Origin of the sequence: Streptomyces glaucus (assembly GCF_039533365.1) — a bacterium.
Taxonomy (GTDB): Bacteria; Actinomycetota; Actinomycetes; order Streptomycetales; family Streptomycetaceae; genus Streptomyces; species Streptomyces glaucus.
The window spans coordinates 115,344-173,014 of record NZ_BAAATK010000003.1 but is presented as its reverse complement, the minus strand read 5'-3'; the positions used below and the strand labels follow the sequence as shown (position 1 = coordinate 173,014).

Sequence of the window (57,671 nt, the reverse complement as noted above, 5' to 3'; positions counted from 1 at the left end):
TGTCGCTGCCGCCGCTCTCCAACTCGGGGACGGAGATGTACTTCTCGGACAGGATGGAGATCAGTGCGTCCTGGACGTCGCTGGTGGACCGGGTCAGCTCCTCGAAGCGGCCGATGGCGCCCGCCTCCATCGCGGTCATGATCGGTGAGGGGATCATCGACTCCCGCGACTGGCCTTTGGCGATGACCATGGACACGTTCCAGGAGTACTTGATGTGGTCCTCGGTGGTGCCGGCCGTGCCCTGCACCACCAGCGTGGAGTTGCGGCAGATCGCCGCGGACAGCAGCTCGGCCAGCCAGCTCTTGCCCGTGCCGGGGTCGCCGATGAGCAGCAGACCGCGGTCGGAGGCGAGCGTGACGATCGAGCGCTCCACGAAACTGCGGTCGCCGAACCACTTCTGCGAGATCTCCCGGTCCAGGCCGTCGGAGCGCTCCGAACCCAGGATGAACAGGCGGACCATCTTCGGGGACAGGCGCCACGAGAACGGCTTGGGGTTGTCGTCGATCGACTCCAGCCAGTCCAGCTCCTCGGCGTACTTGATCTCGGCGGGGGCGCGCAGCAGGTCGGACATGAGGAGAGAGCCTTTCCGTACGGTGAGGGCGAGGGAAAGCGCGTCGAAGGGAGACACGCGGGAAGAGGGACACGCGTCGAGGACGGACGCGCGTGGAAGGAGAGGGAGGCGAGGACGTACGCGGGACGTGCGTCCGGCGATCAGGTGATCAGGTGAGGAACGTCTTGAGCTCGTGCACGAGCTTCTTGATGTGGCCGGAGATCACCGGTGTGCCGAGGTCCTTGAACTTCTCCCGGAACCACGGGTTGACGCTGCCGCGGCCGGAGCTGGTCACCGAACCCACCGGGATGAACTTCGCCCCCGAGCGGTGGACGGCGGCCATGCTCTCGAACAGCTCCTGGGTGCGCCACTCGTAGAAGTCGGAGATCCACACCACGACGGTGTTGCGCGGCTCGGCGATCTTCGGCTGGGCGAGCGCCATGGCGACCGTGCCGTCGGTGCCGCCGCCGAGCTTGGTGCGCAGCAGCGTCTCGAACGGGTCGTGCGCCCAGGGCGTGAGGTCCAGCGCCTGCGTGTCGTAGGCGATCAGGTGGACGTCCACCTTCGGCAGCCCGGCGAATATGGAGGCCAGGATGGTGCAGTTGACCATCGAGTCGACCATGGAGCCCGACTGGTCCACGACCACGATCAGGCGTTGCGGCGTCGTCCTGCGGCTGGTGTGCCGGTAGTAGAGGCGGTCGACGTAGAGCCGCTCCTCCTCCGGGTCCCAGTTGGTGAGGTTCTTCCAGATGGTGCGGTCGAGGTCGAGGTTGCGGAAGACGCGCTTGGGCGGGACGGACCGGTCGAGCTCGCCGACCGTGGCCTTCTCCACCTGGGTGCGCAGCACTTCGGCGACCTCGTCCACGTAACGGCGGATCAGCGCCTTGGCGTTCGCCAGGGCCACCCCGGACAGGTTGTCCTTGTCGCGCAGCAGCTGCTCGATCAGGGACATGCTCGGCGTCAGCCGGGCCGCCAGCTGCGGATCGGCCAGCACCTCGCGCAGGTGCATGCGCTTGACGAGGCCGGCCTCGATGGAGCCGAGCTCCGGGCCGATCCCGGGGATCAGCCGGCCGAGGTCGGGCGTGGGCCCGCCGACGCCGGTCCCGGTCGGGCTGACGCCCCCGCCGGCCCCCGAGCGGCTGCCGCCGCTCCCGCCGCGTCCGCCGCGCAGTTCGCCGGGCCGGCAGCCCAGCGCCCGCTCCAGCCAACCCGCGTCGGACTGCCAGCGGGCCAGCTGCCCGGCGGTGACGGTGCCGGGAGGGGAGGCGAAGACGTTCAGCAGCACCTTCGACGCGAGCGCCGCGCGCCGCACCTCGGCGGCCCGGTCGCGTGCGCCGTCCTCCTCCGGCTCGGGCGTCATCAGCCCGTCGAACTCGGCGGCCAGCTCCGGATGCCGCTGCACCACGGAGTCGACGGACGCCCCCGGGTCGAGCAGCGCGGCCGGCAGGCCGATGTCCTCGACCACGGCGAGACTCGCCGACTCCAGGGCCGCCTGCTCCTCGGGGTCGAAGAGGCGGGCCAGCAGACGCCAGTAGAGCACCTGCCGCCGGTTCTCGTCCGGATCGGGCACGGGAACCCGCCCCTCGGACGCGGAGACCTGCTCTTCGGGTACGGGGACCTGCCCCGTGGTCCGCCCGGTCATTTCCGCAGCAGCCTTCCGGCACGCTCGCGCAGCACCTTGACGGCGTCGGTGGCCGCCTTCTCCGCCCGCACGCCGGCCTTGTCGGCCGTGCCCCCGGCCCAGGCCCCGGCGTGGACGGCGACGGCCTTCTTGCGCACGGTCCGCTCCACGGCGAGCGGCTGGAGCAGGAACTCCCCGGCGTCCCACCGCAGCAGCCCCAGGCACGCCCCGGACGAGGCGACGGCCTCCGGGGTGAGCGGACCGGCGGCCGGCACACGGCCGGTGTCGACGGCGAGCCGCCGCCCGGCGACCTCGAAGGCGACCGCGCCGCCGTCCTCCTCCCGCGTTTCCACGGAGTAGCCCTCGAGCAGGACGGGCACCGCGATCCGGGCCGGGTGCCGGTCCAGGGGCGAGGTCGCGAAGGCGGCCGCGGCCGGCAGCGCCACCCGGGCGGTGGCGAAGACCTCGGCGGGCTCGCCCGCGCGGGCACGGGCGTCGTCCCACAGCAGGTCGCCCTCGGCGGTGACGGGCATCGCGTCGAGCTTCACCGCGCGGCCCTCGCTCACCGCGGCCAGCAGCGACATGTGCGGCCGGAGCAGCTGCCACAGCCCCGCCCCGACGACCGTGTCCGGCTTCGGCGCGGACACCGAGGCCCGCACCAGCCGGGACGCGCCGCCGTCCGCGGGCTCCAGCACCGCGTGCACCTGGGCCTGCACGGCGGTGGCGTGCTCCTGCACGTCGACGCCGAGCGGCAGCAGGCGGCCGCTCACCTCGGCCACGGCGGGCGCGCCGGCCGCGCCGGACAGCGTCAGCAGCAGGGCGCGCGACCACAGGTCGGCCCACCGGCGCACCGGGACCCGCTCCAGGGCCGCCCCGGGGCAGGAGGCGGCGAGTTCGGCGGCGAAGCCGTCCAGCAGCGCGGCCAGGCGGCGCAGCGCCGGGTCGGGCAGCATCGCGGAGACGACCGGCGCGGCCCCGCCGACCAGGTCGTGGTCGATGCCCCGCCAGCCGGCCCGCGCCAGGTCGCACAGCCAGCTGCGGGCGGCGGCGTGCAGGTTCGCCGCGTGCTCCGCACCGCCGGCCGGGACACCGGCGGCCGCGTCGCCCTCCTCGGCCCGGGGCCGGCCGACGGCCTCCTCGATCCGGGCGGTCAGCGCGTCGTGCACGGAACCGAGCAGGGCGACGCGGGCGGCGGCGAGCGCGACGAAGTGGTCCTCGCCCGCGGCCCCCGCGGCCGCCTTCTCGGCCGCCTCGGCGACCCGCGAGGCCAGCGGCGACCCGGCGACGGCGCCGGCGAGTCCGGCCAGCCCGCCGGCCTGGCCGGGCTGCGGACGCAGCAGGCCGTCGACGAGGGCCTCGTCGAAGCCGTCGACGGCCGCGAGGGCCTCGTCGAGCCCGTCGACGGGGTCGGTCAGCAGATCGGCGCGCATCAGGCCACCGCCCTCGTCGTCGGGAACCACTGCATCTCGGGCAACGGGGCGGTGACCGGGGTCAGTTCGAGGTAGGCCAGGTGCCGCAGGAACCGGCTGAACACCTGCGCCGCGGCCGAACGGTCGCCCTGCGCGGGGTGCGTGGCGGTCATGGCGTCGGTGAGGGAGTGCGCGTCGGGCTCCTCGGCGGCGACCTCGACCTTCAGGTACCGGGCCACCCGCTCGGCGCCGTACTGGAGCACGGCCTCCCCGACGAGGGCGCGTATGTGATTGCAGAACCATCCGTGCGCGCCGCCGCAGGGACGGTTGTTGTTGGTGCTGCACGCGAACGCGTACGTCCCCGCCTCGACCGACGACACGTACACCCGCCCGATGTCCGACCCGCTGGACACCACGCCCTGCAGGCGCCCGTCGGCCAGCTCCACGAACGGCACCTTGGCGAGCTTCCGCGGCCGCGCGGACGGCACCACCCGCACCGTGCTCGACTTCTCCCAGACCGACAACGCACCATCTCCTAGGCATGCGAAGGGGGATGTCCACGCCACCCCGGCGGGACAGGAGAGAAGCTATCGGCACCCACTGACAACGTGGCCCGTTCGGGCAGGCGTGCCCTCCCGGCCCGTCGTGTCAGTGGGGGCGCATAGGGTCTGCGCATGACCGATCAGCGATGGGCAGGGGTGCGGGAGCGCGTCGAGGCGCTGGCCGCGCTGCCGGCGAGCAGCGAGGTGTTCGGCGCCCTCGGGCACCGCTGGGCCTTGGCGGATCCGCTCGGCGAGGACGATCTCGCGGAACTGGAAGCCCAGTTGGGCGTGCGGCTGCCCGAGGAGTACCGGACGTTCCTCACCCAGGTCGGCGCGGGCGGCGCGGGACCCGCCTATGGTGTCTTCCCGGTGCGGCGTGTGTGGGGCCGCTGGCGTTGGGAGGGCGACGGCGCCGGCCTGGCGGACCTCTCCGCGCTGGCCGAGCCGTTCCCCGAGAAGGGGCCCGCCCCGGAACTCCTCGACGCGCTCCTGGCCGAGCGCCCCGAGGAGGAGGACTATGACGAGATCGAGGACTTCGACGACGCCGTCGAGGAGTGGGACGAGCGGTGGGAGGCCGTCCTGTTCGCCCCCGCCCGCACCACCGGCGCCATCGTGATCTGCCACGCGGGCTGTGCCCTGCGGGAGTGGCTGGTCGTCAGCGGCCCCCACCGGGGCACCGTCTGGTCCGATCCCCGGGCGGACGACGCCGATCTCTCACCCCTCCTTGACGCCGAGGGCAGGCAGGTCACCTTCGCCCGCTGGTACACCGCCTGGCTGGAGGAGGCCGAACGCACCGCGCGGCGGTCGGGAGGGACGCCCGAGGTCTGACGGAAGAAAGGAGCATCCGGCGGGTTCGAACCAACGCGCGCCAGCGTGGTGTCCATGAGGAACACGGGCCGGTGGGGACCGTTCCCGGACGCCCCGTGAGTCCGCGCACGTGACAGCCGAAGTGCGTTGTCGTGGGACAGCACAGAGGACTGAGGGCCGTGCCGGCCCCGTCCACCAGTGGATATCGTGTGTGCGGTGGATCACTCGCAGGCTGGGGGCAGCATGGGACTGGCGAACGAAAAGATCATTTCTCAGGTCGAGAACCTGCTGCAGGGCAGGGTCGTCATCCCCTCCATCCAGCGTGACTTCGTCTGGATGAGGCCCGACGTGCGTGATCTCTTCGATTCCCTCTACCGGGGCTACCCGGTCGGTGCCCTGCTGCTGTGGAAGACCAATCTGACCGTCCCCTTCAAGACGGCTGCCGTCGTCCAGGCAGACAAAGCGGCGCACCAGCCCTTCTACCTGCTGGACGGGCAGCAGCGGTTGACCTCCCTCGCCTGGGTGTACCGGCCGGAGTCGAAGGCCGACGGCCGGCTCATCGACCTGCGCTTCGACGTGCGCACCGAGGAGTTCGTCAACCCGAGCGCGATCCAGAGCAAGGACCCGCTGCTGTTTCGCGTCTCCACGTTGCTGCAGGAGAACGTGCAGTACCACGAGGTGCTCAACGCGGCGGGGGTCGAGTACTCCGATCCGCACTTCGGCGCGTGGATGCAGCGCCTGCAGAGGGTGCACGACATCCGCAGGCAGGAGATCGCCGTCATCACCTACGAGTCCGACGACTACGAGGAGGTCGCCGAACTCTTCGCCCGGCTGAACAAGGGCGGCCGGCGGCTGTCCAAGGGCGACCTCGTCTACAGCGCCATCGCGGCCCGCTGGGCCGAGGGCCTGGACACCATGGACGCTTTCCACCAGGAGTTGCAGGACAGCAACTTCGCCCTGAACAGGGAAGCCGTCCTGCGCCTGATGAGCCTGCTCGCGGGAGCCGGCGCCCATCACATCAAGCTCATCGGGGCGGACATGGACGAAGCCGCGCTGAAGGAGGCCTGGCACGCCACCGAGAGGGCGCTGCGCTTCGCCATCGACTTCCTGAAGGGCGAGTGTTCGATCCCCCGGTCCGAGGTCCTCTCGTCGCCGAACGTCACCATCGTGCCCGCCCTGCTGCTGCACCATCGGGACGGCAAACTGCGACCGGGCGAGGCCCAGCTGCTGCGCCGCTGGGTGTACACGGCGATGGCGTTCAGCCACTACTCGCTGCAGGTCGAGGGCAAGCTCGACGCGGAGGCCAGGCTGATCAGAACCCGTGCGGGAGAGGACCTGTTCGCCGAACTCATCCGCCGGGCCTCCGGAACCCGGTCCCGGGACAGCGCCCTCCACCCGAGGGACCTGGAGCAGAAGTACTCCACGCACCCCTTCTTCAAGCTGCTCTACATCGCCGCGTTGCGGGGCACGGCACGGGACTGGGCGACGAACATCGCCATCAGCGACCAGCCGATGAACAGCGGCGCCAAGATCGAATTCCATCATGTGTTCCCGCGCGCCCGGGTCCAGGGGACGTACGCGAAGGAGGAGTGGAACAGCCTCGCCAACCTGGCCTTCGTCACCGGCCAGACGAACAAGATGATCTCCTCCAGGCTGCCCGCCCAGTACATGGCGGAGATCGCACCGGAGCGCCTGGCCGAACAGTGGATCCCCGGCGATCCGGAACTGCGGTCCCTGGACCGGTTCCCCGACTTCCTGGCCGCACGCAGAAGCCTGCTGGCCAACGCCCTCAACGAGCTTCTGGGGCTTCCCCGCTACGACGCGCAGGCCGCCCACCGGGGCCCCGACGAACTGCCCGCCGACGAGGAACTGATCGTGGAGGACCCGGCCGCGCCCACCCTTGTCGGGGCGGACGTCCGGGAACTCTGCACGGAACAGGGCGTCGAGATCCACGTGATCTACGAGGACCGACGCGTCGACGCGTACTACGACCCCTCGTCCCGCACCGTGACGATTCCCTCCGGACCCGGCCGCGGTGCATACGAGACCCCCAGCGGGGCGGCAGCCGCCCTGGTGCGGGCCCTCAATCCGCACGTCGTCCCGAATCGCAACGGGTGGACGTTCTGGACCGTCACCGCCACCGGGGAACGCCTGCGGAGCATCCGCTAGCGCGGACCCCGCCGCCTCGGCCGGTGCTGCTCGACGTCGCCCTGGTGCCACCCGTGCGGTTCCGCGGCCCTCGGGGGCTTCCCCGGTGCGTGCGCGGGACTGGTTGACTTCTTCCGCGCGGGCCGACGGGGCCGGGCCCCGGCCGGCGGACCGCGCACCGACACGCCACCGGGGCTCACCGAGGGAAGTGAACGTGGAGCAGTTCGCCGCGGGCAAGGTTCTGCGCAGCAGGTACCGGCTGGACCGGATCCTGGGCAGAGGAGCGATGGGACACGTCTGGCAGGGGACGGACGTGTATCTGGAGCGTCCCGTCGCGGTCAAGACCGTCGCCGCGGACCTCCTGGCCCTGCCCGACTGGCGCCCCACCGCCCTGGCACGCTTCGAGAGGGAGGCCAAGGCCGCCGCCCGTCTGGACCATGCCAACATCACCACCGTGTACGACGCGGCCGTCACCGAGGACGTCTGCTGCCTGGTGATGCAGCTCGTCGACGGGACGACCCTCGACAACGTCATCGACGGCGCCGACGACGGACGCCTGCCCGTGTCCGCCGCGGTCTCCGTGGCCGCGCAACTGTGCTCGGGGCTGTCCGCCGCGCACGCCGCCGGTCTCGTGCACCGCGACCTGAAGCCTCAGAACGTCATGGTCCGCGCCAGCGGTCTGGTGAAGATCCTCGACTTCGGTCTCGTGAAGGTCCTCTCGGACACCGACCCGCGGCTCACCATGACGGGCGAGACACTCGGCAACGTGGCCTGCGCCTCGCCCGAACTCCTGGCCGGCGACGAGCCACTGGACGGCCGCAGCGACCTGTACGCGGTGGGGTGCCTGCTGCACCACATGCTCACCGGCCGCCCTCCCTTCCACGGCGGGAACCCCGCCGAACTGGTGACCCGGCACCTCACCGCGCCCCCGCCCCGGTTGGCCGACCACGGCGCCGATGTCCCGGCCGCGCTCCAGGAACTGCTGCACGCGCTGCTCGCCAAGCGTCCCGAGGACCGTCCCGGCGGCGCGGCGGAGGTGTACGCGGCCCTCGCCCCGTATCTGCCGGTCCCCGATCCGGCCCTCGCGGCCCGCAGGATGCCGCCGGAGGACCCCCGGCGGCCGTTCCTCGTGCCCCAGGGACCGGTCGTGCCGCGCTAGCCGGGGCGCGCCGCGGCAGGACCCCGGCGGCCGGTCATGCCGCGACCGGCGGCCGGACCCTGATCAGTCCCTCGAGGAACGGGCTCGGCTCCCCGTGCCAGAAGACGTCCAGGCTGTCCCGGGCGCGGGTGGCCGCCACGAAGAGCAGGGACCGGGCGCGTTGCATCTCCGTCCGGTAGCGGGCCGGATCCGTGGTCCGCCGCTGCCGGACGCTCGCACGCGGCACCAGGCCGTCGGTCACCCCGGCGATGATCATGCGCTGGTATTCGAGCCCCTTGAACCGGAACATCGTGCCGATGTGGACACCGCTGTCGCCGCGGGGCCCGTCCGGGCCGATCTCCAGCGCCCGGATGCCGTGTCGGGCCAGTGTGTACGCGACCTCGCTCGCCATCTGGTTGGTCGGCACGGCGATGGCGATCTGTTCGTGCGGCACCGGGCCCCAGGACTCGATCAGCGCGGCGATCGCCTCGCGCTCCTCCTCCCAGTCGCCCAGCCTGTGCAGGTCCGGGACGGCCCCGCTGAGCACGGACCGGTACCCGGCCAGCGTCTCGGTGCTGCCGTCGAGGTCGTCGTACGTCTCGTCGCCGAGCACGTTCAGCGCGGAGCGCAGGATCTGCCGGGTGGTGCGGTAGCTCAGCGACAGCTTCGACGACCGGCCGCGGATGTTGATGCCGAGGCTGCCGAGGGTCACCTGGTTCTTGTAGATGCGCTGGTGGGTGTCACCGACCAGGAAGAGGTCGTTGCGGTCCGGGGCGGTCATCGCGCGCAGCATCTTCCAGTGCGCGGGGCGCAGGTCCTGGGCCTCGTCGACGACGATGTGCCGGTACCGGTAGCGCAGCCAGCCCCCCGAGCCGTCGGCCACGTGGATGTTGTCCAGGCCGCCCGCTTCCTCCCGCCGGCGGTCGATGGCCTGGATGCGCCGGGCGCGCTCCGCCTCCAGCTGGGCCGCGCGCTCCGCGATCTGGTCCCAGGTCTGGATCCCGAGCCGGTCCAGGCGCTGGGTGAACCGCTCGACGAGCTGCCAGATCTCGGCGCGCTCGGCACGGGTGACCGTGCCTCCGCGTCCGGCGCGGCGCGCCCGGAAGTAGTCCGTGCGGGAGGTGACGGCCTGCCCGAGGATCACCTGCGTCCACTCGTCGTTCAGGAACTCCGCGTCCCAGCCGTCCTCGCCGAGTTCGTCCAGGAGCGAGCGCCATTCGCGCACCGCCTGCGCCTCGTCGACGATCCGCTTGCGGTTGCCCGGTTCCGCCTCCCGGACGGTACGCAGCGCGAGCTGGTCGACGTGGCTGATCTCGACGCGGGACAGCAGTGCCTCGCCGCCCAGGGCGAGCAGTCGCGATCGCAGGTCGGCTGCGAGGTTCTTGTTGTACGTGGTCAGCAGGACCGGCTTGTCCCGGCCGGCCGGGAGCCGGTCGACCAGGTGCTTGACCCGGTGCAGCGCCACGATCGTCTTGCCGGTGCCGGGGCCGCCGCCCACGCGCGCCGGACCGCTGTAGTCCCGCGTGACCAGCTTGGCCTGGGTGGGGTGCAGGAACACCTTCCAACGGCCGAAGTCCTCGCCCTCCAGGGCCTCGCGCAGCGCGTCGTCGGTCGTGGTGACGATGGTGGCGGGACGGTCGACGGCGGCCCGGAAGTCCTCGGGGTCCACGGGGTCCGGCGCCGCGACGGGAGCGGTGACCTGCTCCAGGACGTCGTCGTATGCCCTGCCGTCGTACAGCGCCAGCAGCACCTCGCCGGTGAGCTGGGGCGCGTGCTCGACGAGTCCGAGGAGCTGGTCCTCGGTGGTCAGCGCGGCGACGACCGGGATCAGGGACGGGGCCACGCCCAGGTCGGTGAGCTGCTGCTCCGACCACTGCGCGAACAGCGGCTCCGCAGCGGCCGGCCCGGCGGGGCGGGCGGGCTCGGCGGACTCGGCGGGAGCGACGGCCCGCGGGACCGGGGGACTGAGGACTTCCTCCTGCACGACCTGCAGGTCCACGTACTCGATGCCGCCGGTGACGCGGTTGACCGAGTACGTGAGCCGGTCCAGGTGCGCGTACACGTCCTTGCGGTGCTTGACCGAGACGATCAGCCAGTCGTCGTCGGCCAGGCGCAGCAGCAGCGCGCGGTACTCGTCGTTGACGCGAGCCGAGTACAGCTTGTCGTGTCCCTGCAACTGCTTGAGGCGCAGGCCCGCGGAGTCGGGGTTGGTCTTGAACTTGTGCTGGAAGTCGTAGATCGCGCCCTTGACCGGGCGGGGGAGTCTGAGGATCTCCTTGTCCGCCTTGTCGAGCAGGCGCAGCGTCACGTTCTTGCCGGTCACGGTTGTTCATTCCCCCCGTTGTGCGTGGTGGTGCCGTCGGGCTCGTCAGGTTGCTTCCGGTCCCCGGACGGTCGTGCGCCGTCGAGGCGGTCCGCGATGCCGTCCGCGGTCCAGCAGGCGGCGGGCCGCACTTCCCAGCCGGCCGCGGCGAACGCGCGGTCGCGGTCGGCGGCTTCCGGGTCCTCGTCCTCGCCCTCCGGGGGGCGGGGGCCGAGGACGACACCGACGCGTGCGTCCGGCCATGCCAGCTCGGCCAGCCAGCCGTTCTCGTCGAGTTCGTAGCCGTCCTCGGGAACGGGGACACCGCGCGCGGCCAGGGCCTCGGCGAGCGCGAGCAGGCCGGGCTCGTCCGGGTCGAGGTACTCGACGACCCGGTCCCACGCGGGGTCCCGGACGGGCGTGGCGGCGCCTGCCGCGGACTCCTCCGCGGCAGGCGGGGCCTGCGGCGGAGGAGGGGCGGCCTCGGTCGGCGCCGGCGTGCCGTCGGCGGGGGCGGTGGTGGCGGACGTGGCGCGGACGCTCTCCAGGACGCCGCCGCCGCCCGTGACCGCCAGGGTCTCGACGGGGAACCCGTCGAGACGGCCGGTCGTGAGCTGGACGGCGTCACCGCCGCCGTTGTCCAGGAACTGCAGCAGGTTGGACCAGTACAGCCAGGCCCGCCAGCGGCGCTTGTGCGCCTCCTCCCGGGCGTGGACGCCGGGCGCGTCGTCGAGGAGGGCGATGCCGGTCCACGCGGGGGGCTTCGCCCGGCCGTCCGCGGCGAGGACCAGCGGCAGCCCCGAGCCGTCGGTGACCGTGAACAGCTGTACCGGGCCGCGCGGGCCCGCGGGTGCCGCGCCGTGCAGCGCCGCCGTGATCTGCTCGCCGAGCACGTCCGGCGACAGCGCGACGGGGCGGGCCCCGGTGCCCATGAAGCCCGCCAGGGCGGCCTCCGCCCGCCCCTGCCAGCGCCTCGCGTCCGGCCGGCGCAGGTACTCGACGAGCTGCACGGCCGGGTTGACCCACACCGTCTCCGCGAGCTCACCGGGCAGGCCGCCCCACACCTTGGCGTAGTAGTCGCGGGCCTTGTCCCGGGCCCGGTCGCCGTACGGTTCCCACACCGGGCGGGCCGGGCCGGCGCCCGCGTAGCCGGTGTCCCGGACGCGGCGCTGCCACTCCTTGACGTCGCCGTAGGTGAGCTGGAAGACCCGGAGCCCTTCCGCGCGCAGCCGCGTGCGCTTGTCGGCGTCGTCGCCGGTCCGGTTGTGCTCGCGGCCGGCGTGGAACTCGTAGCCGTCCAGGTAGACCGCCACGCGCGGGCCGGGCGCGTCGACCCGCTCGAACAGGACGTCGGGGCGGGTGCCGTCCAGGGCGCGCTGCTGCGACACCCGCCAGCTCAGCGTGGTGCCGTCGGCCGCGGTCAGCCGCAGGTCCAGCGCGTGGGTGCCGGCCGGCGTGATGTAGGCGTCGCCGCTGGCACGGCTCTCCGGGAGTCCGGCCCACTCGCGCAGCGTGTCGATGAACAGGACCTCGAGGTCGCTCTCGGCCTGCCGGTGCATCGGGATGTGCTGGGTGGTGGCGACGGGCGAGGTGTGCCAGCGTTCGCCGTCCGCGCCGAGCAGCTCGTCGAGCATCTGCCGGACCTCGTTGCGGCTGACCTTGTCGTAGTCGGCCGGCGGCACGCGGCGCAGCAGGCAGCGGTGGCAGCCGTCGAGCCCTTTGCGCAGACAGTCGCAGCTCTCGATCACCTCGCGGGCCTTCAGCAGGACCTCGCGGAAGCCGTCGGAGGTCGCCAGGCGGTGCAGGTAGCCGGTGCCGCCGGGCAGCCGGTCGTACACCACGAGGAACCGGCGCGGCCAGTCGCGGTCCTCGCCGTCCGGCATGGACGCGGCGGTGATGTCGATGTGGTCGGGGTCGCCGCCGTAGCGGGCCGCTATGCCCGCGAACAGCGCGGCGGTGAACGAGGCGAGCCGCTCCTTGGCCCGCGCCACGGACGCCGGCAGCAGGATGCGCACGGCCTCCGTCGTCAGTTCGTGCGCCAGCAGCAGCGGCACGTCCAGCCCGGCGCCCTGCTCCTCCCCGCCGCCGCGCAGCCGCCGGCGCGGGCACCACAGCTGGTGGTGGGCACTGGCACGGGTGGAACGGGCGAGCGAGGCCGTGAGCGCGTGCTGCGACTGGTCGACGACGGGCTGCCCGTCGGCCGTGGCCCCACCGCAACTGACGCACACGTAGAACGGGTTCAGGCGCACGTCGTCCCCGGCCAGCGGGACCGTGCTGCTGCCGTCCTGCCGGTCGATCCCCAGGTTCAGGGTGCGGACGACGGCCTTGCGGGTGAAGTCGGCGCCGAAGACCGCGGTGTCGTGCCGCCACGATCCGGCCGCCAGGTGCGCCGGGTCGATGTCGACGGTGGTGAGGACCGCGTACCGCCTCCGCTCCCGTTCGTCGCGGTCGTCCCGCACCCGGGCGTCGTCCCGCTTGTCCCGGGACATCACCCGCCGGGGCTCCAGCACGCGGTGCACGCAGCCCGCGTCGGCGATCTCCCTCGAACCGCACCGCGGGCACGGCGAGGTGTCGTTCTGCGGGTCGCCGTGCGTGCGCGCGTACCCGCAGGCCGGGCAGAGACGCCACACCGCCCAGGCGCGCCGCTCGGGGCTGCCGATGTCCAGGGCGCGCACGACGTGCCGGTAGCCGTTGACGTAGAAGCTGTTGCCGGGCGCGAGTTCGGTCAGGGCCAGTTTGCGGGAGCGGTCGTAGTCGCGTACCTCGCTGCGGTACACCCAGTCCCGGCGCTCCTCGTCGCTCTCCGGGGCCGGAGCGCCCTCGTCGCCCCCGGGCGCCTCCTTCCAGTAGAGGGTGGCCTCCAGCGAGGTGGTGGTGTCGGTGAGGCTGTAGTTGGGCAGCAGGCCCAGTTCGACGAGGGCGCCGTGCGCGCTGGTCTGGCTCAGCTCGCGCAGCAGTTCGCCCGTGGCGCGCCGCTCGGCGAGCAGCTCGCGCCGCTCCGCGCCCTGTTCCCGGTCCTCGGCGAGCAGCCCGTCCACGGCGGTGTCGATGGTGGCGATGCGGCGGCGCAGCTCCTCGCGGCGCGCCGTCCACTCCTCCTCGGCCTCCTGCAGGGCGCGCGCGATGCCGCCGGTGGCGTACGCGCGCAGCTCGTCCGCGGCGTGCTCGGACACCCCCCGGTCGTCGTCCGGGCCGCCGGACGCCCGCGGGAACAGCGCCAGGAACTCCTCCACCAGCCGCGCCCCGTGGGTGAGCGCCGCGTCCGACAGGTCCTGGCACCAGCCGGTCGTGCCGAACAGCGCCGACGACAGGCGCGGCACCGGCATCAGCGGCTCGCCGTCCGAGGTGGTCAGCTCGCCGCGCGCCGCCCGGTCCAGCAGGTGCGCCGTGTACTGGCGGCGCAGGATCTCGACGGCCGACAGGTAGCAGCCCGGCGGCACGATGTCACCGGCGATCATCTCGGTCGGGTCGTCCAGGTAGTACCGGTCGCGGGCCCGGCGCCCGCCGAAGGCGACCACCAGGGCGTTGCCGGTCCGGCGCCCGGCCCGCCCGGCCCGCTGCACGTAGTTCGCCGGGCCGCCCGGCAGCGACCCGAGCAGCACCGCGGAGAGGTCGCCGATGTCGATGCCCAGTTCCAGGGTGGGCGTGCAGGACAGCACGTTGGGGTCGGTGTAGTGGACGCCCTGCCGGAACGTCCGCTCCACGCGCTCCCGTTCGGGCCGGGTCAGCATGCCGGTGTGCTCGGCCGTGACGACCCGGTAGGTGCCGCCGGTCAGGTACAGGCGGCGGTAGTAGTCGGCCCGGTAGTCGCGCTCCAGCTTCCCGCCGAAGCCGCCGCTGCCCGCCCCGGTCGACGACATGCCGTACTGCGGCGGGGTGAGGATGCCGGTGCAGCGCCAGCGCGGGCAGGGGTGCCCGTACCAGCGGGTGCGCCGCTCGGGCGGCACCACCTGCTGCCAGCCGCATTCCTCGCAGGCCACGAACGCCTTGTTGACCAGGTCGTCGGTGAGCAGCCGCACGTGGATGTGGCCCGGCTGCAGCCCGTAGACACGACTCGTGCGGTCCTTCGCGGTGCGCACCGACAGCACGCCCTCGTCCGCGAGGACCGGCAGCAGCCGACGCAGGTACTCGGTCGCCTGCGCCGCGTCCAGGCCCAGGCAGCGCCGCGTCCAGTCCTGGTACCAGTTGCCCCGGCCGGTGATCGTGTCGAACTTCGTCTTCTCCTTGGGCCCGTCGAGCAGGAACCTCGGCGGCGCCACCCGTCCCTCGGGGAAGGCGGGCATCCCCTCCGGACGCCGGCCGGAGATCAGGTACTGGTTGACGCCCGCTTCCCTGATCCAGGTGTCCAGCCACCGGTGCCGCACGCCGCCGCGCAGCCGCAGCCGCTCCAGCAGCCCCCGCACGTACGCCAGGTACCGGTCGGGCGTGGGCAGGCCGCCCTCCAGCCCGAGCTGTCCCGGCAGGGTGAGGTGGAGGTCGCGGGCGAGCGCGACGATCCGGTCCGGGTCGGCGACCACCACCTCCGCGGCCGTGGTCCGGGTCAGCTCCAGGGTGCGTCCGAGCCGCGAGCGCAGCCCGAACTCCATGACGGTCGCGAAGGCGAGCCGTTCCCCGATGAGCTTCCAGGTCCGCGCGTCCCCGGTGCCGCGCCCCGACAGCAGCCGGTCCACGCCCGGTTCGTCGTGCAGGTCCGGCGGGACGACCGCGGCCAGCGTCTGCGGATCGTCCACGGAGTCCAGGACGTCGCCGATGAGGTCGTTGAGCGGCAGCGGCGCGCCGGAGTCGTCCAGCCGGTGCGCCAGCAGCGAGCGCAGCGAGAACTTGTACGAGGCGTTGGCGACGTACCCGGCCCGGTGCGCCGCGTCCTGGGTGGAGTCGTTGAACAGCAGCGTCTTGCGTTCCTCCGGAGCCAGCGCGATCTCGTGGCCGCCGGTGAACAGCTGGGTGACCGTGGCGGAGGCCAGCGCGGCGAGCGCGGTGCCGAGGAACCTGATGCCGTTGTCGGTGTTGCACGCCGGGCAGGTGTCGTCCTTGGCGGCCTGGTCGGCGGTCTTCTTGTCCAGGACGGCCCGCGCGAACCAGGCGTCCTGCAGCCCGTCGGCGTCCTCGGCGACGGGCATGCGGTAGGTGCCCTGCGCCCCGTCCAGCACCACCACGGACTGCGGGTCGACGCCGCCGGCCTGTTTCGGCGCGGTACCGGTGAGCGCCGCGAGGGCGTCCCGCGCCTCGGCCTGCGTCGCCGAGATGAAGTACCGCAGCCGCCGCTTGTCCCGTCCCACGGCGGCCTGCCAGATCCGCAGCGGGCTGGTCTCCAGCTTCTGCGGATCGGCCTCCGGGGACAGCGCCGCCCACCCCGAGCGGCCGCAGACGCGGCAGTAGACCGCGGGCAGGTGGGCCTGGGCCGGCCGCTGCACGGTGTCCGAACCCGGCAGCGCCTCGGGCCGCCGCGCGTCCGCGGCCGGCCACGCGTCGTCGTCGGACGGGTCCTCGGCCGCGGACGCCGCGGTGAGGGCGGAGCGCCGCGCGAGCGTCCGCTCGTCCTCGTACCAGCGGAACTCCGGCCGGGCGCCCACCCCGCTCAGGATCCGCCCCACCGGCCGGACCCACAGGTGCGCCTCGATGTGCAGCAGCGGGCGCGGCCGGCGCTCGTCGGACTCCGGGTCCCGCGCGGACGACAGCAGCGCCACGAACCGCGACAGCGCCTCCAGCGCGAGCCGCGGGTTCTCCCGCGCGGTGCGCGCCCACGCGTACCCGAAGCGGGCCATGCGGTCCCGCAGTCCCCACTCGTCGAGCGGCTCGCCGTTCAGCAGCGCGAGCACGCCGTGGGTGAAGTCGTGCTTCTTCAGCAGCCGCCCGATCTGGAAGGCGTCCAGGCCGCGCCGCCCCAGCAGCCGCTCGGCGAGCCCGTCCAGGTCGAGCCGGTCCGGGTCGGACTCCACGTCCGGCCCGCCCGAGACGTCGACGACCTCCTTGGGGCCGGGGGGTTCGGGCAGCTCGTAGTCGATGTCGCCGACGAACTCGTCGGCGCTCAGCCGCTCCTCGCCGATCACCGCGTCCGGACCGAACGGCACGCCGAACACCTGCTCGGCGACGGTGAGGATGCCCCCGGTGTCGCCCCCGCCCTCGCCGAGGGTCGCCGAGGTCGCCACCGGGCAGATCGAGCCGAGCGGCCGCTCCGGCTTCGAGGCGCCCACGGCCGCCGCCAGCCGCCGCAGCAGCATCGCCACGTCGGTGCCCTGCGCGCCGTCGTAGGTGTGGAACTCGTCCAGCACCACGTACGCCGGCTCCGCGCCCTCCCACAGCGGCCGGTCCTCGCCCCGCTGCAGCAGCAGGTCCAGCATCTTGTAGTTGGTGATCAGCACGTCCGGGGGCGACTGGCGCATCTCCTCGCGCCGTGTCATCACCCGCCGGAAGTCCGTGTCCGGCTTGTCGCCGATGTAGAGACCGGCCGTCACCTGGGCCAGTTCCGGCTGCGCCAGGTAGTCGCCGATGCGGCCGGCCTGGTCGGTGGCGAGCGCGTTCATCGGGTACAGCAGCACGGCCTTCACCCCGCGCCGGCCCAGCGCCTTCTGCCGCCGGCAGTGGTCGAGCACGGGGATCAGGAACGACTCGGTCTTGCCGGACCCGGTGCCGGTCGTCACGAGCGTCGGCTCGGCCGGCCCGTTGAAGGTGCTCAGCCGCTCCCACGCCTTCGCCTGGTGCCGCCACGGCGTGAACGACGGCTGCCACTCGAGCGCCGACCGCCACCCGTCGTCGGCGGGGTGGAACGGCGTCCTGATCCGCAGGTACGGCCCCCGGAAGATGCCCGTCTCCGGATCCCCGAGGAACCGCTCCAGCGCGAGCCGCGTGTCCTCGTCGGCCAGCGCGTACGTCGTCGTGAGGTACTGCGTCAGACTGCCGCGGAGCTGCGCGGCGGCCAGGGTGGGCTTCACGAGGACCTTTCGGGCAGGACGGCTACCGGGACCGCCGGTGCGCGGCGCCGTGACAGCCGGCGAAGGCACCGTGACGATCAGCGTCAAAAATAACGCCCGTCTCGGACATCGGTACCCCCTCGCGGCTCCACCGTCATCAGAATGCTCCGAGGCCGGCGACGTGTCGGGGGCGAAGACCGTGCTCGCATACGAGGACCCCCGGCCCGCCGTTGCCGAGCTCCGATGCGGGCCGGCCGCGAGGGCTGTGGTCGGCCGATGCGATCGCCCGGGTCCTGCCGAATCGAGTGAGTACCACGGCTCGCGGGTCTTCGGCCGGTGCGACCGTGGAGGAATCTCCCGGTTCAGGGGCGGTCGTCGGAGATCTGCCGGCGAACGGCCCGGGCGGCGGCGTCCGGGCCGTCATCGGAGATGCGGCCGGGTCTCGTACGAGTGAACCTGGAGGAGGGAGCCACCTCGCTTCAGGAGTCCCGATGAGTGAGTTGCACGAGAGTGCATCCTCGGCCGAGGACAGGGCCAGCGCCCTGGACGTCGGCAGGCGCTTCGACTCGCAGAAAATGACTGACGCCGAGCATGAGGCAGTAGTGGCCGCGGGTGAGCAGCTGGCCGAATACGCGGGTGGGATCTGGATTCTCATCAGCGGCGAATTCACCTCCGATGATCATGAAGTCGGCACCGAGGGGCAGATAAGGGAGATGCTTTATCGCGCCTTCGATTATCCGGGTGATAGGCCACACCCCGGTCTGAGGCTCAATGTCCTCCTCGATTCTCCCGGCGGGAGCCTCGACAGTGCATACACCACGGCGTTGTACCTGTCCGCCTACTCCGGAGATGTGAGGGTGTTCGTGCCCGGCCGGGCCAAGAGCGCGAGTACGCTTCTCGCCATAGGCGCGGATCGGCTTTATCTGTCCGTCTTCGGGGAGCTCGGCCCTCTGGACACCCAGCTCCCGGACCCTCGCAACCCTGCGAACCACCTCTCCGCCCTTGATTGCTATCAAAGCGTGGACTATGTGCGCGACTTCGGCATCAGGACGATGAAGGAAATGCTTCCGACCCTCATCAGCAAGACCGGGCGGCGCATATCGGTCAGCGATCTCCTGCAGAGGTCCCAGGATTTTGCGATAGGGGCGATCGGCCCGATGCTGCACAGCGTGAGTGCCCTTGACTTCGGTGGATGGGGGAGGAGTCTTAGGATCGGGGAATACTACGCGAAGCGCCTGCTGAGCAATCGCGTAGAAGGTGTCGATTCTGATCTGGTAAGTGATATCGCACGTCAGCTCGTATTCAACTACACCCATCACCTGTTCCCCATCGACTATCACGAAGCGCGTCGGATCAACCTGCCTGTGGAGCTTATGGACGAGGAGGTGTACGACAGGGCTGATGAAGTTGTTCGGTGCTGCCGACGAAAGAACTACGTCAATTTTATGAGCGAGGAACAGCGCAATAAGATGCCCGCCTCGTACCAAGCATCCAAAAGTTTCAGTCGGGAATTCCTCGACGGTGGAGCCGGGATGAGTGAACGCACTCAGGCTCAAGCGGGGAGGGCAAGAAGGGCCCGGAGTCAGCCGCCCCCGCCCCCGCCCCCGCCCCCGCCCTCGCCTCGGCTTCGGAAGAAACAGTGATGAACCGGCACCGCGTCACGCTCATCGGTATGGCGTCCGCCATAGTCGCGATCTTCGTCCTGCTTCTCCTTTGGGTGGCACTGTCGCTGGCGGTACGGGCCAGCGTGTTCGGATTCACTGGGGAGTTGGACGTCAGGCAGTTCACTGCTTCCTTTACGCTTTTCGGCGCTGTGCTTACCGCAGCGGCCACTGTTTTCGGTGCGCTGTTGACACATGAGCACAACAAGAATTCGCGGCGCCGTCAGAATTTCGAAGCTGTCATCAAAAGTCTGGAGGCGCTACCCTCGGGGACTCAACAGCGGGTGGCCGGAGTGCTGGCCACCACAGTCCTGCTCGGTCAGCCACGTGTTGCCATCAGAGTGCTCGAGCCCGCGTGGAAGTCCGGTCAAGTGGATTCCGAGACGGCCACATGGATCATAGACGAAATCCTTCTGGACGCCGAGTCGGATTCTCGAATCGCCGATGGCGGCCGCGCGCTCAGAGAGACAGTGGACGAAGCGGCCGTGATATTGGAGAAGCACGCCAGGGACCTCACCGACCCGAAGGCGCCGGGGGTGTTCTCATTCCTCGGTCATTACATGCACGGATGGTCACACAGGGAAAGGCTGAGCAGGGAGGCGAAGCTGCTCATTCTGCAGTCGATGGGTGAGGTTTTGCTGTCTCAGCGAAAAGACTGGTGGTTCCCGCATGATCAGCTGTCGGATTTCCCTGCCGCCGTTTGGCGGGATTGTGTCAGTGATGAGGCGGAGGACGACCTGGTGAGAGCATCGGCTGCCGTGCTGCTTGACGGGCTGTGTGATTGTTTCCCCGAGGGGGAATACAAGCGAGTCGGCTGCAAACGGCTGATTGAATTGCTGGAATCGAAGAGGATCGACGTGAGGGATGTCGGCCCTGAGTTCCATGACCTGGCGGAGCAGATTTCTCGCGAGTTCAAAGAAGGAGAGAAAAACGCCCGCCTTCGCACTCGGCACGGGAGGAGCAGGAAATTTTCAACGCGTGAGCCCACGGTGGTCGGGGCCGGGTCCCGCCCTGACGACGGAACGCCTCGATGAGGCGTGGACGGTACCGCGTCCGTTTCAACCGCGTCTTCACCACCGCCACCTTCCATCACTTCTCACCACCCCGACCACACCTTGCGGATCAAGGCCCCGCATGCCTGCCGCCGCCGTCGTGACGCCAACGCGGCCACCGCGACATCCTGGCCGCCGAGCGGAACGGGCATGCCCGCGTCCGAATCGACAAGGGCATCCGCCGGTGTGGAGGCCCGTTCGAAACCGCGGCCGGAGCCCGGCGAACCCGTGCGGGCACAGCGATTCCTGATCGGGAGAACGGTCCTCGGCCAGGCCGTTCGGGAAATGCCCCGTACCGATCCGTTCCGCCCCGATTGCCGGCGGGCAACCACCTGGGGATCACCACTCACCCGGTCCTCGGCCTCGGCGGTCAGGTCCAACCCGTGAGGTCCTCGACGAAGTCCGCGTACGAGCGGTTGCTGCCGCGCGGGGAGGGGATCAGCCGGTGCTTCAGCGCCTCGCGGGCGACCGCGGGGCCGTCGCTCTCCCGGAAGACCGGCAGACCGAGCCCTCGTTTGAGCTCCTCCTTGGCGTCCTTGATGCGGCCGGTGTCCTTGTCGAGCAGACGGTCGGGGACCTTCCAGTGCGGACGGACGCGGGGGAAGGCCTCGGGGAAGAGCAGCAGCCAGCCCTCGCTCTCCCACGCGGCGAGCGCGAGCGCTGTTCGGAACCCCTGGCACTGGCCCGAGAGTTCGGCGGTGAGCGTCTTGCGGATCCGGTCGTATCCGGCGTCGGCGTAACCGTCCAGGTCCTCGTGGACGACGAATCCGACCAGCTCGGCACGCTGCTGGCGCGCCTTGGCCCGCGCCTTGCCGACCAGCGTCTTCACCGCGGCGGCCAGATCCGGGCCGGATTTCCTGCGCAGCCGCACCGGGGCGTTGATGCGGACCAGCTTGGCCGCCGCGCTCAGCTCGGGCAGGTGTGCGCGTATCAGCGCGGCCAGGATCTCGCAGTCGTTCTGGTCCTCACCGGCCAGGACGATGACGCCCCGTCCCTGCGCCCGGGGCGCCCGCCCGCCTCCTTGCCGTCCTTTCGGGGTCACAGTTCGCCCCCGGTGAGGTCGCCGCCCAGCACTCCGGAGAACCACAGCTCTCCGAGGGGCTGTTCGCCGGATTCCTCGACGATCTCCTTGACCTCGTCGACGGTGAGGGCGGGGATGATCGACGCGCCGTCCTCGTCGCGGTCGCACACCACGAACTCTTCCGGTCGCAGCCGGTTGACGAGCGCGGGGGAGTGGGTGGCCACGATGAACTGCGTCCGCTCGGCGGCTTCGCGCAGCCGCTGCACGACGAGTTCCAGGGCCTGCGGGTGCAGCCCGTGGTCGATCTCCTCGATACAGGTGAACGCCGGCGGGTTCGGGTCGTACAGCAGGGCGAGCAGCCCCAGCAGACGGACAGTGCCGTACGAGGCGTCGGCGAGCGGGGTGAGGCGGCGCAGGCCGCGTTCGCGCAGGACGACGGTCAGCTGGTCCGTGGAGCCGCCGACCTCCTCGAACTCGATGTTCTCCAACTGCGGCAGAACGGTCCGGGCGTCGGCGACTAAATCGTCCCAGGTCTCCTCACGGCCGCTGAGGTGGATCAGGAACGCGGCGAGGTTCTCGGCGTGCGGCGAGAGGGTGGCGAAGTCCGCGCCGCGCAGCCGTGTCGGCTGACGGGCCGCCGTCACGTCGACGTCGAAGACCCGGAACGACGACAGCCGGTCGGCGACCCGTGTCACCTCGTCGCCACCGTCGGAGGGACCGAGCCGGGGCAGCGTGGACAGACCGCTGCTGAGCCTGCGGATGCCGAAGCTGCCGCTGTCCTTCGTCTGTCCCGCCCGTTCGTCGACGACGCGTGCTTCCTCGCCGGAGATGGTGATGCGCCGGCCGCGTCCCTGCTTGCGTTTGAACGCGAAGCTCTCCTCACGCGACAGGGTGTACCGCGTCCCTCCGCCGTCCCGGTTCGACGGCAGGGAACGGCGACGGATGACGAGGTTGTACTCGTCCGGTGCGTTGAGCGACGCGTTGCTGGTCCAGGTCGCCTTCAACTGGATGCGCATCGAGGTCGGCGGCCTGCTCCCGCCCCAGAAGGCCACCTCGTCGAATCCGCGGCGCGAGTCCAGCGCCGGCTGGAGGTCGGTGCGGATGATGTCGGCGAGGAAGTCGAAGACCTTCAGCACGTTGGACTTGCCCGCGCCGTTCGGGCCCACCAGCACGGTGAGGGGACCGAGCGGCACGGTCACGTCGCGCAGGCTGCGGAAGTTCTCGACGTGGAGTTCTAGCAGACGGCCGGGCATGGGCAACCTATCGAGTCGATGCACGGTACGGCGGAAACGCCGGCGCGGACGGTGGCGACGCGAGGTATGCGCTCCCGCACGAGCGCTGCTCGCGGACGTCCCGGTGAGCGGGCATCGCACCTCCTCAATCGTGTCGTGCGTCCACGGACGGACGATGATCGACCATCCGTGGACGATCGTGGCTCAGCGTATCCACCACGGCTGACATCGGTTCATGGATCCGCCACGGTCGCCTCCGTCGGGCGCCGGCCCGCCTTGAGCGACGCCCAGACGGTCTTGCCCGGGCCGCCACGGCGGTCCGTGACGCCCCAGTCGTCGGCCAGCGCGGTGACGAGCAGCAGCCCGCGGCCGGATTCGGCGTCGGGGTCCGCGGAAGGGGCGACGACGGGCCGGCGCTCGCCGCGGGTGTCGGAGACCTCCAGCCGGAGTTCACCGCCTGCCCCGGTGGCCAGCCGGACGTGGAAGTCCCGTCCGGGAACCCGTCCGTGCCGTACGGCGTTCGTGCTCAGCTCGGCGGTGATCAGCGTCAGTGTCTCGTTGACCTCGCTGTCGTAAGGATGGCCCCAGGCGTCCAGGCAGTGCGCGACGAACAGCCGCGCCAGCCGGGCGCCCCGCGGGGTCGACGTGAACGACATCGCGAACTCACTGGTTCCCGTGGGGCCGGGGAGAGGGAAGAGCGGCGTGTGCATGGGGCCAGCGTCGCGGCCGCGCCGGGCGTGTCACCAGCGGCGACGCCTGTACGGCCGTGCGCTGTACACGGGCGCCGGGCCGCAGCGGGGGAGTGGCGTGCGAGCCGCGCCGCACGACGACGTCAGCCCCGGCGGCACCGCTCCCGGAGCTCCGCGAGGACCGCCTTCTCACGGGAGTCGACCTCACCGTCCACGGCGGCGACACGCTCCGCCGCGTCGACGACGTCGCCGAGATCGCCCGGCTCGGCGTCCACCCGCTTCCACACCTCGGCCGGGTCGATGTCGACGACCTGCGCGAGCTGCTCGTCGACCACTTCGTGCCGCTCCCGGACCAGCCGCACCAGATGCCGCATCAGCAGAGCCTCTTCGTCTGCGATTTTGGGGTTCGCCCTGATGACGAGCCATGCGACCCACAGCATCAACTGCGGGTGCCGACTGCGCTCGCTCATCCCCTCGGCGAGTTCGATCACCCGCGCCTCGTTCCGGAACACGGCCCGCGCGTGCCGGCCGGCGAGCAGCGTGGTGTAGCGGTTCAGCAGGACGGCGAGGGGGACGCCGACCAGGGGGATACCGATCTTGATGACGTTGCGCTGGAGGAGGTGCCTCCCGACGACGGGAAGCGCCTTCCCGGCGGTCAGCGCCGATCCGGAGTAGAAGCGTTTGACCAGCGGCCGCACCAGGGCCGGGATCGCTTTGACCACGGTCTTGTTGGCCGCTTCCCCGCTCTTGATCGTGAAGGCCACGCGGATGAGCTTCCACAGGTCCTCGGGGTCGTGCACGTCGAGCGGGACCCGGTAGAGCACGGAGATGTCGTAGGCCAGGCGGAGCTGGAGCTGGGTGAGGAACGCGACGTCGACCATCATGGTCGCCACGGCCGCGGGGACGGTCGCCGGCGAGGCGCCCCCGAGACTTCCGATGGTGGCGGCGACGGTCGCCGTGTAGGCCCCGGCGGAGAGCCCGCCTTCGAGCGCGGCGTACCGGGCCGCCATCTTGATCCGCTGATCCACGACGGCGTCCGCGGGCACGCCCGCGTACCGGTCCTGGAAGTACTGCCAGTCGACCTTCTCGGTGTACGAGTTCATGGCGTGGGCGGCGAGCTTGGTGAACCAGTTGCCCGACTTGATGTCGTCCGCGCTCAGGCCCTTGACGAAGTCCTTGATCTCGGCCTGCTCCTGCTCGACGACCTTCCGGTCGGCGGCCTCGTCGGCTTCGTCCGCGTCGATGTGGGCAGCGTCCACAGGCGCGTCGGTCATGGTGAGTCCCCCCAGGCTGTTCCGCGAATGGCTGAGTCGCGAGGCGCGGGCACCCCTGCTCCCCCGTCTCCGCGCGGTGATTCGGTGAGCGGCGCGACGGCCGCTCGATGTTCCTCCCCTTGAGGCACAACTTGAGGCGCAACCCTAGCGCGTCGTCAGGCGGCCGGTGTCCCGATGGGACACGCGGGCGCGGGTGTACAGGCGGGGGCTGTACGCGGGAGGGCGGGCGCCCGTACGCGGTACGGGGGAAGCGGGGCCAAGCGGCGGGAAGGCGACGGAGCGCGTCCCTACAGTGAGCCGTGAGTGACGGACGGGTGCGGCGCCTGCGGCGGGACAAGGAGCGGGCGCCTCCCGGCGGGTGGGTGAGGTGAGGTCACCATGGCGGCGCACGGGGAGAGCGAGACGGGCATCCTCCGGTGCTTCGAGCAGCAGGTGCGGCTGCTGCGGACGAGCCGGGGACTGACGCGGGCGGAGCTGGGCGCGAAGCTCGGGTACGGCGAGGAGATGATCACGTCGGTGGAACTGGGACGGCGCATCCCCAGACCGGAGTTCATCGATCGGGCGGATGAGGTGCTGGAGGCCGGCGGACTGCTGACGGTGATGAAGGAGGAGGTGGCGCGGGCGAGGTACCCCGCCTTCTTCCGGGACGCGGCGAAGTTGGAGGCGGAGGCGGTGGAGCTGCATGTGTATGCCAGCAAGGCCGTGCCCGGCCTGTTGCAGACGGAGGAGTACGCACGGGCGGTCTGCGAGATGTGGTTGCCTCTGCTGGACCCCGAGACCGTCAACCAGCGTGTGAGCTCCCGCCTCGCTCGCCAGGTGATCTTCGACCGCCAGCCGTCCCCCACCATCAGCTTCGTCATCGAGGAGCATGTACTGCGTAGGCCCCTCGGTGGGCATGCGGTCATGCGGGGCCAGTTGGAGGAAGTGCTGCTTCGCGCGCAGCAGAGGAACGTGGTCGTTCAGGTCATGTCGATCGGATGCGTGGAACACGCAGCCCTGGACGGACCGTTCACTCTGTACGAGACGCGGAAGGGGCAGCGGCTCGCGTACGTCGAGGCACGCAACGACAGCCGACTTTTCAGCGAGCGGAGGTCGGTGCGCGAGTACGAGGAGCAGTACGGCATCCTGCGTGCTCAGGCCCTGACTCCACGTGAGTCCCTGGGGCTCCTCGAGAAGATGCTGGGAGAGCTATGAACGCGGAAAACGCGACGCAGGCTGAGACCAACCTGTCCTGGCGCACTAGCAGTTACAGCACGGGGTCGGGCGGAGAGTGCGTCGAGGTCGCCCTCACGGCTGCCGGAGTGCATGTGCGTGACTCGAAGTGCGTGGCGCAGGGCGGGCCTGTGCTGACGGTCGGCACGGAGGCGTGGTCGGCACTGCTTGAGGCGATGTGAGGTTGTACGGCTGCCTGCGACGGTCGGCGCTCCCCTGACGGAAGCGCCGACTGTTGTCATCGGCCCGGCTTTCACGCCTCACGGCTTCCCGCCGGAGTCCAGCGGCCAGCAGCGATCTCCTTGTCCAAGCGAGCTTGGAAGTGCGCATGCGCAGCACGCATCTCGGCCTCGCGGTCCGCCTTGTAAAAGGGCGCGGTGTAACCCGCCGGGGAGGGGGCGCTCTCCGGATTCTCCAAGTGAGCCAAAAGGTCAATGTAGTCCTGCTTGGTCTGGTCGAAACCGTAGGTATTGTGATTGCCCGCGATCTTTCGGCCGTTGGCGTCGAAATAAGTGACGGCCTCATAGTCGTACAGGACCGGATAGCGGGACTTATAGACCGCGGCCAACTGGTCCGCGGTGATACCGAGCCAGACAGAGACAAGCGCGTCGAGTTCGACGAGAGCGGCGCGACGTTCGTACTCAGTGCGGAAGGGAGTGTTGTATGTCCAGGTGGGCGTGAGTCCTTCTGCAAGCCGACGCAAGCTCGGCCATTCGTTGGCCCAATCTTCGTAGCCTGCCCAGCGCGGATCGAACAGTTCCTCCCACAAGGGGGCATAGGCATTGGTGAGGACATTGAGACGCAGGGCGCGTAGGAGGAGGGCCGAGGCGAGGGGGTGCTGGGGGTCGGGGGCGGGCATTTTATAGGCCTCGGCAACTCGGAGATGTGAACGGCCAGTGATGCGCAGAAGGTAATCCAAGGGGAGGGATGCCCAGAATCCGGCGTTGAGTACAGTTAGTTTATTGTCCGACAATGCCATTGAATTCACGGCATCGACGTGGGCGGGGCCCGGGGGGATGAGGGCGGCGAAAAGGCTGCGGTTTCCGTCAAAGTCGATCATGGATCGCCAAGCTAGGCGGAAATACTCGGTGTAACGCTTGCCGTTCCATTTATCCTGAGCGTTTCGATAGGCCTCAAGATCGCAGGATCGTACGTAATTCGTCCGGGGTACGTAGTCGGCGCTGATCGTATGTGCCGGAGTTTCAAACCAGTCGCGAGGTGACTTGCAAGGGTTCTTTGGATTCTGGGCAAATGGGGTGCCGACTAGGAGGTGTGGGCCCTGGAGGACGACTTCGTTAGGGCTATCTACGTCTTGAGTGGACCAGCGGATGAAGCCATCCTTTTTGCCGTTGGTTTCGTTATACCCCTGGCTAAGGTGAGGCGTGTCGATAGACAGGCGGCGTCGCATGTTGGACAGTGCAGAGATGGCTCCCTGCTCCGCGTCGGTAACCGGGTATAGCAAGGGTGCCTGCGTGTCCTGTTGTGCCCCTTCGCCTGCCAAGCGGTTCCATTCGGTCAGACGCTCAGCGTCGATGTGGACAAGGCGCGATGCATGTGGGCGTACTTCCCACTTTCCGCCATTCTTGATTCCAGGAAGCGGACCATGGCCATCGTGGAACATGGAAGCCGCCAAGGTGTCGGGATGGAAAATCCAGCTCATGTGCACGAAATCGACAGTCCGCGGACCACCATAGATGTTGACGCTGAACTGTCGGGTGCCCTGCACATCTTCGAAGAGCCGGAGGCGGTTAGAGAAGTGAGCATGCATTCGTAGATGCTTGTACGTTTCCTCGCGGAGTCGGCCTTCCTTTATTCCGTTGAAGTGTGTGTCCTGGTGGATGAGCCCCACCATGCCTTCCGTAGCGCTGTGTCGCCACGTTTGCACCATAAATGCTCGGTATAGATCCGGCCGTGTCCCGTTGATCAACGGATAGGTTGCTGGGCTGGCCAACATGGAAACCGTACCCGAAATACCGGACAGTTCAGTGAGTTGGAAGTTGCGAGCTGACGCGTCTTTCAGCAGCCTGTTCTTGCGTAGCCTGTGTTCCTCTGCGCCTGGCTTCTCGGACAGCATGAACCACGGCTCGCATTCAGCGAGGACCGCATTCTCAATCCATTCGGGTCTAACCCAAGGAGGATTCCCCATCTGCAGATCAAACCCGCCTTGTGCAGCGAAAAGGTGCCCGAACTCCAACTCCCAGTGGAAGAAACCCTGTCGCTCGGCCACATCCCGGGCGATCGCCGCCCACGGATACCGGGACTCCAGCGAGGTGAACCGCTCCATGCCCATCCACTCGGGCAGTTCGTCCTCGTACCGCTCAAGCTTATCGAGCGTGTCGAACTGGGCCACCAGGGAGTCCGCCGGCACGTCGTGCGTGCCCAGCAGGGATTCGGCGAAGTCGAGCCAGTCGTCCAGGGAGGCCAGCGGGATCACCGGGCGGCGTTCGCCCTTGATCCGCTCCTTGCGGCTGCCGCCCCGCGTGCCCTTGGACTTGACCTCGACGACCTGGACGTCGCCGAACAGGTCCGCCGCCTCGTACGTCTCCCGCGCGGGCGCACCCGGCTGGCCAGGAACCGAGGCCGGGGCCGACGGCACGACCCACTCGCCCGACTGCGCGGCGACCTCCGCCGCCCGCGCGTACGACTCATGGGAACCGTCCAGCAGCGCAGCGCTCTGCACGGGCCAGAACCACAGGGCGCACCACGCGTCCATCAGCGTCTTCAGCCGCCAGTACGGGGTGTCGACGGCCTCCAGGTCGGCCTTGACCTTCTCCCTCGGCACCGCGACCTCGGGAGAGCGCAGCCAGCCGTCCTCCGCGCCCCACACGTCGATGCGGCGCGAGATCTCCCGCTCGGAGATCTCCAGCCGGCGCACGACCAGCCCCCACAGGTACTCCGCCCGCCGCGCCAGGCCCTGCAGGCGCTTGGTCTGGGTGGCGTTGGGGGACTTGGTGATCGCCTTGCGCCAGGCGGCGAGGGCCTTCGCCTCCGCCGGGGCCAGGGCCTTGGCCTCCTTCTCGGCGGCGATCGCGCCCCACTCCTTCGCCGGGAGGAGGAAGTGGTGCACCGCGCCCTCGGGGAGCGGGGTGCCCGCCAGGGCCTCCGACAGCGGGAAGCGTTCCGGGGTGGTGCCCAGCCAGCCGCCCTTCTTCAGCTTCTCCGCCGGGTAGACCTCCCGCCGCCCGCCGATCAGGGAGTTGCCGCGCCGCAGGTGCAGGCCGAACCAGGGGGCCTCCATGCCGGGGTGCATGGTGTTCAGCCACAGCGACACCTCCGCCAGCTCGACGGCCGTGTCGTTGAGGTCGACGCCGTAGGAGTTGTGCAGGGCGATGTACGCCTTGGCCTTCTGGAGTTCGACCGCGTACTTCTCGGTGTCGATGGCGACGCCCAGCTCGTCCTGGCGGCGGCGCAGGTACTCCGCGGCGACCTGGTTGATCGCCTCGTTGAGGAACGCGCCCGAGCCGAGCGCCGGCTCGCAGATCTTCCACTCCAGCAGCTCGCGCGCCTCGGTCTTCGTGCCGTCCTGGTCCAGGCGGTGCTGCAACGCGAGCTGCACCGTCACCCGGGTCAGGGACTCCGGCGTGTAGTAGGAGGCCGAGGTCTGGCGGTCGCGGCCCGACAGGCGGTACACGAACTGGCCCGGCGCGTACCGCACGCGCCGCTCCTCGCCGGTGTCCTCGTCCTTGTGCCGGACGAACACCTCGTCGGGGTACTCGTCGGCCTTCGACGCCGGGATCAGCCAGGAGCCGTCTTTCGGGTCGCCGTTCTTCGCGACCTCGTACAGCTCCTCGCCCGCGACGAAGCCGGTGTAGGACATCAGGCCCTCGTACACGGCGCCGAGCTGGTTGATGCCGAGCTGGGCGTAGGAGATGAAGCCGCCGCGCTCGCGCCTCTTGCCGCGGGTCAGCATCAGCAGGCGCAGCACCCGGTACAGGGTCTCGTTGCGCAGGCGGGTGTCGATGAAGCGCTCCCCGCCCTCGGCGCCGGCCTCGCCGTCGGCGCCGGTGTCGCCCTCGGTGTCGACGCGCGGGTCGGGGACGGCGTACCGGCCGATCAGGCGGATCGCGTCCGGCTCGAACAGCTTGGAGCGCAGCGGCTCGAAGCGCAGGCCCACGTCCTCCGAGGTCTTGCCCGCCGCGGCGTCGGCCGGCTCCGCGTCCGTGCCGTGCGTGCGGCGCGGGCGGTGGCCCTCCTGGACCTTGCGGAACAGCAGGTCCAGCGACTCGTACAGGTAGAAGCCCCTGCGGGACTTCTCGTCGACGAGGTCGCGCTCGGCGATCAGCTCGCCGAGGCGGCCCAGGCCGTAGCCCATCTGGTACTCGGGGTAGTCCGAGGGCAGGATGCCCAGTTCGGGGCGGGCCTCGGCGTACAGCAGGAACAGGATGCGGTACAGGTAGCGCAGCGACTCGCGGGTGAGCTGGCGGCCCAGTTCGGGGAGTTCCCTGACCTGCTCGGGGCGGACGCCGGCCTCGCGCAGCCGGTCCAGGACCTCGTTGGCGATCAGTTCCACGCTCAGCCGCAGGCCGTCGCGCAGCTCGCTGGAGACGCCCACCGCGTGCTTGGTCGACTTGTCGAGGAGCGCGGCGAGGGGGTTCTCGCCGCCCTCCTCGGGGGTGCGCAGCGAGTCGGCGCCGAACAGGGCGGCCACCGTGTCGATCTCGCCGCCCGCCTTGGTGTCGTTGCGTTCCAGCACCCGGTCCAGGGACACCGCCAGGTAGCGGCCCTCGCCCCAGGCGGCCCGGTCGGCGAGCACGACGACGCCGCCGACCAGCAGCAGGACGTAACGCGGGGCGTCCTCGCAGGCGAACAGGAAGGAGGCGAGCTTGGAGCCGGTGGTGAGGGTGTGCTGGCCGTCCAGGCGCACCTCGTCCAGGAGGCGTCCGGCGCCGTCGGGGTCCAGGGCGTCGTCGGGCTCGGCGGACCAGCCGCAGTCCAGGGCGACGAGGTCCTTCTCCGCGTGCGCGACCGGCACCTCGTGGGACTGGTCGGCGCGGGTGACGGTGAGCGTGCCCGGCTTGGCGTCGAAGCCGAGGGCGCGCAGCACCCGCGCGTTGAGCGCGCGGACGCGGTCGCGCCACTCGGGGGCGTCGTACGTCACGGCGTCGTCGCCGGTCGCCGCCTGCTCCTCGCCCGTCGTGAAGTAGGAGCGGGCCGCGAAGTAGGGGCGGCGCAGCGCCCGCAGGCCCGCGCGCGGGGTGATGGGCAGCGCGTCCTCGGGCCGCTCGGCGCCGGCGGCGTCCTCCTCGCGCTGCTTCCACTCGGCGAGCAGACCGGACCTGAGGTCCTTGGGCAGGACCTCGGCGAGGTAGTGCGCGGAGAAGTAGTCGCCGCGGTTGACCAGGCTGTCGTACGTCATCTTCAAGAACCTCTGGGGGATGCGGTCAGGCGGCGTGGGCCGTGGCGGGGGCCAGGACGGCGAGCAGGCGCAGCATCGGGCGGCCGGTGGTGAGGAGGGAGTCCGCGAGGGAGGCGAGGCGTTCGCGGGTGCCGGTGGACGCGCCGCCACCGCCCGTCAGCGTCGGCTGCTCCCACGAGCCCAGGCGGGCCTTGTACTCCTCGATGGGCTTCCTGAGCGGTTCGTCCCACGCCTCGCGGTGGAGCTCCAGGAACGCCTCCGCGGTGTCCAGGACGCCGGGGATCGCCTCGGCGAGGCGGGCCGTGTCGTGGGCGAGGCCCGGGTTCGCCATCGTCGGGCCGACCTGCGCGCGGCGCAGCACCGCCACCATGTCGTCGTCGACCCCGCCGTCCGCGGTGACCGCCATCCACTTGACGACGGTCGGGCGGCCCAGCGCGTTGGAGTAGATGCCCTGCACCAGGTAGGTGGGCTGCGGCACGTCGGCGGTCAGCACCGGCGCCTCCTGGCGGTCCAGGCGGACCAGGACCTTGTCGGTGAGCCACTCCATGACCGGGTGCAGGTCGGTCAGCAGCGAGATGTCGGGCCAGCTCGACGTCGCCGAGGCGCGGGCGCGCGTCAGGCTGTGCTCGGCCAGCCGCCGGTTGAAGGTGACTTTCAGGCGGTCGCGCAGGCCCTGCTCGCGGACGTAGTCCGGGGGCAGCGCCTTGAGGCGGTGCACCAGGTCGGAGGGCGGCACGAAGGAGAGCAGGCCGGTCTCCGGGTCGGCGGACAGGTCCAGCCGGTCGTGGGCGTCCGGGTAGACCTCGCGCAGCGCCTCGTCGAGGAACTCGCGGGCGGAGGCGAACAGCCGGGGCACGTGCGCCCGGGGCACCGCCCCGCCGCCGTCGCCGCCGTCCGCGCCGGAGGCGGCGTCCTCCTCCGGTTCGTCGCCCACGGCGCCGAAGAAGTCGGCGAGGAAGTCGTCCATGCCGTCGTCGGCGCCGTCGCCGGCGCCGGGGGTGCGGCGGGCGTCCAGGGACTCGTCCACGGTGCGGCCCCGCAGCAGGTCCTGGATGAGGGACTTCTCCTCGGCCTCCGCCCGGTACAGGCCGGACACCGCCTCCGCCGTGCCCAGCGCCTGATGGGCCTGGGCCTCGCGCTCCAGCAGGCGCTCCGCGACGAGCGTGTCGTCCTTGGCGCCGTCGACGGAGCTGGTGAGGATCAGCGCCCGGAACTGCGGCCGGTGCGCCTGCCCGTAGCGGTCGATGCGGCCGTTGCGCTGCTCGATGCGGATCAGCGACCAGGGCACGTCGTAGTGGACGAGCTGGTGGCACTGGCGGTGCAGGTTGACGCCCTCGGAGGCCACGTCGCCGGTGAACAGGATGCGCACGGGCGTGTCCGCGAGGCCGAAGTCCTCCACGCACTGCATCTGCTGCTCGTCGGAGAGGCCGCCGTGCATGACCCGGGCCGCCTCCTGCGCGGCCTTCCCCCTGAAGCCCAGGGCCTGCGGCACGGTCCGCGCCAGCCACTCCAGGGTCTGCACCCGCTCGGAGAACACCACCACCCGGGTGCCGGACTTCGGCCCGACCCCGATCTCCCGCAACTGCTCCACCAGGGCGCCGAACTTGCCCGAATCCTCCTCCGTCATGCCCTGCGCCAGCTCCAGCAGCCGGTGCAGGGCCGCGCGCTCGGCGGCCGTCGCCTCGGGGTCGTCCTTCTTCTCCAGGGTCTTCAGACGCGTGGTGACCGTGGCCTTCAGCGCCGCGTGGGAGGAGAGGAAGGACTTCAGCAGCGTGTACGGGAACAGGGGGACGTCACTGACCGACTTCGCACCGTCGGACGGCAACCAGACCGCGGCCAGCTCCTCGAAGATCCTCTCCTCGGCGGGCGTGGCCGCCACCCGGATCGAACGGGAGGGGCCGCGGTCCGCCCACTGCCCCTTCATCTGCTCCCGCACCTCGGGGCTGACCTTGGTGCGCCGGATGAACAGGTGCTTGATGTCCTCGGCGCGGTAGTGCTCCGGGTCGCGGATCGCGGCCGGGTCCAGCAGGGAGATCAACTCGGCGAAGGAGCGGGCGTCGCCGTTGTGCGGGGTCGCGGAGGCCAGCAGCAGGGCGTCCGTGTGCGGGGCGAGGGTGCGGGCGAGCTGGTTGCGCAGGGAGCCCTTGTTGATGAGGTTGTGCGACTCGTCGATGACCACCGCGTCCCAGGTGATCCGCTCCAGGTGGTGCTTGTACTGGTCGGTGTTCTTCAGGGTGTCGATGGAGACGATGACGCGCTTGAAGTACGTGAACGGGTTGCGGCCCGCGGGGATCTCCCGCTGGATCCGCTCGATGCCCACCGAGTCCAGGCGCACCAGCGGGATCGCGAACCGCGTCCACAGCTCGTGCTGGAACTGCTCCAGGACGTGCTGCGGGGTGACGACGAGGATGCGCTCGCCGCGGCCGCGGCGGATCAGCTCGGCGAGGGTGAGGCCGATCTCCAGGGTCTTGCCGAGGCCGACGACGTCCGCGATGAGCATGCGGGGGCGCAGGTTGCGGCCCGACAGGGCGAGCTGCGCGGGGCGCTGCTGGTAGGGCAGCGGGTCCAGGAGGAAGGAGTCCGCGAGCGCCAGGCCCCGCTCGGACTGCGGCAGCGGCGTCTTGCGCAGCACCGCCTCCAGGAACAGGCGCGAGCGGCGGAAGTTCGGCGAGTCGTCCCGCACCAGGCGGGTCCGCCTCGGATCGAGCAGTTCGATCCGGTCCAGGGCGGTGAAGAACACCGCCTCCTGGTCGCGCACGAAGTCCGACGCGCCCACCGCCTCGACCCGGGCGCCGTCGTGCTCGGTCCGCGTCGCGTTGCGCACCAGCCACACCTCGTCCCGTACCAGGATCTGGGCGCCCGGCGGGAACAGGGCGTCCTCGCCGCTCGTCGCGGGTGCGGTGCTCAAGTCGGCGGTCACGCGGGTGCCTCCTGGGCTTTCGTGTCGGTGAGCTGGGATGCGTCCCGCCGCGGGCGGCCGGCGGTGGCGCCGCCGGACCGGCGGGACGCGTGGTCGGGGGAGCGGCCGTGCGGCGCGGTGGGCCGGGGCCGGGACGGGGTGGTGTCCGGATCTCAGAAGGGAGCCCCCGCCGCGTACGCGGCACGGAGGCGCTCCGCGGTCCTGCGGGCCTGCACGGAGTGCCGCAGCGTCGGCGTCCCCTCCCCGGGCCGCCGGGACGCCGCGGGCGGGCGGCCCGGCGCCGGCTGCTCGCGACGGGAGCCGTCGGAGGGGTCCCGCCGGGCGGGGGGCGTGGGGCCGGGGGCGTCCTGGACCGCCGGGCCGGTGGGGCCGGGAGCGGTCTCGGCCACGGCGGGAGAAGGCGCCGGGGAACCGGAGCCGGGCGTGGCCGGCGGGTCCTGGGCGGCCGGGGCGGTCTCCGCCTCCGAGGCGGCCGGCGGGGCCGGGACGGTCTCCGGGGCCGGGACGGTCGGCGTGCCCGGGGCGTCGCTCGCGGGGGCGGACCAGGGGAAGGCGGGGGAGTCGTCGGCGGGCGCGGCCCGGTGCCGTTGTCCCGCGGTGTGCGCGGTGAGCCTGCGACGCGCCTGGGCGATCCGCAGGCCCTGGGCCTCGATCACCGAGCGGCACCGCTGCACCACCTCGGTCAGCGAGGGCCGGTCCCCGGCGTCGTGGGCGAGCATGTCGGTCAGCAGCGGCACCAGCTCACCGGGCGCACCGGACAGGTCCGGCGCCGTGCCGGGGTCGGTGACGAGGTGGAACACCATGTACGGGGTCGCCGCCTCGTGCGGGTAGTGACCCGTCGCGGCGAAGAGCAGCAGCGCGCCCAGCGCGTACACGTCCACGGCCGCCGTCAGCGGCTTCACGCCGGCGGCCTGCTCGGGAGCCATGCAGATCGGCGTGCCGACGACCTGGTGAGGGGCGGTGAGGGAGACGCTCGCCTCGGTGAAGGCGGCCAGGCCGAAATCGATGATCTTCGGGCCGTTCGGTCCGAGCAGGACGTTGGCCGGCTTCAGGTCGCGGTGGAGCAGGCCCTGCGCGTGCACGGCCGACAGCGCCTCGGCGAGGACCGCGCCGAGCGCCGCGGTGAGGACGGACGGCAGCGGTCCGTGCCGCTTCACGTGCCGGGCGAGGTCCGGGCCGTCCACGTACTCGGTGGCCAGCCACGGCTGCTCCGCCTCCGCGTCGGCCCCCAGGAACGCCGCGATGCGCGGACCCCAGATGGTCTTGAGGACCTCGATCTCCTGCGCGAACCGCCGCCGGGACTCGGAATCCACGACCGACGGCTTGATCACCTTCACCGCGGCGGGCTCACCGCCGAGCGACTCTCCCAGGTAGACCTGGCCCATGCCTCCCTGGCCGATCCGGCCGAGGAGTTCGAAGTCGCCCAGCGAGGGCGGGTCCTCGGGGTTCAGGGGCGTGATCTGCACGTGTGTCCTCGAAATTCGGTCGTGGCGAGCGTCTGATCAGCCGCGATGCGCGCCTGGAGACACGGTAGTGGATGCGGTCGGGACGGGAACGCGGATTGCGGAAGGGGGACGATCAACCCCCTTGGGGCGGGGAAGCGGTGAAAACCTTTCGGCGGTGCGATGCGGCAGAAAACATCCGCTGTGGGCGATGTGCCCTAAGGGGACGAATCGCCGCGTGACGGGCGCGGGGCCGCGTCCCGGGACGGGAGCAGCTGCCCTCCGGTCAGCCCGCCCGTCAGCAGCCGTGCCGTCTCCTCCGCCAGCCGCGACGCCCGCCGCGCCGCTGCCCGCAGCTCGTGCACGTGCCGGAACGCCTCCCCGTACCGCCGCTGCTCCTCCAGCGGCAGCAGGGGAACCCGCAACCGGCCCGGGCTGACCGTCAGGGCCGTGCTGCCCGTCGACGCGCCCGCGATGTTCTCCTCCGCGCCCAGGAACCCGGCGAGGAACCAGGCGTCCAGCCGGGCCGGGTCGGGCCGGAAGAGGTGGACCTGGTGGCCGAGCAGCGCCCCGGCGTCCTCCTCGCCCGCGACCCGCGCCATCGGGCCGTCCGCGCTCGCGACCGCCCGTACGAGGACGTCCCCGACGGCGACCACGGGCGCCGCGTCGTCGTACAGCCCCGCCGGGTCCCCCGTGGGACCCGACCCGGTCGCGATGTCCGAGCCGGTGAGCACCGCCCGCGCCCCGGGCCTCCCGCCTCCGCCGGTCCCGCCGCCCGCGGCCTGTGCCCGGGCGCGCACGCTGTCCGGCTGCGTCCGCAGCAGGGTGAGCGCCCCGCCGCGCGCGAGGTCGGCAGCCGTCGCCGTCCGCCACTCACGGGCCGCGGCGCCCGCGGCGCTCCAGACCCCGTGACCCGCCGTCCGCGCGAGGGACCGCGCGGCCTCGACGAGGCCGCGGCGCGCGGCGTCGGCCTCCGCCGACAGCCGCGCCGGGTCGATCCCGGCCCGCGACGCCCGTACGAGCCGTGCCGGAGTCAGGTCCACCACGTCGTCCAGCAGGTCCACCACGCCGACCGCGTGCGCCACACCCGGCACGCCCTCGAACGTGTCCGGGCTCTGCGTGAACGCCCGCCACGCGCCCAGGGCGCGCGCCGTGATCCCCTCCCAGTCCAGGGAGGCCGACCTGCTCCCGCCCCGCGTCCGCGCGGTCGCCGCCGTTCCGCCGCGTCCGGCCGCCGTCGCCGCGTCCGCCGCCGCGTCCACGAACAGCACCGACTTGCGCTCGGGGCCGCCCGGCTCGGGCCGTTGCAGCACCCACACCTGAAGTCCGACGTGCAGCGGCACCGACGCGCCGGCCGGCAGCGCGATCACCGCGCGCAGGGCCCCGCCGCGCACCAGCTCCGCCCGTACCCGGCGGCCCGACGCGCGGCCGGCCGTGGCGGGCGGCAGGAGCAGGACGGCGTGACCGCCGGGGGCGAGGTGGGCGAGCGCGTGCTGCACCCACGCCAGCTCCGACTCGGCGCGGGCCGGGACGCCGTACGCCCAGCGCGGGTCGTACGCCAGCTCGTCGTGGCCCCAGTCGCGGACCCCGTAGGGCGGGTTGCACAGCACCGCGTCGGCGAGCAGGTCGGGGAAGGCGTCCGCGCGGAGACTGTCGGCGGCGCGCACCGTGACGGCGGCCTCCGGGGCCGCCAGCATCAGGCTCACGGCGCTGCGCCGGGCCTGCACGCCGAGCGTGTCCTGGCCGTACAGCTCGCGCGCTCCCCGGCGGGCGGCGGCCGCCAGCAGGGTGCCGCTGCCGCAGGCCGGATCCAGGACGCGGGCCGGGGAGCCGGGGACCAGGCGGGCGAGCAGGTCCGCCAGCGGCGCGGGGGTCCGGTACGCGCCGGAGGCGGCGCTGTCCTCCAGCTCCCGCTCGGCGAGCACGCCCAGCGCGGCCTGGCCGCCCTCGTCGCGCACACACGCGTACAGCGCGCGCAGCACCGCCGCGTCGCCCGCCTCGAAACGGACCGCCCCCGCGGCCGGCACGGCCTCGGCCGCGGACGCCGCGTCCTGCCGCGCGCGGGCGGCGAGGTCCGGGTCCGGCAACCGCGTGGCGGCCGTCAGCTCCTCCGGTGAGCGGCCCGCCGCCGCGAGGACCAGGAGCGGCAGGTTCTCCGAGGTGCCGCCGCCGCTCCGCGCGTGCAGGCGCAGGACCGTGCGGAGCTCCTCCGACGGGCTCGCCGCCGACGCGTGACCGCGCGAGGCGAGCCAGGCGCGCACGGACTCCAGGTCGTACAGCGGACTGCTCTCCGTGCCCCCGGACGGCTCGGGAAAGTCCTCGTGCCGACGGCGCCAGTTGCTGACCGTGGCACGCGTGACCCCCGCGATGCGGGAGATCTCGGCGGCGGTCACCTGGGCGGATGACTGGGGCATGGCAGGAGTCCTGGCCTCTCGGTGGCGAACAGTCAACAAGCTACAGCGGTCGTCAAATCTGTCAATGCGTTTGACGATGCTTTCAATGTTGTGCTTCTCTGTTCCTGCTTCCGCTTGGAAGTGTTCGCTGGACCTCCGGGGGGAGTCCCATGCGCCCGTCCATGCCGACCGCCGTCGTCGAGGGAATCCGGCTCACCGTGATGCCGTTCCGCGCCGACGCCGTCGTGGGAACGGCGCCCGTCGGGAGCGAGAGGCGGAGTACCGGGACGGCGGCGCCGCCAGGACCGGCACCTCCGGCCGCCTCGGCTCCGGCGGCGACGTGAAGGACTCCGGCGGCCGGGCCGCCGACGCGACCCTGCACCCCGCGACCGGGGCGGGCCGGAAGACCCGGGGCCTCCGAGCCCCGGCACGCCGCCGGGGCGCCCCCGTCACGTCACCGCATCACCCGCATCGCATCGCCCTGCAACGCACCGCACGCACAAGGAATCGGAGCACCACCATGACCTTCCAGCAGCCCGTCCCGCCGTCCGGCCACGGGACGCAAGGACCCTTCGGCCCCGACGCGCCCGCCGGCCCCGGACAGCCCGCTCGCGACCGCAGACGGTGGCTGAAGTACGGGGTGGTCGCCCTGGTCTCCCTCTTCGTCGGCGTCGGCATCGGCAGCAGCAGCGGTTCGGCGGACACCGGCAAGGAGACCACCGGCATCAAGACCGCGCCCCGGCCCACGGTCACCGTCACCGAGAAAGCCGAAACCGCAGCCCCCGAGCCCGCCCCCACCGTCACCGAGACCGAGACGGTGACCGCCAAGCCGAAGAAGACCGACAAGCCCGGACCGGCGACCAGCTTCTCCGGCGAGGGCGAGTACCTGGTCGGCGAGGACATCGAGGCCGGCACCTACAAGACGGCCGGGCCCGAGGACGAGTGGGGCTGCTACTGGGAGCGGGCCAAGGACGCCAGCGGCGAGTTCGGCTCCATCATCGCCAACAACAACCTCGACGGCCCGGGGCGCGTGACGCTCAACAGCGGCGAGTACTTCAAGACGAACAGGTGCCAGGAGTGGAAGAGGGCCGGCTGAGCCCCAGGGACCTGCGGCCACCACCGCCATACGCGACCATTGGGCGCGCTACCTGCGGATTCACGCTTTCGGGGGGAGGAGTAGGTGAAGCTTTTGCACGCGGTTACCCTGTCGGCGTGTACGACATGACCGACCCGGTTGCCGCCCGCCGCGCGGCGATAGCCGCCGAGAAGGAACGCCTGGCGAGGGCACGGGAGCGCCGGTCGAGCCGCGAACCGGCCGGCGCGAACGGCTTCGCCCAGCGCAAGTGGCGCTGGCTGGGCGTCAACGGGGCCGAGGCAGTCGACACCGTGCTGGCCGTGCTGAAGGACCTCCTCGAGGCGCCCACGCTGACGGACGGACAGCGGGACACCCTGAACAGGGCTGCCACCGGGGCGCCGGACCGGGAGGCGCTGCTTCCGGCGGTCCGGGCCGGCCTCGCGACGCTGGAACCGCAGGACGTCCTCGGACACCTGCGAGCCCTCTGGGCCGTCGGGGTCCGCTGGCTCAACGAGCCCGGCTCGGAACGGTGCCGGATCCTGTGCTCGACCGCCCCGGGAATCGAGCTCGTCAACGTCAGACACCGGGCGATCTCGGGCGGGCCCGCTTTCTCCCTGTTCGCCACGGCGGCGACACGGGGCGCGATTCCCGTGCCGAACGCCCATCTGCCGCACGTGCTGCCGTGGGCGCCGCTGTCCGTGATCGACGACCTCGTGGACCACGGCGGCCTGATGGCGGAGGACCGGCCCTGGGAGGTCCGGGACGAGGCCGACGCGCTCTACCTGCGCGCTCGGCTGGCCCCCTCGTCCATCGGCTCACAGGAAGCCGCGCGACTCGGCTGGGACGACTTCCTGCGCCGCCGGGCGTTCCTGGGCGGCAACACGATCGTCCGGCAGGAACCGGAGGACGTCTGGGACCTGCTGTACGACGTCGTGGCCGATGTCCACCTGCCGTCCCTGGACGCCCTGGACACCGCCCTGCCGCGCGCCCAGCAGATCGAACTGCGCAACCTGAAGTCGGGCGCCCTCAACGGGCAATGGGCCATGGAGACGGTCCGCGACAAGGGGCTCTGGAAACTGATGGCCGCCCTGTGGCGGCCCACCGAACCCGTCGATCCGACACGCAGCGACTTCCACGCCCTGGTCGCCCTCCGACGCGCGTACGACCTCATCAAGTCCGGGGACATGGCGGAGGCCGACCGCCAGGTGGAGGCCTTCCTGCGGAAACGCGCCGTCGATTCGCTCCCCGCGGAGCTGATGAGGGAGGCGTACACCCTCGCCGCCTACGTGGCCGTGGCCATGTCGGCCGGCGCGGGCGGGAGCGCGAAACTCGCCCTGGCCGAGGAACACGCTCTGAAGGCGGCGGAGACGGGCGATGCCACGGCGGAACGCAATCTCGCCCTCGTCCGCACCTGGAGGAACACCCTGAGGAACCAGCGGGGTCCGATGACGAACCCGTTCCTGGACCTCGGCCTGGACCACGCGGCCGAAGGATGGGAGCGCCACTGCCGGGACCTCTTCCGCCGGCACGAACTCGCCGGAGACCAGGCGAGCCAGGCACGGGTGAACCAGGCGGAGGACCGCATCCACGACGCCCTCCGTCACGAGGCGGGTCTGGACGTGTTCTTCCGGCTTCCGCTCGTCCGCTCCCACTACGAGATGCCGGACGCCGTGCCCCGGCAACTGGTGCCCCCACTGGAACCGATGGCCCGCCGTACCCCGCCCACCAGCGGTACGGACCTGGAGGCCATCCGCGCCCGGGCGGCCGTCGAACTGCTCGACGACTTCCGGAGCACCGCCCCCCACCTCGACCGGCACGGCCCCACCCGCTGACGGTCCCTTCCGACAGACGACGCACGACGGTGAGCGAGGCGCAACCAGTCCATGGACCCGAACAGGAGAACCGCGGCACGCCGTGGTGAGAAAAAGCTTCCCAAGAACGAGCGCGCCCATCGCCGCTGTCCGCACTGCGGGCAGATACAGCCGGGCAAGGACCGCAAGAACGCGCCGCACAAGCCCGGGGGACTGCGGCACCGCAGAGCGAAACAGCAGGCCACCGAGCAGCCCGCCGCCACGAAGCAGCAGGCCGCTCCCCGGGCGCCGGAGCCCATCGACGCCAAAACGATCATCCAGGGTGTGGTCGAACGGATCCCCGCCGCCCTGGAGGACACAGCCATGGGCGGCGACGTCCCGACCACCGGCCTCAACGTGGCCGTGCGCAAGGCCGTGCTGGACGAGTTCCGGACCCGGACCCAGTTCGCGGGACGTCTGGCGGAGATCGACGCACTGCTGTGGACGCGGACGGACCACGGTGGCGAACTCGTCAGCGACACGCTGCTGGACCATCTGCGGCAGATGCGCATCCTCAGGATCACGGATCCGGAGGAGAGCGACCGGTTCGTCGTCACGGAAGGCGAGGGCGACGGTCTCGAGGTGCTGCGCCCGGCATACGTGGACGAGCTGACCGGCAAGGTGATCATGGCCGGACATCTCCGGAGGGTTTCCGCGCACACCAGCGCAGTGGGGGGAGAAGAGTGACCACGGGCATCGACTTCGGTACCACCAACTCGGTGGCCGCACAGTGGAACGGCGAGTACGTCGAGGTCCTGGAACTCGGCGGACAGGGACTCGACGCCGACTGGGAGCGGCCCGGCTTCGAACTGCTCTACCCCTCGGTGGTGGGCACCAGTTCCCTCCGGTCCGGCGCCCTGTTCGGCTGGGAGGCCAAGCTCCGCTCGGAACAGGCCGTCGAAGCGTGCAAGCGCATGCTGCGCGAAGAGCCCCTCGTGACGATCGGAGGGCGGCGGTTCGCCGCGACCACCGCCGCCGCCGGAGTCTTCCGTTCCATGGCCGTCGCCGCGGAGGAGGAAGCCGCGACCGAGATCACGGAAGCCGTGATCACCGTCCCGGCCAACGCCACCGGAGCGGCCCGGTTCCGCACCCGCGAAGCGGCGCGGGCGGCGGGCATCACGGTCAAGACGCTGCTCAACGAGCCCACGGCCGCCGCCATCGCCTACGCCCACGCCGTGGAGGAGGACGGGGAGTTCCTCGTCTTCGACTGGGGCGGTGGGACCATGGACGCCACCCTGCTGCTGCACGAGGACGGCTTCTTCGACGAGAAGGCCAGCCGGGGCGTCAACCGCCTCGGCGGCCTGGAGATCGACGCACGCCTGCGCCGCATGGTCCTCGACCGTGCGCCCGCGCGCAGGGCGTGGTCCGAGTCCGAGCAGCGGCAGTTCGGTCTCGACCTCGAACGCAACAAGATCCTGCTGTCGTCCCAGGAGTCGGTGCGCATCACCACCCCGGACGGAGTCGCCGTGGAGATCGGGCAGGACGAGTTCTCCGCCGAGATCCAGGACCTCATCAGCCGGGCGCTCGACCCCGTCGAGGCCTGCCTCGAACAAGCCCGCATCGATCCGCGCGATCTCACCGCCGTCCTGATGATCGGAGGCAGCAGCCAGATCCCCGCGGTGCGCGAGGCCGTGGCCGAAGCGCTGGACTGCGAGCTGGTCGCCCCGGAACTGTGCGATCCGATGACCGCGGTCGCCGAAGGCGCCGCCATCACCGCGGCGGCCATGGACGGCGAACTGAAGAGCATCATCCGCGTCGTCAACACCCACGCACTGGGCACGGTCACCAAGGACCGCCACGGCAACCGCGCCTTCAGCGCGCTCATCGACCGCAACCAGCGGCTGCCCCAGCAGCGGACCAAGTCCTACCAGCCGTCCAAGGACGGAGTGCGCAGGCTGACGGTCGAGGTGTGGGAAGGAGACCCCGACCGGCCCGTCGACCACCCCGACAACGTCAAGCTGACCGAGCTCGTCCTGGACTACCCGCAGCGGTCCCAGGCGGAGGACGGTGTCTTCGACCTGGAGTACACCTACAGCAAGGAAGGGTTGCTGACGGTGAAGGCGACCCTGCAGAAAACCGGCGAGGTCGTCCTCGACGGCGAGGTCAGGGTCTTCGGCGACAGCACCGTGCCGCCGGAGATCGAGGAAGAGCTCAAGGCGCTGTTCGCGCTGCGCTCGGCGGAGCGCACGGCGCCCAGGCCCACCCACCCCCAGCGGAGCACCGCCGCCCCCTCCGACGGGCGGTACGACGGCACGCCCCGGCCGAAAACCGCGCCACCTTCCCCGGCCGTCCTGGCCTCCCTGCCCAGGAAGTCCGCTCCGGCGACCGGGCAGCAGTCCGCCGCCCTGGTCGTCGACGGGTCGAACCTGGCGTGGAACGGCCGCCCTCCGCGCGCGGCCGGCGGCCGCCCGAGCTTCCTCGCCCTTCAGGCAGCCGTCAAGTCGCTGCGCTTCAAGAACCCGGACAGGGACATCCACGTCGTCGTCGACGCGACGCTCCGGCACGACGTCGCTCCGGAGGAGCGCCCCCTGGTGGAGGAGGCCATCGCCGCCGGCACCGTGGTCCAGCCGCCCGCCGGCACCGAGGGCCGCGGAGACGCCCTGGTGATCAGCATCGCGGAGGAGATCGGCGGGGTGATCGTCTCCAACGACAACTTCGCCCCCTTCCAGAAGGCCCATCCCTGGCTGCTGGACGTCGGCCGAGTACTGGGCGCCACCCAGTCCCAGGGGGTCTGGGTCTTCAATCCGCGCAGGCCCAATCCCGCGGTGACGGGACGCCGCCACTGAGCGACCCCGCTGGCGGCGGATGCTGCGGAACAGGGGAGCGGCCGGCCGGTGAGGGCACCGCCGGCCGCCGCCCTCAATCCGTGTGTGCGGCGCGGTAGCGGACCGGCCGGTCCTCCACCTTCACCAGCAGACCCTCGCTCGCGAGATCGCGCAGGATCTGCCGGGTGCGCTTCTCCTGCGGATCATGCCCGGCGTCGCGCAGTGCACGCAGGCCGCGTGTGGTGTCCCAGTAACCGCCGTACGTGCGCACGGCCTTCTCGAGGTCGGCGCGCTGGCTGGAGGCCGGTTCGGTCAACGCTCCGCCCCCCGCGTCTCCTCGCCGACGGCGACGGGGTGCGCCTTCTTCGCGTGGCTGGCGATGCTCGCCGGTGCGCCGACGTAGTCGCACGCGGGGCACTTCCGCCACACGCCCTCGGACACGGCCCGCGCGCTCACCGAGTGTCCGGGGCCGTACCCGTGACCGTGCAGCAACTGGGCGACCGAGGAACCGTACTCGACCGCGAGCAGGGCCGCCTCCGCGACCTTGTCGTGGCCGGGGGCGAAGAACGATCCCGTTCCGACCTTCTTGGCGCAGCCGCACCGACAGGTGCCGGTCGGAGTGAGACGGGGAAGAGGCTTCGTCGTCATGACGTCACAGTAGGCCAACGACCGTGCCGGGCCAGGGCTTTCACCGTTTCACGGTCGTGCCCGAACCGCTGCGGGGAACACCGGGCACCGGGGCTCGTAGCGCTCCGGCCACGGTCGGCATCCGCGAACTCCGGCTCGCGCCCGGCCTGCCGGACCCGCTCCCGCCCCGGGACTGAGCCCCGCTCAATGGCGCTCGGGGGAGGAAGGCGGCCGGCGGGACGACGGGCACGAGTGTCCCGTCCGGTGCGCCCGGGGCCGACGCGGTGGATCGGAGCGTTCCGGCCGGGAAGGCGGGGTCCGGCGGCCGGCGGGGACGCCGGCCGTGCGGTGGGAGGCGCGTCCCGGCAAGTCGACGGATCGCGGCGGAGCGTGCTGTGGCCCGGCACGCGTACGACGACCGCGGACACGCCGGCACCTCCGCTTCCCCGGGGTTCGCTTCCCCGATGTGCCGATTACGCGGTCCGGGGCGTTCGCTGCCCGATCCCGCGGGCGGGAAGGCCGCCGAGTCCGTGGCCGAGGCGGCCTTTGATCCCTGCGGGCGAACCGCGGCCGCACCACGGACTCGCGCCGGGGGCCGTGTCGGGAACCGACCGCACCCCGGATGCGCCGCCATCGGTACCTTCCCCGGTCCTTCGGCTCCGCCGACGACACCCCCGGTCCCGGTTTCTGGCTTGTTCGGCCGACGGGATCCCCCCTCCATGAGGTGCCGCAGAGATGAAGCAGCCGATGCGTCGTGTCGCCGGCGTGGCAGCGGGACTGCCCGCCGCCGCCCTCATCGCCCCGGTCCGCCCGGCGGCGGGCCCGCGGAGACGGCCGTCACCACGGCGGGCGGGACGGGCCCTTGTCCGGCCGGCCACGAGACCGTGTCCGATCTGCCCGACCACACCGTGTACCGCCCGGACCCCCTGCCCGCGGACGAGAAACTGCCGAGCGCGGCATGGGGCAACGGGGCGTGCCGCGCGGACGGCACATGGTTCCGGAACATCCTCATCGAGGTCGCCTCGCACGGGTTCCTGGTCATCGCCAACGGCGAGCCCGGAGGGTCGGGCCGGACTGCGGCCCGTGCTCCGCCGACGGGGAGACCCGGCAGAAGAACCTGTCCCGACCGCGGCCGGCCCTGCCCTCGCCGCCCCGCCTCACCCGCCCGGGGCCCGTCCCCTGATCGAACATTTCTCCGCGGTGAGCTCCTCGGTGGTGCCGGCCGGTCTGCTGCACAGGACCGTCGTCTCCGAGACGCCGTCCGGGGTCCTCCGGACCCGCTTGAGGACGATGCTGTGGTCGCGCCGCTCGCGGTACGGGGGTGTGTGGGTGAAGTCGATCTTTCCGGTGGCCATCCCGTCGAGTTCGACGCCCCTGAGGTTGACCCAGGTCGCGGTGCGGCTCTGGGGTGCGTCCCCGAGGCTGGCCGCCCAGTGCAACGCACGCGTGGCGTCGTGGGAGAGGGCCGTCTGCCCGCTGGAGAACTCGGCGTCGTCGTACGTGACCTTCCTGCCCTCCAGCCAGGGGAGGTGATGGGCGGCGTCCTCGTAGAAGGTGGTCCGGGACGCGGCCTCCTCCAGCTCGGCCAGGGCGGCGTGGTACAGCGTGATCCGCGGGGTCACGCCGTCGCGGCCGCCCGTGCCGGAGAACCTGGCCTTGCTCAGGTCGTCGCCCGTGAGGATCGAGATGTCCTTGTCCGCGCAGTCCACTTCGGTGCCCAGCTGGGTCATCAGCGATCCGATGTCCTCGACCCGCCCGGCGAAGTAGATCACCGAGGGGACCTGCTCACCGCTGCAGATGTTCTCCGCGTGCAGCCGCAGTTCGGGTTTTCCGTTCGCCACCCGGTACCTCCGCTCGGGCAGCAGCCGAAAGCCCTTCTGCTTCAGCATCTCCCCGCCGTAGAAGGCCTGTTCGCCGGTGTAGCGGTCCTGGGACTTCTCGGTGTCGCGGGCCAGCACCAGGGCGTACGAGTCCTTCCCCGGGGTGCGCAGCTGCTCGGCGATGAGACCGAGCGCCTCCGCCTGGTGCTCGTCGGGGGCCGCGAGGCTGAACCAGTTGGAGAAGTCCTTCGGCAGGTAGGTGGCCGAGTTGGTGCCGGAGACGATGGGCAGGCCCGCCGCGTGGAGCCGGTCCGTGACGTCGGAGCTGCTCTCCAGGTCACGGCCGAAGCCGACGACGCCGACGACGGTCGGGTCGCGGTCGGCGTACCGCGCGATCGCGTCGGCCGTGACGCGCTGGTGCCCCATGTCCGCACCGCCGTTGGCGAGCAGCACCCGCAGTTTCACCGTGTAGTTCTCGTTGACGACGCGCTGGGCGAGGTACACCCCGGCCAGCTCCTCGGCGCCCTTGACCAGTGAGGACTCCACCGGGGAGGAACTCAGCGGCCCGGCGTACACCACCGTGACGTAGGCCTCGGAGTGGTCGCGCAGCACCTCGGCGTTCTCGGCGTGCACCAGCTTCTCCAGGTCGCGCAGCCTCCTGGCCTCCTCGTCGGTCCCGCCCCGGAGGTACGCGCCGAACCGGACGTCCCCGGTGGCTATCCCGACGCACTCCGTGCCGTCGCCGGGCGCGGGACGCCGTTCGGTGTCGCGGTTGGCGGTCAGCAGACCCGCCGAGCAGTACGTCCGGTGCAGTTCACGGGAGTGGACGACGCCCGTGGTGACGGCGAGGACGAGGACGAGGAGCAGGCTGTGCGCCGACCACACCACGCGGACCAGGGGCGGCCGGTGCCTGGCCCTGACGCACCGCCACTCCGTCTCCCGCAGCTGCACCAGTTCCTCCCGGGGCAGGGGGATCCTGAGCACCCAGGGCAGGGCGTTCGTCCGGCTCGGGGACTGGTCGGCCCGGAGGTTCCCGGCCCATTCGTCGTACCAGTCCCGCAGCCGCTGCCGGCGGCGCGAGAGCCGGGACGGGGACTGCGCCCGGTCGGCCGGCGGGTCCCCGTCCGCGCCGCGGTCGAGCAGCGCGGCGTCGTCCGCCGCCACGCCCGCCACGATCAGCAGCGGGTCGAGTTCGCTGCGCCGGCTGCGGACGTCGCTGACCGCCCTGATCAGTTCGATGCCGCCGTTCTCCCGGCCCGCCCGGCGCAGGAACAGCACCGGCGGACGCGTCCGCTTGAACCCCCGCAGGTCCCAGCTGCCGCGCCGGTGGTTGTCCCGCAGGTCCTCGAAGAGCGCCAGCACGTACAGCTGGAGGGGGAACGGGCCGCCCTCCCGCATGGCCTCGGCCACGTCGTAGGCGCGGGCCGCTATGGCTCCCCAGGAGCGGACGGGCCGCAGCAGCCGCACGCTGGTCGACTGCCGGCGGGCGGCGGACTGGAGGAACGTCGTGGTCAGGAACCACCGGCTCTCCCTGCGCAGCCACAGGAAGAGAGGCGCGCGGCCGGGGACGTGGTTCAGGACGGCGAGCAGGATCATCAGTCCGACGCCGGCCAGCACGGCGACGTACCACTCGGGGCGGGTGAGCAGCGCGGTGAAGGCGCCCAGGACGCCCATGGGGAGGAACTGCTGCACGTCGGTGAGCAGTATCTGCCGGCGCGGGGGTCTGCGGGGGCGCCAGCGCTGCCGGGCCAGGATGCGCAGCAGATGGATCTGGGCCTGCTCCCGCTGGGCGTTCCCGTCGGGAGTGCCGGCGGGGGAGGTCGGCCAGTGCTCGCGCATCTCCGGATCGTCGGTGGCCTCCTGCAGGGCGCGGACGAGGCCCAGGCGGGGAAAGGAGTAGGGCCGGTAGGCGGCGGACCGGTCGCCCCACTTCCTGGAGTCGCCGAGGTCGCGCAGGAGCCGCGCGGCCCGGGCCGTGGGGTCGAGGTGGTCTCCCGGCTGCGGCTCGGTCGGGGCGACGGCCAGGCGGGTGCCGTGGCGCTGCTGCCCTTCGCGCAGTTCGTCGACGAGTTCGGTGACGCGGTCGTCGTCGGCGGGGTCCTCGGCGTGCAGCACGATGACCGGCATCGGCGGATCACCGGTCCGGAAGTCCTGGATCAGGGACTCCAGCTGTCGTTGGACGTCGATGCCCGCCTCGGTCGACATGCCCGGGTGGCCGCCCGGGCAGTCCTGAGGGAAACTCTGGCCGCGCCCCTGCATGGACACCCCCCGTGGTCGTAAGACACATGTGTCGCAAGCGTCTTGCGAGGATATCGCCTGCCTCCGACAGCCGTCCCCGGCGGAACGACGATCGGATCGGTTCACGCGATCGGGTGATGCCGCGCGTCCACGGGGCGCTGACGGCGGCCCACCGCGCCCGTCCGGTCGGGTACGGGCGCAAGGACCTGGTCCGGCCGCTCGGCGCGGCGGGCGCCGAGCAGCCGGTGAGGGGCGGCGCGCCGGGGGTGCGAGCCGGTGAGGGGCGGCTCAGGACAGGGCCGACGGGCCCGGTGCGAAGTCCGGGTCCACCTGGTCCGCCAGGTCCCGGCCCGTCGCCTCGTTCGCCCACGCGCGGGCGTTGCGCAGGTGGAACTCGACGGCGTGACGGTGCAGGCGGTCCCAGTCCCGGGGGTGCGCGTCGACCGCCTCGCGCAGGACGTCCAGGGCGTGCCGGTTGTGGGACTCCAGCTCCCCTCGGGGGCGGCCCCGTTCCGCCGCCCGTACCCAGTCCGAGTGCACCAGATGGGTCAGCAGGTCGTCCCCCACCTGCTCCTTGAGGAAGAGCAGGTCGTCCTCGCAGGTCACCTTGTTGCCGACCACCGCGATCCGGACGCCGAACTCGCGCGCGTGGTCGCGGTACTGGCGGTAGACCGACACGCCCTTGCGGGTCGGCTCCGCCACCAGGAACGTCAGGTCGAAACGGGTGAACAGGCCCGACGCGAACGCGTCCGCGCCCGCCGTCATGTCGACCACCACGTACTCGCCGGGACCGTCGACCAGGTGGCCGAGGTACAGCTCCACCGCGCCCAGCTTGGAGTGGTAGCAGGCCACCCCGAGGTCGCTCTCGTCGAACTCGCCGGTCACCATCAGCGGTACGCCGCCGGCGTGCCCGACGTGGCGCGCGTGCAGCTCGTCGTCGCCGAGCAGGCGCAGCAGACGTGAGCCGCGCCCGGGCGGGGTCGTCTTGACCATCGCCTCCCGCGAGGGGATCCGCGGGTTGGTGCCGCGCAGGTAGTCCTTGATGTCGCCCAGGTGCGGGCCCAGGGCGGGGGCGGTGAAGGGGCGGTCGTCGTCGGGGGCGAGCGCCTCGGCCAGGTGCTGGTTGATGTCGCCGTCGACGGCCAGGACCGGGGCGCCGGAGCGCGCCAGGTGGCGGGAGAACAGCGCCGACAGCGTGGTCTTCCCGCTGCCGCCCTTGCCGACGAACGCCACCCTCATGACCGCTCCGAACCCTTGAAAATGAATGTCATGTGGGTAGGTTCGGGGGCTCGCCGAACACTGTCAAATCGGGGTCCGGACGCCCGGATGATCAACGTCCGCGCTTGATGCATATGATGTGCAAGTGCACGACTACACCATCAGGACGGCAACCCCGGACGATCTCGGCGCCGCCCGGGCGGTGATGCTCGACACCGTCTACCGCGACTTCGGCACCGGCTACGTCCCCCGCTGGCACGGCGACATCATCGACCCGGCCGGCGCCTACCTGGCCTCGCCCCGGCACACCCTCCTGGTCGCCGTCGACGAGCGGGACGGGAGCGTCGTCGGCACCGGCGCGCTGGACTCGCGCGGCCCCCTGCACCCGCCGAACCCGCCGGACGTCGCCGAGCGGTTCCCGTCGGGGGAGACGGCGCAGCTGCGGCGGATCTACGTGCGGCCCGGCCACCGGCGCCGGGGGATCGCGCGGCGGCTCGTCGGCGCGCTGCTCGACTTCGCCGTCGCCGACGGCGGTTACCGGGCCGTGTACCTGCACACGGATCCGTCCGTGCCCGGCGCCGAGGCGTTCTGGCGGTCGGTCGGGAAGGTCGTGCACGACGAGCGCGAGGACCCCGGCGGCGGGCAGGGCATCGTGCACTTCGAGGTGCCCGCGGGATGGTCGCCGGAGCGGCGGGACCCCCGGCCCTAGGGTGAAAATCGTTTTCATGTAAGCTGCCGGGCGGCCCCTCGCGCCACCGCACCGCCCCGCCTCCGACGAACCGAGGATCATGCGCGTCCCCCGCTCCCGCCTCCGCACCCGTTCCCGTCTGCTCGCCGCCGCGCTGCTCGCACCGCTCCTGGCCGGCTGCTTCGCCGCCGGCGACGGACCGTCACCGGACGACGCCAAGGACGGCTCCCGCCTGCGCGTGGCCCTCGCCTTCCCGCCCGCCGAGAACCTCTCCCCGTACGGCGCCGACGCCACCCTCCTCAGCCGGCTCGGCGTCACCGAAGGACTCACCTCCCTCGACGCCAACGGCGCCGCCGCGCCCGCGCTCGCCGCGTCCTGGCGCCGGGAGAACGCCCGCACCTGGGAGTTCACCCTGCGCGAGGCCACCTTCCAGGACGGCACCGACGTCACCCCGGCCGCGGTGGCCGCCGCGCTCGGCCACGCCGCCGAGGCCGAGCCCGCGCCCGCCGCCCTGTCCGGCGTCACCCTCACCGCCGAGGCCGACGGCGCCCGCGGCCTGCGCATCACCACCAGCGAGCCCGACCCGGTCCTGCCGCTGCGCCTGTCCAGCCCGAGCCTCGCCGTGCTGTCCGCGAAGGCGTACCGCGAGGACGGCCGCGTCGACCCCGTCGGCACCGCCACCGGCCCCTTCGAGATCACCGGGGTGACCGGGTCCTCCGCCGCCACCCTCGACCGGTTCGACGACTACTGGGGCGGCCGCGCCCAGGCCGCCGGCATCGACGCCCGGTTCATCGCCGACGGCACCGCCCGCGCCAACGCCCTGCGCACCGGCGAGGTCGACATCGCCGAGGCCGTGCCCGTCGCCCAGGCCGCCACCCTGGAGGAGGCCACGCGCCGGGAGACCGCCACCACCCGCACCACCAGCCTGCTCCTCAACACCGCGGCCGGGCCGTTCGAGGACCCCAGGGTGCGGGCCGCCGCCCGGCGGGCCGTCGACACCTCCGTGCTCGCGAAGGACGTGTACGAGGGGCACGCCGACCCCGGCGCCGGCATCTACGGGCCCGCCGTCACCTGGGCCGAGGGCAAGCGCACCGAGCCCGCCGGCCGGGCCCGGCCGGGCGGCGCCGAGGGCACGGCGATCACCCTCGCCACCTACGACAACCGCCCCGAACTGCCCGAGGTCGCCCAGGTGATCGAGCGGCAGCTCCGGAAGGCCGGATTCACGGTGAAGCTGGAGGTGCGGGAGTACTCGCGGCTGGAGAGCGACGCCCTGGCCGGGAAGTTCGACGCGGTCGTCCTCGCCCGCAACACCCTGCTCGACACCGGCGACCCCGTCGCCGTCCTCTCCGGCGACTACACCTGCGACGGCGGCTACAACATCGCCCAGCTGTGCGACAAGGCCGTCGACCGGGCCGTCGCCGCGGCCGAGGAGACCGCCGACCCCGGGAAGCGGCAGGACGCGGCGATGGCGGCCGAGGCGGCGATCCTCGGCACCGACGCCGTCGTGCCGCTGGTCCACCAGCGCGTCGTCACCGGCGTCGGCGCCGGGGTGCGGGGCGTGCTCCTCGACCCGTACGAGCGCGTCCTCGTGGGCACCGGGACGCGGCGCTGACGATGCGGCAGGTCCTGTGGCGCGCCGCGCTCGCGGCCGGCCTGGTGTGCGGCGTCGGCCTGCTGCCCTGGCTGACGCGGACCGACCCGGCGCTCACCGTCCTCAAGGCCAGGTCGGCCGAGCGCGATCCGTCCCCCGAGGCGCTGGCCGGCATCCGGGCGCACCTGGGGCTGGACCGGGGGCCGGCGCACCTGCTCGGGCAGTGGCTGGGCGGACTGGCGCGCGGGGACGCCGGACGGTCGTGGATCTCCGGCTCCGAGGTCCTGCCGGACGTGCTGCGGGCGCTGGGCGCGTCGCTGCTGCTGATGGCGGTGGCGCTGGTGGTCGCCGCCGGCACCGCCGCGCTGGTGTGCGCCCGCACCCTGCGCACCGCCGGGCGCGTGCGCCGGGGCGGCACCGGTTCCGCGCTGCTCGCCGCGCTGCCCGAGTTCCTCGTCGCCTCCGTGCTCGCCACCGTCGTCGGCGTCCAGCTCGGCTGGCTGCCCGCCCTCGGCTGGTACGGGCCGCGGTGGACGGTGCTGCCCGCGCTCGCCCTCGGCCTGCCCGCCGGGGCCGTGCTCGGGCGGCTCCTCGACGACCTGCTGCCCGGCGCCTTCGCCGAGCCGTGGGCGCCGGCCGCCGCCGCCCGCGGCATCCCCCGCGGCCGCATCGCCCGGCAGGCGCTGCGCCGCTGCCTGCCCGCGCTGCTGCCCAACCTCGGCCTGTTCGCCGTCGGCCTGACCGGCGGAGCCGTCGCCGTCGAGCAGATCTTCGACATCCCCGGGCTCGGCCGCACCACCCTCCAGGCCGCCCTCGCCCAGGACCTCCCCGTCCTGCAGGCGGGCACCCTCGCCCTGGTGCTGCTCGCCGCCCTGACGACCGGCGTCACCCGCCTGGCCGCCCGCCTGCTCACCGGCCCCGCCCTGCGCGACGGCGCCCTGCCCACCCTGCACCGGCCCGCGCCGCCCGCCCGCGGGGTCCTGCCGTTCGCGTACGGCGCCCTGCTGCTCGGCGTCGTCGCCCTCGGCCTGCCCCGCGACCCGCTCGCGCTGCACCCCGGCGAACGCCTGCAACCCCCCTCCCGGGCGCACCCGTTCGGCACCGACGCGCTCGGCCGGGACCTGCTCGCCCGGATCGGGCACGGCGCCCTGGACACCCTGCTGCTCGCCCTCGGCATCAGCGCCGCCGCGCTCGTGCTCGGCGTGCTGCTGGGCCTCGCGCCCCGGCTGTCCGGGCCGCTCGTCGACACCGTCAACGCCGTGCCGCCGGTCCTCGCCGCGCTGCTCGTCACCGCCGTCGCCGGCCGCGGCGCCGCCACGCCCGCGCTCGCCGTGACCGCCGTCGCCTGGGCCCCGCTCGCCGCGCACACCTCCGCGCTGCTCCAGCAGGAACGCGCCACCCTGCACCTGACGGCCACCCGCGCCCTCGGCGCCGGCCGCCGGCACATCCTGCGCCGCGCGCTCCTGCCCGCCGTGCTGCCGCCGGTCACCCGGCACGCCCTGCTGCGGCTGCCGGGCATCGCCCTCGCCCTCGCCTCGCTCGGCTTCCTCGGCCTCGGCGCCCAGCCGCCGTCCCCCGAGTGGGGCCTGCTGCTCGCCGAGAACCAGCCCTACGCCGAGCGCGCCCCCTGGGCGGTCCTCGCCCCGGCGGCCGTCCTCGCCCTGCTGGGCGCCCTGGCGGTGACCGCGGCGGGCGGCGTGCGCCGGCCGCGGCGCCGTACGCCCGCCGCGGTGGCCGAAGAACCCTCCCGCACCCGGGAACCGGCGGTGACGCGATGACCGCGCCGTCGCCGACGGTCCTGCGCAAGGCCGCCGGGCGCCCCCGGCTCCCCCCGCTGCTGCGGCTGCTGATCCTCACCCAGCTCGCCTTCAACGTCGGCTTCTTCGCCGTGCTGCCCTTCCTGTCCGAGCACCTGGGGCGGACCGTGGGCATGGCCGGCTGGCTGGTCGGGTTCGTGCTCGGCCTGCGCACCTTCAGCCAGCAGGGCCTGTTCGTGGTGGGCGGGGCGCTCGCCGACCGGTACGGCGTCCGGCCCGTGGTGCTCGCGGGCTGCGCGCTGCGCATCGCCGGGTTCGGGTGGCTGGGGTACGCGGAGCGGACCTGGGCGGTCATCGGGGCCGTCCTGCTCATCGGGTTCGCCGCCGCGCTGTTCTCGCCCGCGGTCGAGTCGGAGGTCGCCCGGCAGGCCGTGCTCTGGGAGGAGGCGGGCGGCGGGCCCCGCACCCGGGTGCTGGCGCTGTTCACCGTCGCCGGACAGGCCGGGGCGTTCACGGGGCCGCTGCTGGGCGCGCTGCTGCTGGCGGTGGACTTCCGCACCGCGTGCCTGGCCGGCGCCGCGATCTTCGTCCTGGTCCTCGCCGGGCACGCCCGGCTGCTGCCGCAGCACATCCCCGGCCGGACGCGCACCCGGCTGCGGGGCGGGCTCGGACCGCTGGTCCGCAACCGCCGCTTCCTCGCGCTGTGCTGCGCGTACGGCGCCTACCTGCTCGCCTACAACCAGCTCTACCTGGCCCTGCCCGCCGAGGTGGAGCGGGCCGCCGGCTCCCGGGCGCCGCTGGCCTGGCTGTTCGCGCTGTCCTCGCTGCTGGTGGTGACCGCGCAGCTGCCCATGACGCGCTGGGCGGGCCGGCGGCTGGACCCGCGCCGGTCCATGGCGGCCGGACTGCTGCTGGTCGCGGCCGGGTTCGCCGTCGTGGCGCTCGCCCGGCCCGCCGGCTGGACGGGCACCGCCGGGCTGCTGCCCGCCGCCGCCTTCGTCGTCCTGCTCACCCTCGGGCAGATGCTCGTCGCGCCCGTCGCCCGCGCCTGGGTGCCCGACCTCGCCGAGGACGGCCGGCTCGGCCTGTACACGGGGGCCCTGTCCTCGGTGTCCGGGCTGATCGTGCTGGCCGGCAGCTCCGCGGCCGGCACGCTGCTGGACAGCGGCCTGCCGGGCGCCGTGCCCTGGCTGGCGCTGGCCGCCGTACCGCTCGCGGCGGTCGCGCTGCTGCCGCGCCGCCGCTGAGCGAAGGATTCCCCGGCGTCGCCGGGGAAGCACTCCCGCGGTCCGGGACCGCGCAGCTCCAGCTGCCACGAGGGGAGAGCCCCGGTGCCACGGGGGAGTCCTCGCCGCCACCGGGCGACGAGCCCCTGGCCGTCACCGGGCGGCGTCGCCGGCCCGGTCGCGCCGAGCGGCGGCAACGCCCGCGAGCGCGCCGTGCCGCCGGCCGGGGCGCGCCCGGCACCCCGGCCGCGTATCGTCGTGGACGTCAGCCCGTCGAGCGCCGGCCGGTCCGCGGCAGGCGCCCCGCGCCCGGAGGCCCACCCGGTATGACCGACGTCCACCTGTGGCTGCGCCACGAGGTCCGCGGCACCGAGCGGCGCACGCCGATCGTGCCCCGCGACGCCCGTCGGCTCGTCGAGAGCGGGGCCGTCCTCACCGTCGAGGAGTCCCCGCAGCGGATCTTCCCCGTGGCGGAGTACGAGGCGGCCGGCTGCCGTGTCGCGCCCGCGGGCTCCTGGGTGTCGGCGCCCCGGGACGCCGTCGTCGTCGGACTGAAGGAACTCCCCGACGAGCCCGCCGGGCTGACGCACCGCCACGTCTTCTTCGGGCACGCCTACAAGCGGCAGCCGGGGGCGGCGGACCTGCTGCGGCGGTTCGCCGCCGGGGGAGGACGGCTGTACGACCTGGAGTACCTGGTGGACGACACCGGCCGGCGCCTGACCGCCTTCGGGTTCTGGGCCGGCTACCTGGGGGCGGCCCTGACGGTGCTCCGGCACCGGGGCAGGCTGGCGGCGCCGCTGACGCCCACCACCAGGGACGAGCTGGACCAGGCGCTGCGGCCCGCCGCCGGCGACGCGGAGTTCACCGCGCTGGTGACCGGCGCCCTGGGCCGCAGCGGCCGGGGCGCCCGGACGGCGTTCACCGTGGCGGGCGTCGAGCCCACCGCCTGGGACCTGGCGGAGACCGGGAACCTGGACCGGCGGGCCCTGCTCGGCCACGACGTGATGGTGAACGCCGTGCTCGCCACCAGCCCCGTCCCGCCCTTCCTGCGCGAGCGGGACCTCGACGACCCCGCCCGCCGCCTGCGCACCCTGTGCGACGTCACCTGCGACGTCGGCTCCCCGCTGAACGTGCTGCCCGTCTACGACCGCACCACCGACTGGGACGAGCCCGCGCGCCGGCTGCGCGAGGACCCCCCGCTCGACCTGATCGCCATCGACAACCTGCCGTCCCTGCTGCCGGAGGAGTCCAGCACCGACTTCTCGGCGGCGCTGCTGCCGCTGCTGCTGGAGTTCGGCGTGGGCGGCCCCTGGGGCCGCTGCCTGGACCGGTTCCACCAGGCCTGCCGCGAACTCGGCGTCGAGCCGCGGGAGGCCTGACGCGGCCGGCGCCGGCGGCACCGCCCCGCCGGGACGCCCGGGCGGCCCCGGGGGCGCGGTGCCGCCCGCGTCGGCGCGAGGACGCCGCCCGGGCCGGGCGGCCGAGCGGCCCGGGCCGCCGCCGGGCTCAGTCCGCGATCGCCTCGTGCACCAGCCGCTTGAGGTCCGGGAAGACCGTGTGCGAGGACTGCGGCCGCAACTGCGTCATGAACTGCACCGTCAGATCACGGCCCGGATCGACCCAGAACGTCGTCGTCGCCACCCCGCTCCAGCCGTACGTGCCGAGCCCGGAGGGCGCCTGGGTGCGGTCCGGGTCGATCACCACGGAGACCCCAAGGCCGAAGCCGACGCCCTCGTTGCCGGGCTCGTCATGGGCGGGGCGGCTGCCGAAGGCGCGCAGGTCGGCGCCGCCGGGCAGGTGGTTGCGGGTCATCAGGTCCACCGTTTCGGGGGCGAGCAGCCGGGTGCCGTCGAGTTCGCCGCGGCGCCGCAGCAGCTCCATGAACCGGTGCACGTCGTGCGCGGAGGCCACCATGCCGCCGCTGCCGGACAGGAACCGCGGCCGGCCCCGCAGCGGCAGCCCGGGGATCGGCTCGACACCGCCGCCGTCGCGCTCCCCGTACAGCTCGGCCAGCCGCCCCGCCTGCTCGTCCGTGACGCAGAACCCGGCGTCCGCCATGCCGAGCGGGCCGAAGACCCGCTCGGCGAGGAACACGTCCAGCGGCTGCCCCGACACCACCTCGATCACCCGGCCCAGCACATTGCTGGCGACCGAGTAGTTCCACTGCGTGCCCGGCTCGAACTGCAGCGGCAGGCTCGCGTACAGGTCGACCGTCTCGGCCAGGTCCGCGCCCGGACGCACCGACGACTCCAGGCCGGCCGCGCGGTAGAGGGCGTCGACGGGGTGGGTGCGGTAGAAGCCGAAGGTCAGGCCGGCGGTGTGCGTCATCAGGTGCCGGACCAGCACGGGCCCGTCGGCGGGGCGGGTCTCGGTGTCCGGGCCGGAGCCGCCGACGTACACCCGCGGATGCGCGAAGGCCGGGAGGTGGCGGGCCACCGGGTCGTCGAGCGACAGCCGGCCCTCCTCCACCAGCAGCAGCGCCGCCACCGTGGTCACCGGCTTGGTCATGGAGTAGATCCGCCACAGGGTGTCGGGCTCGACGGGCAGCCCGGCCGCGAGGTCGCGCCGGCCGTGCACGGTCAGGTGCGCGACGCGGCCACCACGGGCCACGGCCACCAGAAAGCCGGGCAGGCGGCCCTCGTCGACGTGGTGGGCGAAGTGCCGGTCGAGACGGTCCAGCGCCTTCGGGTCCAGCCCCACCTCGTCCGGGTCGGCCTCTTGTCGCAGCTGTGCCATCGCTCTCCTCCGTCGCGTTCGTCGAGGTGCGGTCCGGCCTACCCGCCGCGGACGCCCTCAGACCTCATCGTGGCCGGGGAAGCACCGGGGAACACGTGCACGGCCGGGATCTTCACCAGGACCGGCCATCCCGGTGAACGGCCCGCTCCGCGGGAATGGGCCGCCGCGTCCGGCCCGTTGACGCAGGCATGACTCAGGACGCCACGCAGGACGCACTGCTCCGGCTGCTCTCCGAGAGCCACGGCGGGGTGCTCGTCACCCTCAAGCGCGACGGCCGCCCCCAGCTGTCGAACGTCACCCACGCCTACTACCCCGACGAGCGGGTCGTCCGCGTCTCGGTCACCGACGACCGCGCCAAGACCCGCAACCTGCGCCGGGACCCCCGCGCCTCGTACCACGT

General features: G+C 72.4%; 36 protein-coding genes (2 of these 36 cut by a window edge). 17 read left to right on the top strand and 19 right to left on the bottom strand.

Going from position 1 to position 57,671, the window contains the following annotated elements; genetic code table 11:
- The 4 genes from ABD363_RS03550 to ABD363_RS03535 all read right to left on the bottom strand — a co-directional run.
- On the bottom strand, nt 1–571 hold the 5' portion of the coding sequence (locus ABD363_RS03550) for an ATP-binding protein (protein ID WP_344599863.1). It extends 551 nt beyond the left edge of the window; 571 of the gene's 1,122 nt are visible here — the first part of the coding sequence; its start codon is at nt 569–571; its stop codon lies off the left edge, out of view.
- Nucleotides 572–719: 148 nt separating this feature from the next.
- Nucleotides 720–2,192 carry a vWA domain-containing protein gene (locus ABD363_RS03545; protein ID WP_344599862.1) on the bottom strand — a complete coding sequence of 491 codons (1,473 nt, stop codon included), beginning with the start codon at nt 2,190–2,192 and terminating at the stop codon, nt 720–722.
- A complete protein-coding gene (locus ABD363_RS03540; protein WP_344599861.1) occupies nt 2,189–3,601 on the bottom strand; it encodes a hypothetical protein in 1,413 nt (470 codons plus the stop codon). Before ABD363_RS03540 ends, ABD363_RS03545 begins: the two co-directional genes overlap by 4 nt.
- The gene (locus ABD363_RS03535) at nt 3,601–4,104 is read right to left on the bottom strand and encodes a hypothetical protein (RefSeq protein ID WP_344599860.1); all 504 of its coding nucleotides are present in this window, start codon (nt 4,102–4,104) and stop codon (nt 3,601–3,603) included. The genes ABD363_RS03540 and ABD363_RS03535 overlap by 1 nt, the downstream gene beginning before the upstream one ends.
- 150 nt (nt 4,105–4,254) lie before the next feature.
- Here ABD363_RS03535 and ABD363_RS03530 point away from each other — a divergent pair, with 150 nt between their 5' ends.
- The 3 genes from ABD363_RS03530 to ABD363_RS03520 all read left to right on the top strand — a co-directional run bounded on the left by ABD363_RS03530 (nt 4,255) and on the right by ABD363_RS03520 (nt 8,236).
- Nucleotides 4,255–4,950 (top strand): SMI1/KNR4 family protein, encoded by a 696-nt coding sequence (locus ABD363_RS03530; RefSeq protein ID WP_344599859.1) that lies wholly within the window; start codon nt 4,255–4,257, stop codon nt 4,948–4,950.
- A 195-nt stretch (nt 4,951–5,145) separates the two neighbouring features.
- Nucleotides 5,146–7,098 carry a GmrSD restriction endonuclease domain-containing protein gene (locus ABD363_RS03525; protein WP_344599858.1) on the top strand — a complete coding sequence of 651 codons (1,953 nt, stop codon included), beginning with the start codon at nt 5,146–5,148 and terminating at the stop codon, nt 7,096–7,098.
- A gap of 193 nt (nt 7,099–7,291) precedes the next feature.
- The gene (locus ABD363_RS03520) at nt 7,292–8,236 is read left to right on the top strand and encodes a serine/threonine-protein kinase (protein ID WP_344599857.1); all 945 of its coding nucleotides are present in this window, start codon (nt 7,292–7,294) and stop codon (nt 8,234–8,236) included.
- Nucleotides 8,237–8,270: 34 nt separating this feature from the next.
- Here the strand turns inward: ABD363_RS03520 and ABD363_RS03515 are convergent, their stop codons facing one another.
- Entirely contained in the window at nt 8,271–10,538 is a 2,268-nt protein-coding gene (locus tag ABD363_RS03515; protein WP_344599856.1) for a UvrD-helicase domain-containing protein, read from the bottom strand.
- A complete protein-coding gene (locus ABD363_RS03510; protein ID WP_344599855.1) occupies nt 10,535–17,449 on the bottom strand; it encodes a DEAD/DEAH box helicase in 6,915 nt (2,304 codons plus the stop codon). Before ABD363_RS03510 ends, ABD363_RS03515 begins: the two co-directional genes overlap by 4 nt.
- Nucleotides 17,450–17,919: 470 nt before the next feature.
- Here ABD363_RS03510 and ABD363_RS03505 point away from each other — a divergent pair, with 470 nt between their 5' ends.
- Both ABD363_RS03505 and ABD363_RS03500 read left to right on the top strand, forming a co-directional pair.
- A complete protein-coding gene (locus ABD363_RS03505; RefSeq protein WP_344599854.1) occupies nt 17,920–19,071 on the top strand; it encodes an SDH family Clp fold serine proteinase in 1,152 nt (383 codons plus the stop codon).
- Complete coding sequence (locus tag ABD363_RS03500; RefSeq protein ID WP_344599853.1) at nt 19,071–20,123, top strand: hypothetical protein; 1,053 nt, start codon at nt 19,071–19,073, stop codon at nt 20,121–20,123. Before ABD363_RS03505 ends, ABD363_RS03500 begins: the two co-directional genes overlap by 1 nt.
- A gap of 388 nt (nt 20,124–20,511) precedes the next feature.
- On the opposite strand, the gene ABD363_RS03495 is transcribed toward ABD363_RS03500, so the two are convergent.
- From ABD363_RS03495 to ABD363_RS03480, 4 genes are all read right to left on the bottom strand, one after another.
- Complete coding sequence (locus ABD363_RS03495) at nt 20,512–21,183, bottom strand: hypothetical protein (RefSeq protein ID WP_344599852.1); 672 nt, start codon at nt 21,181–21,183, stop codon at nt 20,512–20,514.
- Nucleotides 21,180–22,415, bottom strand: coding sequence for an AAA family ATPase (locus tag ABD363_RS03490; RefSeq protein ID WP_344599851.1), 1,236 nt, complete (start codon nt 22,413–22,415; stop codon nt 21,180–21,182). The genes ABD363_RS03495 and ABD363_RS03490 overlap by 4 nt, the downstream gene beginning before the upstream one ends.
- A 212-nt stretch (nt 22,416–22,627) precedes the next feature.
- The gene (locus tag ABD363_RS03485) at nt 22,628–23,104 is read right to left on the bottom strand and encodes an ATP-binding protein (RefSeq protein ID WP_344599850.1); all 477 of its coding nucleotides are present in this window, start codon (nt 23,102–23,104) and stop codon (nt 22,628–22,630) included.
- A 122-nt stretch (nt 23,105–23,226) separates the two neighbouring features.
- Nucleotides 23,227–24,357, bottom strand: coding sequence for a hypothetical protein (locus ABD363_RS03480; RefSeq protein WP_344599849.1), 1,131 nt, complete (start codon nt 24,355–24,357; stop codon nt 23,227–23,229).
- 378 nt (nt 24,358–24,735) lie between these two features.
- Between ABD363_RS03480 and ABD363_RS03475 the strand changes: the two genes are divergently transcribed.
- Nucleotides 24,736–25,551 (top strand): helix-turn-helix domain-containing protein, encoded by an 816-nt coding sequence (locus ABD363_RS03475; protein ID WP_344599848.1) that lies wholly within the window; start codon nt 24,736–24,738, stop codon nt 25,549–25,551.
- Nucleotides 25,548–25,751 (top strand): DUF397 domain-containing protein, encoded by a 204-nt coding sequence (locus ABD363_RS03470; RefSeq protein ID WP_344599847.1) that lies wholly within the window; start codon nt 25,548–25,550, stop codon nt 25,749–25,751. Before ABD363_RS03475 ends, ABD363_RS03470 begins: the two co-directional genes overlap by 4 nt.
- Nucleotides 25,752–25,822: 71 nt before the next feature.
- Here ABD363_RS03470 and ABD363_RS03465 read toward each other — a convergent pair whose 3' ends face one another.
- The 4 genes from ABD363_RS03465 to ABD363_RS03450 all read right to left on the bottom strand — a co-directional run bounded on the left by ABD363_RS03465 (nt 25,823) and on the right by ABD363_RS03450 (nt 37,701).
- Entirely contained in the window at nt 25,823–30,925 is a 5,103-nt protein-coding gene (locus ABD363_RS03465; RefSeq protein WP_344599846.1) for a class I SAM-dependent DNA methyltransferase, read from the bottom strand.
- 25 nt (nt 30,926–30,950) lie between these two features.
- Nucleotides 30,951–33,845, bottom strand: coding sequence for a DEAD/DEAH box helicase (locus ABD363_RS03460; RefSeq protein WP_344599845.1), 2,895 nt, complete (start codon nt 33,843–33,845; stop codon nt 30,951–30,953).
- A gap of 152 nt (nt 33,846–33,997) precedes the next feature.
- On the bottom strand, nt 33,998–35,311 hold the full coding sequence (locus ABD363_RS03455; RefSeq protein ID WP_344599844.1) for a serine/threonine-protein kinase: 1,314 nt from the start codon (nt 35,309–35,311) through the stop codon (nt 33,998–34,000).
- 194 nt (nt 35,312–35,505) lie between these two features.
- Nucleotides 35,506–37,701 carry an N-6 DNA methylase gene (locus tag ABD363_RS03450; protein ID WP_344599843.1) on the bottom strand — a complete coding sequence of 732 codons (2,196 nt, stop codon included), beginning with the start codon at nt 37,699–37,701 and terminating at the stop codon, nt 35,506–35,508.
- Between the two features lie 499 nt (nt 37,702–38,200).
- Between ABD363_RS03450 and ABD363_RS03445 the strand changes: the two genes are divergently transcribed.
- From ABD363_RS03445 to ABD363_RS03430, 4 genes are all read left to right on the top strand, one after another.
- A complete protein-coding gene (locus tag ABD363_RS03445; protein WP_344599842.1) occupies nt 38,201–38,776 on the top strand; it encodes an Rv1352/Rv1906c domain-containing protein in 576 nt (191 codons plus the stop codon).
- A gap of 125 nt (nt 38,777–38,901) precedes the next feature.
- Nucleotides 38,902–40,587 carry a hypothetical protein gene (locus ABD363_RS03440; RefSeq protein WP_344599957.1) on the top strand — a complete coding sequence of 562 codons (1,686 nt, stop codon included), beginning with the start codon at nt 38,902–38,904 and terminating at the stop codon, nt 40,585–40,587.
- Nucleotides 40,588–40,638: 51 nt separating this feature from the next.
- Complete coding sequence (locus tag ABD363_RS03435) at nt 40,639–41,292, top strand: hypothetical protein (protein ID WP_344599841.1); 654 nt, start codon at nt 40,639–40,641, stop codon at nt 41,290–41,292.
- Nucleotides 41,289–43,391 (top strand): Hsp70 family protein, encoded by a 2,103-nt coding sequence (locus tag ABD363_RS03430; protein WP_344599840.1) that lies wholly within the window; start codon nt 41,289–41,291, stop codon nt 43,389–43,391. The genes ABD363_RS03435 and ABD363_RS03430 overlap by 4 nt, the downstream gene beginning before the upstream one ends.
- A 73-nt stretch (nt 43,392–43,464) precedes the next feature.
- On the opposite strand, the gene ABD363_RS03425 is transcribed toward ABD363_RS03430, so the two are convergent.
- The 4 genes from ABD363_RS03425 to ABD363_RS03410 all read right to left on the bottom strand — a co-directional run bounded on the left by ABD363_RS03425 (nt 43,465) and on the right by ABD363_RS03410 (nt 49,294).
- A complete protein-coding gene (locus tag ABD363_RS03425) occupies nt 43,465–43,686 on the bottom strand; it encodes a hypothetical protein (RefSeq protein WP_344599839.1) in 222 nt (73 codons plus the stop codon).
- The gene (locus ABD363_RS03420) at nt 43,683–44,018 is read right to left on the bottom strand and encodes a hypothetical protein (RefSeq protein WP_344599838.1); all 336 of its coding nucleotides are present in this window, start codon (nt 44,016–44,018) and stop codon (nt 43,683–43,685) included. Before ABD363_RS03420 ends, ABD363_RS03425 begins: the two co-directional genes overlap by 4 nt.
- Nucleotides 44,019–45,154: 1,136 nt before the next feature.
- Nucleotides 45,155–48,022, bottom strand: coding sequence for an ABC transporter substrate-binding protein (locus ABD363_RS03415; RefSeq protein ID WP_344599837.1), 2,868 nt, complete (start codon nt 48,020–48,022; stop codon nt 45,155–45,157).
- 321 nt (nt 48,023–48,343) lie between these two features.
- On the bottom strand, nt 48,344–49,294 hold the full coding sequence (locus ABD363_RS03410; RefSeq protein ID WP_344599836.1) for an ATP-binding protein: 951 nt from the start codon (nt 49,292–49,294) through the stop codon (nt 48,344–48,346).
- Nucleotides 49,295–49,412: 118 nt separating this feature from the next.
- On the opposite strand from ABD363_RS03410, the gene ABD363_RS03405 reads away from it, so the two are divergent.
- The 5 genes from ABD363_RS03405 to ABD363_RS03385 all read left to right on the top strand — a co-directional run bounded on the left by ABD363_RS03405 (nt 49,413) and on the right by ABD363_RS03385 (nt 55,914).
- Nucleotides 49,413–49,982 (top strand): GNAT family N-acetyltransferase, encoded by a 570-nt coding sequence (locus ABD363_RS03405; protein WP_344599835.1) that lies wholly within the window; start codon nt 49,413–49,415, stop codon nt 49,980–49,982.
- 79 nt (nt 49,983–50,061) lie between these two features.
- Nucleotides 50,062–51,573, top strand: coding sequence for an ABC transporter substrate-binding protein (locus ABD363_RS03400; RefSeq protein ID WP_344599834.1), 1,512 nt, complete (start codon nt 50,062–50,064; stop codon nt 51,571–51,573).
- A gap of 2 nt (nt 51,574–51,575) precedes the next feature.
- On the top strand, nt 51,576–53,330 hold the full coding sequence (locus tag ABD363_RS03395; RefSeq protein WP_344599833.1) for an ABC transporter permease subunit: 1,755 nt from the start codon (nt 51,576–51,578) through the stop codon (nt 53,328–53,330).
- The gene (locus ABD363_RS03390; RefSeq protein ID WP_344599832.1) at nt 53,327–54,556 is read left to right on the top strand and encodes an MDR family MFS transporter; all 1,230 of its coding nucleotides are present in this window, start codon (nt 53,327–53,329) and stop codon (nt 54,554–54,556) included. The genes ABD363_RS03395 and ABD363_RS03390 overlap by 4 nt, the downstream gene beginning before the upstream one ends.
- Before the next feature lie 305 nt (nt 54,557–54,861).
- The gene (locus ABD363_RS03385; RefSeq protein ID WP_344599831.1) at nt 54,862–55,914 is read left to right on the top strand and encodes a saccharopine dehydrogenase; all 1,053 of its coding nucleotides are present in this window, start codon (nt 54,862–54,864) and stop codon (nt 55,912–55,914) included.
- A gap of 127 nt (nt 55,915–56,041) precedes the next feature.
- Here the strand turns inward: ABD363_RS03385 and ABD363_RS03380 are convergent, their stop codons facing one another.
- A complete protein-coding gene (locus ABD363_RS03380) occupies nt 56,042–57,271 on the bottom strand; it encodes a serine hydrolase domain-containing protein (RefSeq protein ID WP_344599830.1) in 1,230 nt (409 codons plus the stop codon).
- Nucleotides 57,272–57,459: 188 nt separating this feature from the next.
- Between ABD363_RS03380 and ABD363_RS03375 the strand changes: the two genes are divergently transcribed.
- Nucleotides 57,460–57,671, top strand: the start of a protein-coding gene (locus ABD363_RS03375; RefSeq protein ID WP_344599829.1) for a PPOX class F420-dependent oxidoreductase. It continues 226 nt past the right edge of the window; only the first 212 of its 438 coding nucleotides appear in the window; the start codon lies at nt 57,460–57,462; its stop codon lies off the right edge, out of view.

What these genes read in the sequence shown, in the direction of transcription:
- ABD363_RS03420 (WP_344599838.1), bottom strand. Translation starts at nt 44,018, where the DNA reads ATGACGACGAAGCCTCTTCCCCGTCTCACTCCGACCGGCACCTGTCGG.
- ABD363_RS03540 (WP_344599861.1), bottom strand. Translation starts at nt 3,601, where the DNA reads ATGCGCGCCGATCTGCTGACCGACCCCGTCGACGGGCTCGACGAGGCC.
- ABD363_RS03415 (WP_344599837.1), bottom strand. Translation starts at nt 48,022, where the DNA reads ATGTCGACCGAGGCGGGCATCGACGTCCAACGACAGCTGGAGTCCCTG.
- ABD363_RS03470 (WP_344599847.1), top strand. Translation starts at nt 25,548, where the DNA reads ATGAACGCGGAAAACGCGACGCAGGCTGAGACCAACCTGTCCTGGCGC.
- ABD363_RS03480 (WP_344599849.1), bottom strand. Translation starts at nt 24,357, where the DNA reads ATGACCGACGCGCCTGTGGACGCTGCCCACATCGACGCGGACGAAGCC.
- ABD363_RS03465 (WP_344599846.1), bottom strand. Translation starts at nt 30,925, where the DNA reads ATGACGTACGACAGCCTGGTCAACCGCGGCGACTACTTCTCCGCGCAC.
- ABD363_RS03505 (WP_344599854.1), top strand. Translation starts at nt 17,920, where the DNA reads ATGAGTGAGTTGCACGAGAGTGCATCCTCGGCCGAGGACAGGGCCAGC.
- ABD363_RS03410 (WP_344599836.1), bottom strand. Translation starts at nt 49,294, where the DNA reads ATGAGGGTGGCGTTCGTCGGCAAGGGCGGCAGCGGGAAGACCACGCTG.
- ABD363_RS03380 (WP_344599830.1), bottom strand. Translation starts at nt 57,271, where the DNA reads ATGGCACAGCTGCGACAAGAGGCCGACCCGGACGAGGTGGGGCTGGAC.
- ABD363_RS03440 (WP_344599957.1), top strand. Translation starts at nt 38,902, where the DNA reads ATGACCGACCCGGTTGCCGCCCGCCGCGCGGCGATAGCCGCCGAGAAG.
- ABD363_RS03545 (WP_344599862.1), bottom strand. Translation starts at nt 2,192, where the DNA reads ATGACCGGGCGGACCACGGGGCAGGTCCCCGTACCCGAAGAGCAGGTC.
- ABD363_RS03390 (WP_344599832.1), top strand. Translation starts at nt 53,327, where the DNA reads ATGACCGCGCCGTCGCCGACGGTCCTGCGCAAGGCCGCCGGGCGCCCC.
- ABD363_RS03485 (WP_344599850.1), bottom strand. Translation starts at nt 23,104, where the DNA reads ATGCACACGCCGCTCTTCCCTCTCCCCGGCCCCACGGGAACCAGTGAG.
- ABD363_RS03530 (WP_344599859.1), top strand. Translation starts at nt 4,255, where the DNA reads ATGACCGATCAGCGATGGGCAGGGGTGCGGGAGCGCGTCGAGGCGCTG.
- ABD363_RS03400 (WP_344599834.1), top strand. Translation starts at nt 50,062, where the DNA reads ATGCGCGTCCCCCGCTCCCGCCTCCGCACCCGTTCCCGTCTGCTCGCC.
- ABD363_RS03490 (WP_344599851.1), bottom strand. Translation starts at nt 22,415, where the DNA reads ATGCCCGGCCGTCTGCTAGAACTCCACGTCGAGAACTTCCGCAGCCTG.
- ABD363_RS03435 (WP_344599841.1), top strand. Translation starts at nt 40,639, where the DNA reads ATGGACCCGAACAGGAGAACCGCGGCACGCCGTGGTGAGAAAAAGCTT.
- ABD363_RS03450 (WP_344599843.1), bottom strand. Translation starts at nt 37,701, where the DNA reads ATGCCCCAGTCATCCGCCCAGGTGACCGCCGCCGAGATCTCCCGCATC.
- ABD363_RS03445 (WP_344599842.1), top strand. Translation starts at nt 38,201, where the DNA reads ATGACCTTCCAGCAGCCCGTCCCGCCGTCCGGCCACGGGACGCAAGGA.
- ABD363_RS03500 (WP_344599853.1), top strand. Translation starts at nt 19,071, where the DNA reads ATGAACCGGCACCGCGTCACGCTCATCGGTATGGCGTCCGCCATAGTC.
- ABD363_RS03475 (WP_344599848.1), top strand. Translation starts at nt 24,736, where the DNA reads ATGGCGGCGCACGGGGAGAGCGAGACGGGCATCCTCCGGTGCTTCGAG.
- ABD363_RS03395 (WP_344599833.1), top strand. Translation starts at nt 51,576, where the DNA reads ATGCGGCAGGTCCTGTGGCGCGCCGCGCTCGCGGCCGGCCTGGTGTGC.
- ABD363_RS03385 (WP_344599831.1), top strand. Translation starts at nt 54,862, where the DNA reads ATGACCGACGTCCACCTGTGGCTGCGCCACGAGGTCCGCGGCACCGAG.